This is a genomic window from Pseudomonas sp. HMSC057H01 (genome assembly GCF_001836405.1).
GTDB classification, from domain to species: domain Bacteria; phylum Pseudomonadota; class Gammaproteobacteria; order Pseudomonadales; family Pseudomonadaceae; genus Pseudomonas; species Pseudomonas aeruginosa.
In genome coordinates this window covers 25,744-80,733 of record NZ_KV828438.1, presented here as the reverse complement: position 1 = coordinate 80,733, position 54,990 = coordinate 25,744, and the positions used below count along the sequence as shown (strand labels likewise).

61 protein-coding genes and 1 pseudogene (1 of these 62 only partly in view) are annotated in these 54,990 nt (G+C 60.5%); 52 read left to right on the top strand and 10 right to left on the bottom strand.

All coding sequences use genetic code 11. From position 1 onward, the window contains the following. The 30 genes and pseudogenes from topA to HMPREF2581_RS11225 form a co-directional block, all read left to right on the top strand. Positions 1–1,309, top strand: partial view of a type I DNA topoisomerase gene (topA, locus tag HMPREF2581_RS11365; protein ID WP_004352838.1) — the 3' portion only. The gene continues 611 nt to the left of window position 1, outside the view; 1,309 of the gene's 1,920 nt are visible here — the last part of the coding sequence; its start codon lies off the left edge, out of view; its stop codon occupies positions 1,307–1,309. 307 nt (positions 1,310–1,616) lie between these two features. Then, complete coding sequence (locus HMPREF2581_RS11360; protein ID WP_003105733.1) at positions 1,617–1,826, top strand: cold-shock protein; 210 nt, start codon at positions 1,617–1,619, stop codon at positions 1,824–1,826. 220 nt (positions 1,827–2,046) lie between these two features. After that, positions 2,047–3,936 (top strand): hypothetical protein, encoded by a 1,890-nt coding sequence (locus HMPREF2581_RS11355; protein WP_003105732.1) that lies wholly within the window; start codon positions 2,047–2,049, stop codon positions 3,934–3,936. Then, positions 3,933–5,906 (top strand): DEAD/DEAH box helicase, encoded by a 1,974-nt coding sequence (locus tag HMPREF2581_RS11350; RefSeq protein WP_003105731.1) that lies wholly within the window; start codon positions 3,933–3,935, stop codon positions 5,904–5,906. The genes HMPREF2581_RS11355 and HMPREF2581_RS11350 overlap by 4 nt, the downstream gene beginning before the upstream one ends. A gap of 121 nt (positions 5,907–6,027) precedes the next feature. Continuing rightward, positions 6,028–6,810 carry a DUF5131 family protein gene (locus HMPREF2581_RS11345; protein WP_015060166.1) on the top strand — a complete coding sequence of 261 codons (783 nt, stop codon included), beginning with the start codon at positions 6,028–6,030 and terminating at the stop codon, positions 6,808–6,810. 32 nt (positions 6,811–6,842) lie between these two features. Beyond that, positions 6,843–8,096 carry a three-Cys-motif partner protein TcmP gene (locus HMPREF2581_RS31905; protein ID WP_004352835.1) on the top strand — a complete coding sequence of 418 codons (1,254 nt, stop codon included), beginning with the start codon at positions 6,843–6,845 and terminating at the stop codon, positions 8,094–8,096. Positions 8,097–8,269: 173 nt separating this feature from the next. Then, positions 8,270–9,394 carry a PFGI-1 class ICE element type IV pilus protein PilL2 gene (locus HMPREF2581_RS11340; protein ID WP_003099755.1) on the top strand — a complete coding sequence of 375 codons (1,125 nt, stop codon included), beginning with the start codon at positions 8,270–8,272 and terminating at the stop codon, positions 9,392–9,394. Beyond that, complete coding sequence (locus HMPREF2581_RS11335) at positions 9,394–11,103, top strand: PilN family type IVB pilus formation outer membrane protein (RefSeq protein WP_003099757.1); 1,710 nt, start codon at positions 9,394–9,396, stop codon at positions 11,101–11,103. Before HMPREF2581_RS11340 ends, HMPREF2581_RS11335 begins: the two co-directional genes overlap by 1 nt. A gap of 117 nt (positions 11,104–11,220) precedes the next feature. Beyond that, the gene (gene pilO2 / locus HMPREF2581_RS11330) at positions 11,221–12,432 is read left to right on the top strand and encodes a type 4b pilus protein PilO2 (protein WP_015060167.1); all 1,212 of its coding nucleotides are present in this window, start codon (positions 11,221–11,223) and stop codon (positions 12,430–12,432) included. Further along, a complete protein-coding gene (gene pilP / locus HMPREF2581_RS11325; protein WP_003099760.1) occupies positions 12,422–12,955 on the top strand; it encodes a type IV pilus biogenesis protein PilP in 534 nt (177 codons plus the stop codon). Before pilO2 ends, pilP begins: the two co-directional genes overlap by 11 nt. A gap of 8 nt (positions 12,956–12,963) precedes the next feature. Next, positions 12,964–14,544, top strand: coding sequence for a GspE/PulE family protein (locus tag HMPREF2581_RS11320; RefSeq protein ID WP_070867324.1), 1,581 nt, complete (start codon positions 12,964–12,966; stop codon positions 14,542–14,544). Beyond that, entirely contained in the window at positions 14,544–15,623 is a 1,080-nt protein-coding gene (locus HMPREF2581_RS11315; protein WP_003109360.1) for a type II secretion system F family protein, read from the top strand. Before HMPREF2581_RS11320 ends, HMPREF2581_RS11315 begins: the two co-directional genes overlap by 1 nt. A gap of 21 nt (positions 15,624–15,644) precedes the next feature. Further along, positions 15,645–16,175: a type 4 pilus major pilin gene (locus HMPREF2581_RS11310; RefSeq protein WP_003099765.1), complete on the top strand. Its 531-nt coding sequence runs from the start codon at positions 15,645–15,647 to the stop codon at positions 16,173–16,175. Beyond that, positions 16,172–17,113 carry an ATPase, T2SS/T4P/T4SS family gene (locus tag HMPREF2581_RS11305; RefSeq protein ID WP_003109361.1) on the top strand — a complete coding sequence of 314 codons (942 nt, stop codon included), beginning with the start codon at positions 16,172–16,174 and terminating at the stop codon, positions 17,111–17,113. The genes HMPREF2581_RS11310 and HMPREF2581_RS11305 overlap by 4 nt, the downstream gene beginning before the upstream one ends. Positions 17,114–17,117: 4 nt before the next feature. Next, on the top strand, positions 17,118–18,446 hold the full coding sequence (pilV, locus tag HMPREF2581_RS11300) for a shufflon system plasmid conjugative transfer pilus tip adhesin PilV (RefSeq protein ID WP_003109362.1): 1,329 nt from the start codon (positions 17,118–17,120) through the stop codon (positions 18,444–18,446). Positions 18,447–18,474: 28 nt separating this feature from the next. After that, the gene (gene pilM, locus HMPREF2581_RS11295) at positions 18,475–18,912 is read left to right on the top strand and encodes a type IV pilus biogenesis protein PilM (protein WP_003109363.1); all 438 of its coding nucleotides are present in this window, start codon (positions 18,475–18,477) and stop codon (positions 18,910–18,912) included. Between the two features lie 921 nt (positions 18,913–19,833). Continuing rightward, complete coding sequence (locus HMPREF2581_RS11285) at positions 19,834–20,223, top strand: hypothetical protein (RefSeq protein ID WP_003109365.1); 390 nt, start codon at positions 19,834–19,836, stop codon at positions 20,221–20,223. A gap of 72 nt (positions 20,224–20,295) precedes the next feature. Further along, positions 20,296–20,475 carry a hypothetical protein gene (locus HMPREF2581_RS11280; RefSeq protein WP_004347955.1) on the top strand — a complete coding sequence of 60 codons (180 nt, stop codon included), beginning with the start codon at positions 20,296–20,298 and terminating at the stop codon, positions 20,473–20,475. A gap of 1 nt (position 20,476) precedes the next feature. Beyond that, the gene (locus tag HMPREF2581_RS33525) at positions 20,477–20,611 is read left to right on the top strand and encodes a hypothetical protein (protein WP_003109366.1); all 135 of its coding nucleotides are present in this window, start codon (positions 20,477–20,479) and stop codon (positions 20,609–20,611) included. Between the two features lie 323 nt (positions 20,612–20,934). Then, positions 20,935–21,414 carry an STY4534 family ICE replication protein gene (locus HMPREF2581_RS11275; RefSeq protein ID WP_003109367.1) on the top strand — a complete coding sequence of 160 codons (480 nt, stop codon included), beginning with the start codon at positions 20,935–20,937 and terminating at the stop codon, positions 21,412–21,414. Positions 21,415–21,551: 137 nt separating this feature from the next. Next, a complete protein-coding gene (locus HMPREF2581_RS33170; protein WP_003109368.1) occupies positions 21,552–21,710 on the top strand; it encodes a hypothetical protein in 159 nt (52 codons plus the stop codon). A 73-nt stretch (positions 21,711–21,783) separates the two neighbouring features. Continuing rightward, positions 21,784–21,981, top strand: a complete 198-nt coding sequence (locus HMPREF2581_RS11270; protein ID WP_003109369.1) for a hypothetical protein — start codon at positions 21,784–21,786, stop codon at positions 21,979–21,981. A gap of 485 nt (positions 21,982–22,466) precedes the next feature. Then, positions 22,467–23,174: a DUF5983 family protein gene (locus tag HMPREF2581_RS11260; protein ID WP_003456317.1), complete on the top strand. Its 708-nt coding sequence runs from the start codon at positions 22,467–22,469 to the stop codon at positions 23,172–23,174. Between the two features lie 235 nt (positions 23,175–23,409). After that, positions 23,410–23,760, top strand: a complete 351-nt coding sequence (locus HMPREF2581_RS11255) for a hypothetical protein (RefSeq protein WP_003109371.1) — start codon at positions 23,410–23,412, stop codon at positions 23,758–23,760. A gap of 56 nt (positions 23,761–23,816) precedes the next feature. Next, positions 23,817–24,428 (top strand): annotated as a pseudogene (locus HMPREF2581_RS11250) (DUF3275 family protein); the annotation flags it as partial. Between the two features lie 282 nt (positions 24,429–24,710). Further along, complete coding sequence (locus tag HMPREF2581_RS11245; protein WP_003159706.1) at positions 24,711–25,073, top strand: hypothetical protein; 363 nt, start codon at positions 24,711–24,713, stop codon at positions 25,071–25,073. A 67-nt stretch (positions 25,074–25,140) separates the two neighbouring features. Continuing rightward, positions 25,141–25,395, top strand: coding sequence for a hypothetical protein (locus HMPREF2581_RS11240; RefSeq protein ID WP_003125295.1), 255 nt, complete (start codon positions 25,141–25,143; stop codon positions 25,393–25,395). Positions 25,396–25,486: 91 nt separating this feature from the next. Continuing rightward, a complete protein-coding gene (locus HMPREF2581_RS11235; RefSeq protein ID WP_003125296.1) occupies positions 25,487–26,092 on the top strand; it encodes a hypothetical protein in 606 nt (201 codons plus the stop codon). A 29-nt stretch (positions 26,093–26,121) separates the two neighbouring features. Next, complete coding sequence (locus HMPREF2581_RS11230) at positions 26,122–27,567, top strand: DUF6094 domain-containing protein (RefSeq protein WP_003125297.1); 1,446 nt, start codon at positions 26,122–26,124, stop codon at positions 27,565–27,567. A 104-nt stretch (positions 27,568–27,671) separates the two neighbouring features. Further along, a complete protein-coding gene (locus HMPREF2581_RS11225; protein WP_003159705.1) occupies positions 27,672–29,921 on the top strand; it encodes a DEAD/DEAH box helicase in 2,250 nt (749 codons plus the stop codon). 101 nt (positions 29,922–30,022) lie between these two features. Here HMPREF2581_RS11225 and HMPREF2581_RS11220 read toward each other — a convergent pair whose 3' ends face one another. The 8 genes from HMPREF2581_RS11220 to HMPREF2581_RS11185 all read right to left on the bottom strand — a co-directional run bounded on the left by HMPREF2581_RS11220 (position 30,023) and on the right by HMPREF2581_RS11185 (position 35,036). After that, positions 30,023–30,325, bottom strand: coding sequence for a hypothetical protein (locus HMPREF2581_RS11220; RefSeq protein WP_017002261.1), 303 nt, complete (start codon positions 30,323–30,325; stop codon positions 30,023–30,025). 176 nt (positions 30,326–30,501) lie between these two features. Continuing rightward, positions 30,502–31,173 carry a DsbA family oxidoreductase gene (locus HMPREF2581_RS11215; RefSeq protein WP_016561615.1) on the bottom strand — a complete coding sequence of 224 codons (672 nt, stop codon included), beginning with the start codon at positions 31,171–31,173 and terminating at the stop codon, positions 30,502–30,504. A gap of 52 nt (positions 31,174–31,225) precedes the next feature. Further along, positions 31,226–31,567 carry a carboxymuconolactone decarboxylase family protein gene (locus HMPREF2581_RS11210; protein WP_003125308.1) on the bottom strand — a complete coding sequence of 114 codons (342 nt, stop codon included), beginning with the start codon at positions 31,565–31,567 and terminating at the stop codon, positions 31,226–31,228. Between the two features lie 94 nt (positions 31,568–31,661). Continuing rightward, positions 31,662–32,222 carry a TetR/AcrR family transcriptional regulator gene (locus HMPREF2581_RS11205; protein WP_015060170.1) on the bottom strand — a complete coding sequence of 187 codons (561 nt, stop codon included), beginning with the start codon at positions 32,220–32,222 and terminating at the stop codon, positions 31,662–31,664. A gap of 62 nt (positions 32,223–32,284) precedes the next feature. After that, complete coding sequence (locus HMPREF2581_RS11200; RefSeq protein WP_003125309.1) at positions 32,285–33,070, bottom strand: SDR family NAD(P)-dependent oxidoreductase; 786 nt, start codon at positions 33,068–33,070, stop codon at positions 32,285–32,287. Positions 33,071–33,225: 155 nt separating this feature from the next. Beyond that, complete coding sequence (locus HMPREF2581_RS11195) at positions 33,226–33,639, bottom strand: hypothetical protein (RefSeq protein ID WP_015060171.1); 414 nt, start codon at positions 33,637–33,639, stop codon at positions 33,226–33,228. After that, on the bottom strand, positions 33,632–34,483 hold the full coding sequence (locus tag HMPREF2581_RS11190; RefSeq protein ID WP_015060173.1) for a site-specific integrase: 852 nt from the start codon (positions 34,481–34,483) through the stop codon (positions 33,632–33,634). Before HMPREF2581_RS11190 ends, HMPREF2581_RS11195 begins: the two co-directional genes overlap by 8 nt. A gap of 280 nt (positions 34,484–34,763) precedes the next feature. Then, positions 34,764–35,036, bottom strand: a complete 273-nt coding sequence (locus HMPREF2581_RS11185; RefSeq protein WP_003125312.1) for a hypothetical protein — start codon at positions 35,034–35,036, stop codon at positions 34,764–34,766. Between the two features lie 217 nt (positions 35,037–35,253). Here HMPREF2581_RS11185 and HMPREF2581_RS11180 point away from each other — a divergent pair, with 217 nt between their 5' ends. The 9 genes from HMPREF2581_RS11180 to HMPREF2581_RS33165 all read left to right on the top strand — a co-directional run bounded on the left by HMPREF2581_RS11180 (position 35,254) and on the right by HMPREF2581_RS33165 (position 43,767). After that, positions 35,254–35,946, top strand: coding sequence for a hypothetical protein (locus HMPREF2581_RS11180; RefSeq protein ID WP_003123350.1), 693 nt, complete (start codon positions 35,254–35,256; stop codon positions 35,944–35,946). 10 nt (positions 35,947–35,956) lie between these two features. After that, positions 35,957–36,712: a TIGR03759 family integrating conjugative element protein gene (locus tag HMPREF2581_RS11175; RefSeq protein WP_003125319.1), complete on the top strand. Its 756-nt coding sequence runs from the start codon at positions 35,957–35,959 to the stop codon at positions 36,710–36,712. Next, entirely contained in the window at positions 36,697–37,278 is a 582-nt protein-coding gene (locus HMPREF2581_RS11170; protein ID WP_003123352.1) for a hypothetical protein, read from the top strand. Before HMPREF2581_RS11175 ends, HMPREF2581_RS11170 begins: the two co-directional genes overlap by 16 nt. Then, positions 37,275–37,775: an integrating conjugative element protein gene (locus HMPREF2581_RS11165; protein WP_003099819.1), complete on the top strand. Its 501-nt coding sequence runs from the start codon at positions 37,275–37,277 to the stop codon at positions 37,773–37,775. The genes HMPREF2581_RS11170 and HMPREF2581_RS11165 overlap by 4 nt, the downstream gene beginning before the upstream one ends. Positions 37,776–37,783: 8 nt before the next feature. Continuing rightward, positions 37,784–38,053, top strand: a complete 270-nt coding sequence (locus tag HMPREF2581_RS11160) for a hypothetical protein (protein WP_003099820.1) — start codon at positions 37,784–37,786, stop codon at positions 38,051–38,053. Positions 38,054–38,056: 3 nt separating this feature from the next. Continuing rightward, positions 38,057–40,288, top strand: a complete 2,232-nt coding sequence (gene traD / locus HMPREF2581_RS11155) for a type IV conjugative transfer system coupling protein TraD (RefSeq protein WP_003159694.1) — start codon at positions 38,057–38,059, stop codon at positions 40,286–40,288. Then, entirely contained in the window at positions 40,288–41,034 is a 747-nt protein-coding gene (locus tag HMPREF2581_RS11150) for a TIGR03747 family integrating conjugative element membrane protein (protein WP_003159693.1), read from the top strand. Before traD ends, HMPREF2581_RS11150 begins: the two co-directional genes overlap by 1 nt. A 10-nt stretch (positions 41,035–41,044) precedes the next feature. Further along, the gene (locus HMPREF2581_RS11145) at positions 41,045–42,526 is read left to right on the top strand and encodes a UvrD-helicase domain-containing protein (protein WP_003109390.1); all 1,482 of its coding nucleotides are present in this window, start codon (positions 41,045–41,047) and stop codon (positions 42,524–42,526) included. 131 nt (positions 42,527–42,657) lie between these two features. After that, on the top strand, positions 42,658–43,767 hold the full coding sequence (locus tag HMPREF2581_RS33165) for a hypothetical protein (protein WP_003125327.1): 1,110 nt from the start codon (positions 42,658–42,660) through the stop codon (positions 43,765–43,767). A 44-nt stretch (positions 43,768–43,811) separates the two neighbouring features. On the opposite strand, the gene HMPREF2581_RS31900 is transcribed toward HMPREF2581_RS33165, so the two are convergent. Further along, positions 43,812–44,078, bottom strand: a complete 267-nt coding sequence (locus HMPREF2581_RS31900) for a DUF2845 domain-containing protein (RefSeq protein ID WP_223703940.1) — start codon at positions 44,076–44,078, stop codon at positions 43,812–43,814. Positions 44,079–44,295: 217 nt separating this feature from the next. On the opposite strand from HMPREF2581_RS31900, the gene HMPREF2581_RS11135 reads away from it, so the two are divergent. The 12 genes from HMPREF2581_RS11135 to HMPREF2581_RS11080 all read left to right on the top strand — a co-directional run bounded on the left by HMPREF2581_RS11135 (position 44,296) and on the right by HMPREF2581_RS11080 (position 53,357). Further along, the gene (locus HMPREF2581_RS11135) at positions 44,296–44,595 is read left to right on the top strand and encodes a DUF4177 domain-containing protein (protein ID WP_003125328.1); all 300 of its coding nucleotides are present in this window, start codon (positions 44,296–44,298) and stop codon (positions 44,593–44,595) included. A 93-nt stretch (positions 44,596–44,688) separates the two neighbouring features. Continuing rightward, entirely contained in the window at positions 44,689–45,027 is a 339-nt protein-coding gene (locus HMPREF2581_RS11130; RefSeq protein WP_016561610.1) for an integrative conjugative element protein, RAQPRD family, read from the top strand. Further along, positions 45,024–45,263, top strand: a complete 240-nt coding sequence (locus HMPREF2581_RS11125; protein ID WP_003125330.1) for a TIGR03758 family integrating conjugative element protein — start codon at positions 45,024–45,026, stop codon at positions 45,261–45,263. The genes HMPREF2581_RS11130 and HMPREF2581_RS11125 overlap by 4 nt, the downstream gene beginning before the upstream one ends. 17 nt (positions 45,264–45,280) lie before the next feature. After that, a complete protein-coding gene (locus tag HMPREF2581_RS11120) occupies positions 45,281–45,637 on the top strand; it encodes a TIGR03745 family integrating conjugative element membrane protein (RefSeq protein ID WP_003159691.1) in 357 nt (118 codons plus the stop codon). Positions 45,638–45,647: 10 nt separating this feature from the next. Further along, positions 45,648–46,034: a TIGR03750 family conjugal transfer protein gene (locus HMPREF2581_RS11115; RefSeq protein ID WP_003125333.1), complete on the top strand. Its 387-nt coding sequence runs from the start codon at positions 45,648–45,650 to the stop codon at positions 46,032–46,034. Next, a complete protein-coding gene (locus HMPREF2581_RS11110) occupies positions 46,031–46,690 on the top strand; it encodes a PFL_4703 family integrating conjugative element protein (protein ID WP_003158155.1) in 660 nt (219 codons plus the stop codon). Before HMPREF2581_RS11115 ends, HMPREF2581_RS11110 begins: the two co-directional genes overlap by 4 nt. After that, on the top strand, positions 46,687–47,571 hold the full coding sequence (locus HMPREF2581_RS11105) for a TIGR03749 family integrating conjugative element protein (protein ID WP_003125336.1): 885 nt from the start codon (positions 46,687–46,689) through the stop codon (positions 47,569–47,571). The genes HMPREF2581_RS11110 and HMPREF2581_RS11105 overlap by 4 nt, the downstream gene beginning before the upstream one ends. Further along, on the top strand, positions 47,555–49,060 hold the full coding sequence (locus HMPREF2581_RS11100) for a TIGR03752 family integrating conjugative element protein (protein WP_003158154.1): 1,506 nt from the start codon (positions 47,555–47,557) through the stop codon (positions 49,058–49,060). The genes HMPREF2581_RS11105 and HMPREF2581_RS11100 overlap by 17 nt, the downstream gene beginning before the upstream one ends. Beyond that, positions 49,038–49,481, top strand: a complete 444-nt coding sequence (locus HMPREF2581_RS11095) for a TIGR03751 family conjugal transfer lipoprotein (protein WP_003125338.1) — start codon at positions 49,038–49,040, stop codon at positions 49,479–49,481. Before HMPREF2581_RS11100 ends, HMPREF2581_RS11095 begins: the two co-directional genes overlap by 23 nt. Continuing rightward, positions 49,481–52,423 carry a conjugative transfer ATPase gene (locus HMPREF2581_RS11090; RefSeq protein WP_015060177.1) on the top strand — a complete coding sequence of 981 codons (2,943 nt, stop codon included), beginning with the start codon at positions 49,481–49,483 and terminating at the stop codon, positions 52,421–52,423. The genes HMPREF2581_RS11095 and HMPREF2581_RS11090 overlap by 1 nt, the downstream gene beginning before the upstream one ends. Beyond that, positions 52,420–52,704: a hypothetical protein gene (locus tag HMPREF2581_RS11085; RefSeq protein WP_003158152.1), complete on the top strand. Its 285-nt coding sequence runs from the start codon at positions 52,420–52,422 to the stop codon at positions 52,702–52,704. Before HMPREF2581_RS11090 ends, HMPREF2581_RS11085 begins: the two co-directional genes overlap by 4 nt. After that, positions 52,701–53,357, top strand: coding sequence for a DsbA family protein (locus HMPREF2581_RS11080; protein WP_003158151.1), 657 nt, complete (start codon positions 52,701–52,703; stop codon positions 53,355–53,357). The genes HMPREF2581_RS11085 and HMPREF2581_RS11080 overlap by 4 nt, the downstream gene beginning before the upstream one ends. Here the strand turns inward: HMPREF2581_RS11080 and HMPREF2581_RS11075 are convergent. Continuing rightward, positions 53,354–53,572, bottom strand: a complete 219-nt coding sequence (locus HMPREF2581_RS11075; protein WP_003158150.1) for a hypothetical protein — start codon at positions 53,570–53,572, stop codon at positions 53,354–53,356. The genes HMPREF2581_RS11080 and HMPREF2581_RS11075 overlap by 4 nt on opposite strands. A gap of 558 nt (positions 53,573–54,130) precedes the next feature. Here HMPREF2581_RS11075 and HMPREF2581_RS11070 point away from each other — a divergent pair. Further along, positions 54,131–54,990: NAD(P)/FAD-dependent oxidoreductase (locus HMPREF2581_RS11070; RefSeq protein WP_070867323.1), on the top strand; the 860-nt coding region annotated here is incomplete at its 3' end.

Sequence of the window (54,990 nt, the reverse complement as noted above, 5' to 3'; positions counted from 1 at the left end):
TTCGCCAAGCGACGGCCGTACCTGGACGGCGGAATGGGATCCAGTGCCCGTGTTTGCCAGCAAGGAGTTCCCGTATGTCCAGGATCGTCAACTCGCAGAACTGGTGGGGGCTATACGCAATGTCATCGTCGAGACCTGCATTGATGGCGAAGAAACCGTTACGCCTCCGGCACCGTTCATCTCCTCCTCGCTCCAGATGGCCGCCGGGAATGCGCTGAAGTGGTCACCCGACAAGACGATGAAGGTCGCCCAGCGGCTGTATGAGCAGGGGCTCATCACCTACCACCGGACGGACAACCCCAATATTTCGAAGGACTCGATGCCGGATATCCGTGCTGTCGCCAAGGCCTTGGGCCTGAAGAGCGTTGAGCAACAGCGGATGTTCAAGGCTGATCAGGACGCCCAAGAAGGCCACCCCGCCATCACCCCCACCGATTGGACGGCCGCTACCGCCGGTGAAACTGCTGATGAGCAGGCGCTGTACCAGCTCATTCGAGTCCGCGCGCTTGCCAGCCAGATCGAAGCTGCCGTGTACGCCGTGAGAACCATCACCCTCCTGGGCGTCGGCCCCGACAAGAAGCCACTGCGCTTCACTGCCAAAGGGAAGCTGTTGAGCGTGCCTGGCTGGCGAAAACTGCTGCAGGGGGATGACGCCGAGGAGCAGAAGAACGAAACGCCCTCAAACCCCACCCCGGCGCTGGAGCCAGGCCAGATCCTGCAGGTCTACAGCGGCGAGGTCCTGGAGAAGAAGACCACCCCTCCCAAGCGATTCACCGATGCCAGCCTGGTGGGCGAGATGAAGCGCCGCGGGATTGGTCGGCCATCCTCCTACGCCTCGATCGTGAAGAACATCATCGACAAAGGCCAGGTGCAGATAAAGGGGCGAAGCCTGATCCCCGGCGAGCTGGGCGAGGCCACCATCGCGCTCCTGGAGCACAACTTCAGCTTCCTCAGCCTCGACTTCACCCGCAACCTCGAGGTAGCCCTGGACCGGATTGCCAACAGCGAAGACACCTACATGAACGTGGTCCAGCAGTTCTACCAGCTCCTGCAGTCAGAGCTGCAGACGCTGCGCGCGCACCCCAGCGCACAGGGCGACCCGCGAGCAAGCTCTACCGCCAGCGCTCCCACGGCGCCGGCTAGTGACTTCCTCTGCGGCAAGTGCGGTCTGCCCCTGGTCCACCGCAAGAAAGCCGGCAAGGGCGGCTTCGACTTCTGGGGCTGCAGCGGCTACCGCACCACCGGCTGCAAGGTCAACTATCCCACCAAGAACGGCCGACCTGACTTCGACAACCCGCGTGGGCTATAGGTAGTACTCGAGGTGCCATGGATACTCCGCTAATTGAGCAGGCCACATGTGTCGCCTGTGCCGTCTTTCAGGCAATCACTCTAGCTTCCACCCGTGGCCGCCGCCCGTCAGGTTACTCACCTCGGCAAAATGAAAGCTATCTAATCTCACCGAAACCTGTATGGTGGTCTCTACTGCTTGCCCAGTTTAGCGTCCCGCCTTGATGTTCAGTCTGTTCGATCCTCATCTCCTCGGTTTGTCTTCTCTCTGCATTCAGCTCTAGCCAGGCTTTGTACCTGCGCATTCTCAAATTTTGGAGATATACATCATGGCAACTCGCCAAACTGGTACTGTTAAGTGGTTTAACGAAGTTAAAGGTTTCGGCTTCATCACCCCGGAAAGCGGCGCAGATGTTTTCGTTCACTTCCGACAGATCGAAGCTAGCGGTTACAAGTCCCTTGACGAAGGACAACGTGTAAGCTTCTTCGTTACTGCAGGCGCCAAAGGCCCGCAGGCCGAGCAAGTGCAAGCTCTGTAGGGCTGTTAGCGCGAAACAATAAGCCCCGCAATGCGGGGCTTATTGTTTCTACCTCAGAGCTATGCAGTTATCACTGCTAGTCCACTTACCCGTCACTATCTCCGTCAGCAACCCGGCCTCATAAGGCAGAGAAAAACATCCCATCGGGGCTGAGCATTTTCGGTCGATACACAAGACACCGACCGGCCACAGTGCTACTCGCTTACACAGGAGCAAGCGCGTGGCACCACTCGATAGCACTTCCCCCGCCGGGCCGCTACAGGATCAATCCCTGGCCCGCTACAGCGAGCGGCAGCTCGCCGTTGCCAACACCTGGGCAACGCATTTCTCCCTCGCAGGGACAGCTCGAACCAAGTTCATCCGTCACTACCTGCGCAGCACCTCTACGACCAGGTGCTGGTGCATCACCGTCGCTGCGGATAATGGTGTGCGTTACACCATCATGCGTGCAGGGCCACTGCTCCAGGTATTCGACGGTCAACTAATCGGTGCGTGGGAGTGCAGGCCTGCCCATCGTATCCCGGCAAGCACGCCGTCCCCAGCAGGGGCGTTGAAGCTGCTACAGCGCCTTCAAAAGTTCGACGACGCAGTTGCTGTACTCAGCTCATACACCAGACGAGCGCACGACCTAGCCACACAGATGGCCAGGGACGATCTCGGACTGCAACGTCGCCTCGTGTATCCGAGCCACAGCAACAAGCGCTACTACGCACCAAGGCGCCAGTTCTACTTGAAGCAGATCGGAGCGGTCTTGCGAACCTTCAGGCAGGTCCTGGACCAAGACCTGCTGTTCGCTATCCGCTCGGTTCGGTGCCTCTCGCCCCAGCTCTACAACTGGCTGGCTCAAGGCAACCAGGCGCGCCGGCTGCAGATGCTGAAGGCTCAGCCGGTCTTGACGCCGCTACTGGTGGATTGCGAGGAGGGAGTCTGGCCTCACACGACGACCAACGACAACGGCGAGAGCATCTGCCATTTCCTTCCTTGCCCTTTTTCCCTGCTTGTCAGTGAACGACCGCAGGCCGCCGCCGTGCCATGCGACTTGTACCTCGATATGGGCCGTATTCTTGGGCAGGTCGCGGACGAAGGGATTTCGGTCATCAACTTTTTCGCCTGGCTATTTCAGGCGCCACGGGCCTCGATTCGATTTCTTAGTCACGTCAGTCCCGGCCGTGCGGGAGGAGCTCTCTTCCATCGCAAACGGGAAGGCCGATATTCGGGATGGCATACTCTCCTTATGGCAGCATCGCTAGGTAACCGGCGGCCGATCACTCGCGCTCAATGGACAGCATTCTATGCCGCCTACAATGCGATCCCTTGGCAAGTTCACAACGCCAAGCCCGACTACAACCGTCTCTTCAACGGCTGCCCGTCTGATTGGCAGGATCCGGCATGGCTTGCAATCACTGCACGGCTGAGAGATATCAAGGAGTTCTATACCGCCCTCAACCAGGGGAACTCACAGGTTGTTCGGCAGGCGCGTAGCGTCCTGCAAGCGTATCTGGGTCATTGTACCTACCGACAGGCTGGCAACCTGGTGGACGACTACCACCAGGTCCAGAGGGAACTGCGCGCCACAGTACAGAGCAGCCTGCCCGATCTGGTCGACACCGACGAGTACACCACCTGGGAGGGAATGCTGCCTGTCAGCCTTATCGATTGCCCCAATGGCCTGGAGATCGTCGAGCTCCGCTGCCCTGCCGATCTCTATGCCGAACATATCGCGCTGGCCCATTGCATCGATAGCTACGACCAGGCCGCCTACCGAGGAGACTGCCGACTGCTCTCAGTACGTGAGGCTGGCCGTCCACTGGCCTCTGCCGAATTGGAGCTTAGGCGTGAACATGGCGAGCCTCTAGGTAGGCCCTGGAATCCCCAGCACCTTTCCACGGTGCAATTGCGCGAATTCGATAATGCCCCCGTGCCGGCCGACTCCCCTGCTGGCCAAGCATACCGCTGGTTCATGGAACGGATTCGCTCTGGAGCCATAGCGACGAACCTGAACTGGCCCGACATGACCGTCCACATGACGCGCTTCGCCGATGGTCGCTGGAAGGCGGGCCTCGCCGAAGCCACGGCGAAGTGGCTGCTCACTCGGTTGGAAAACCGATGAGCCGTCCACGCCTGGTCAACCGTACCTCCGCGACTCCTTCGACGCTTCTGCAGCGGGCTATCTTCGACGGCTACGACTTCGGCTTGAAGATCCCCTACATCGCAGGCAGCAACCGCGCGCTGCTGGAACTGTCCGGCTTCTTCATCAGCGCCCGGGAGCATCCGTTGCACCGCTACTGGCGGGTCCCCAAGGGCAAGTTGCTGCCCGAACTGGACTCGCTGTACAACCGACTCGCCGAGCTCGCTGGAGGCCTCCACTCACAGTCCTGGCGGGACTTCAGCGGCATGGTCGAATCTGCACAGGCCTCGCTTGACCGACAGGCCTTCACCTGTGGTTTGCTGCTGCGCATCGCGCCGCTGGCCGAGGGCGGCGTCTTGCTGTCAGGCGAGTTCCATCCCGGTGTGGTGGCGGTGGCTCGGCGGATGCGCGGGGTGTTCCTGCGCCCATCGAGCTCCTGGCGCATCGACGCCACACCTGAGCTGCTCCGCAGCAACCTGATCCTGGAGCTTGGCCTCGCCGAGGAACAATTCGAGATACTGGATACCGTCCAGGAGCTGCTCAGCGACGGTAGCTTCGCGCCGGCGACCGAGCTGCCCAGCATGAGCATCGGCGGTCCACAGCAGGAACCGGCAGCGCCATCCCTGGAGGACGAGTCAGCTTGTGACATCTACCTCGCCGCGGTGCCAGAGATCGAGCGCACCGAGTACAGCTCGGCTGATATCGAGGCGGCGCTTCAGGGCTACTCGCTACTGGCCCACCAGCCTGCCGGCATCGCTCACTTGCTGCAGAGAACCAGCGCCCTGTTGGCCGACGACATGGGATTGGGCAAGACCCGCCAGGCGGTCATCGCCGCTTCGATCCGAGCGGCGGGCAGGCCAATTCTGGTCATCACCCTGGCCACCCTGTTGATCAATTGGCAGCGCGAAATCCAGGAGGTCTATCCCTCGGCCACCGTGGCCATCCAGCAGGACAACCCAGAGGCGCAGTGGATCCTGGTCAACTACGAGCAGTTGAGCCCCTTCGTCGCCAACGCTTCGCGCTTCGCCGTGATGGTCATCGACGAGGCGCAGCGGATGAAGGAACCGACGGCGCAATGCACGCGGCACGGTTTCGACATTGCCGCCCAAGTGCCGAACCGCTACCTGCTTACCGGCACGCCGGTGCTCAACCGTGAAACCGAGCTGCACACCCTGCTTCGCCTCTCAGGCCACCCCATCGGACAACTGCCGCTGAAAGAGTTCTGCGACCGTTTCGCCGGCAACCCGGAGTTCCGCCAGAGTCTGCGGGCGGAGCTGGGTGACTGGATGCTGCGCAGGCGCAAAGATGTGCTGCCCAGCCTCAAGGGCAAGCAGCGGCAGTTGCTGAAGGTGGCCCTCTCCACCGAGGAACGCCAGCAATACGACGTGCTGCGTCTCGAGGACCGACCGGTCTTCGCGCGACTCGGCGCGCTGCGGCGTTACCTGGAAACGGTGAAGGTTCGCGTGGCGATGGACCTGTTGAGCGAGCTCGACGCCGAGGACAAGGTGATCCTGTTCTGCGAGTTCAAGCCGACCGTGGCTGCGCTGAAGGAACTCTGCGAGCAGGCCGGGCACGGCTGCGTCACGCTGGTGGGCAATGACTCGCTCACCAAGCGGCAGAAAGCGATCGATCGCTTCCAGCAGGATCCCGACTGCCGGGTGTTCATCTGCACCACGGCGGCCGCCGGGACGGGCAACAACCTCACTGCGGCGAACTACGTGTTTTTCCTCGGCCTGCCCTGGACTCCCGGTCAGCAGGAACAAGCCGAGGATCGCGCGTACCGCAACGGCCAGCTCCGCATGGTCGTGGTGAAGATCCCCTTAGTCGAGGCCACGATCGACGAGCAGCTGTGGCAACTGCTCAACGCGAAACGCCAGGTTGCCCAGGACCTCATCGAGCCCGAGCAGGTCGACGGAAACCGTGAACTCGTTGCTAAGACATTGATTTCATAGAAGGTTTCCCCACTGTCAGTCATAGCTAGGGCCCTGTATGCCACATGACTCCATAAGGTTATGATATCAAACCCATTGGTGGAGAAATTTCCTATATGTTGGGGGCGACAGGTAAGGAAAAATGGCAGAAACACAGATCGAATGGACCGACTCCACATGGAACCCTGTAGCAGGATGCTCCATAATCAGTTCGGGCTGCAAGAATTGCTATGCTATGGAAATGGCAAGAAGATTAGAGTCGATGGGGGTTGAGAAATACTCTGGCCTAACTCGACTCAAAGGTAAACGTACAGTTTGGAACGGTAAAATCACTGAAGACCATGATGCGCTCTCGATTCCTTATCGCTGGAGAAAACCCAGGAAGATATTTGTTAATTCAATGAGCGACCTCTTTCATGAGAAAGTTAGCGATGACTTTATTCTCAAGGTTTGGAATGTCATGAGAGAAACGCCGCATCATAACTACCAGATTCTGACCAAAAGACCAGAGCGAATGGCCGACATGCTCACCAAATACATTAGAGAGGTACTTCCTAATGTGTGGCTAGGCACCAGCATAGAGGAGCAAGAAACTGCCCAGAGGGTCTTTCACCTAAAGAAGACCCCAGCCCAAATAAGATTCATCTCTTTCGAGCCATTAATCGGAAGTGTTGGCGAGATTGACCTTTCAGGCATCGACTGGGCCATTGTTGGAGGAGAGAGCGGAAGCTTTGCCAGGCCAATAAAAGAAGAGTGGATCGATGAGATCCATGAACAATGCATAGAATATGGAACAGCTTTCTTCTTTAAGCAATGGGGCACTTGGGGGAAAGATAACATCCGACGTTCGAAGAAAGCTAACGGTCGAGAGTACCGAGGCAGGACCTGGGATGAGATGCCGGTAAAACTAGTCAGCATCGCTTAAAGAAAAGTTAGCCTGAGAGATAAGGAAGTTATATGGTAAGAAAAAAATTTGACTGGGAGAATGGCGCAAAGCTTGAAGACCACTCAAGAAGAAAGCATAAAATACTGCGAGAATACTTCTACCAATACATTATTACTCGCTGCCAACTTCCCAAGCAAGAACGTTTTAGGTTAGCCATAATTGATGGCTTCTCAGGCGCAGGTCGCTACATATGTGGGACGGCAGGCTCGCCTATTATTTTCATGGAGGAGCTCAATAAGGCCACGAAATATATCAATATTCAAAGAGCAGAGCAAGGCCTTCCTCTAATTGAAATAGAGTGCTTTCTAATCCTAAACGACTCTGAGCCAATTGCGGTAGAACTCCTAAAAGAAAACATCTACCCACTGCACGCAGAAATAAGAGACACTAACAGACAGCTACATATCAAGACTCATTATATGAGCAATTTTTTTGAGCAGGCATATTCTGAGATCAAAAGTCTTCTTCGTGCAGGCCGTTACAAAAGCACAATTTTCAACCTCGACCAGTGTGGGCACAGCCAGGTTCGGAACGAAACCCTGGCCGATATAATACGCTCAAACAACTCCGCCGAAATATTCTACACTTTTGCAATCGAGACACTTCTTGCCTTTCTTCAAAAAACAAATCCAAAACAACTTGCAACCCAGCTATCACATTTATCAATAAACGAATACGACATTGCTCAGCTTGACACCATCATGGATAAGAAAAGTTGGCTGGGAACTGCTGAGAGAATAGTTTACTCAACTTTTAAAAAATGCGCACAATTTGTAAGCCCCTTCTCCATCAACAACCCAAATGGTTGGAGGTATTGGCTCATCCACTTAGCCAGCTTTTATAGAGCCAGACAAGTCTACAACAACATTCTTCACATTAACAGTGGGTCTCAAGCTCATTACGGTAGGTCCGGACTGAATATGCTTGCGCACGACCCAAGCGAAGAAGGCAAATTATATCTGTTTGACTCATCTGCTAGAGATGATGCAAAAATCCAACTACTCGAAGACATTCCGAAACTTATTTCCTCGTCTGGTGATGCTGTTCGCATTGAGGACTTTTATAGTGGAATTTACAACTCCACCCCCGCCCACAGTGACGACATAAACATTGCTCTAATTGAAAACCCTGACATAGAGATAATAACTGAGAGCGGAGGAACTCGTCGCAAAGCCTCTCAAATAAAAATAGATGACACTGTTCGACTTAAAAACCAAAGAAGTTTCTTCCCAATCTTCTTGAACAATACGAATAAGAAAGACTAGGAGAACAGGCCCCTCCGGGGCCACTCCTCAAGTTCATGCCACTACGCTGCCACGTGGCAAAAACTGCTTTCACGTTGATAGGATAAAAATCCCCTAGCCCTCCGCCGAGTATTTCCTGCTGAGGCATAGCGATTGGCCTGCCATTGTGTGCCCCATCATCAAAGGGGGCCTCAATGACCAGGCAGTTGACCACTCTCACGCTGTGCCTGCTGCTCGTCAGCTGCACGACCCACAAGGCTGAGCCGGCCAGGCCCGCCTTCGACAGCAGCCGCAATCCAGACCTGCTCTCACCGGACCTGTACCCGAATGGCGTACAACCGGAGAAGGAGCCCGTCGTGCGCTACGGGCGCTACACCCTGGTCAGCACCCAGCCGGACGCTGGCCAGCGCGACCTGATGGCACAGATTATCGACGTGACCATCCCGTCGAGCATGAACCCGAGTGTCAAGGACGCCATGCAGTACGTGATGAGCCGCTCGGGTTACTCGCTGTGCCCGGCAGAGGCCGGTCATGTGAACATCCTCTACACCCGGCCGCTGCCGGCGGCTCAGTACAAGCTCGGCCCCATGACCCTGCGCAACACCCTCCAGGTCCTCTCCGGTCCAGCCTGGCAGGTTAAGGTCGACGAAGTGGCGCGGCAGGTCTGCTTCGTGCTTCGCCCGGGCTATCAACTTCCCCCGGCGCCGAGGCCGAAACCGGTCCAACAACTGTTTGCGAAGCCCGCTGCCCCAACTCCGGCGGCGGTAGCGCAATCCTCATCCACGGAAAAAGTCAGCACGCTGGAGTCGCCCGTCGTGGTCGCCTCGGTGCCGACACCGGCGCCGATCACAACCAGCCCCGCTCCGGCCAAGAAGCCTGAATCCACCACTGTGCTCCCCCCAGCAGCACCGGCCAAGGATGGCCACTCCTCTTCTCTTACCACGGCTTCGGCACCGATCAAGCCCTTGGCTTCCGCCGTGAAGTCCACGCCGCCCACTCCGGCCACCGTGGCTTCCGCCCCTCCGGTCAAGGTGCTCACGCCGGCGGAGCCGAGCCGACAGTTGGCACAGTCCTGGTCAGCCGAGACGGGATCAACCCTGCGCGACACCTTGGAAGCCTGGGCCAAGCACGCACGCTGGACCGTCCGCTGGGAGCCGCAGGATCTCAACTATCCGATCGAAGCTCCTCTGACCTTCCACGGCTCCTTCGAGGACGCGGTATCCGAACTGTTCCCGCTGTATGACGCTGCCGAACGGTCCTTCCTGGTGAACGCCAGCCGGCCGCAGTCCCTGATCATCATCAAGGAGCGCAAGAACTGATGCGTGCCCCCCTGAAGAACCTCTTGCCTTGCCTCCTGATCCCCGCGCTGGCCAGTTGCTCGGTCACGCGGGTGAACGAGTCGGCGGATCGTGTCGAAGCTACGGCAGATTCCGCGTCGACGATCGCAGCACAGATGCGCAACACCCGACCGGATCGCCGCGATACGGTGGTTTTCTCCGACAAACCCTGGGTCAGCACGAAGCCCCTGAGCGTTTCGCACACCTTGTCCAGTGACTGCATCGTGACGTGGCGCCCTGCAGATGCAGCGTCGCTGCAGGAGGCCGCCCAGGAAGTCATCAACCAATGCCACCTGGCGGTCAGTATCACGCCCGACGCGCTGAACCCGGCCGCTTTTGCCCTGCAACCTCAGCAGCGCGCGAGCAACGCCCCGCCACCCATCCAAGGCGGCCAGGACATGGCCACCATGCTGTTTCCTGCCTCCGTCGCCAACGGCATGTCCCTAGGTGCCGGCGGCAGCATGGGGTCGAGCTTCGGGTCCTACGGCCCGCGGTCGCTGTACAACATCAAATGGAACGGCAAGGTCAGCGGGTTCCTCGATCTCATCGCCGCCCGCGCCGGCGTGTCCTGGCGCTACAACCCAACCGAGAAGCGAGTCGAGTTCTACTACCTGGACACTCGGACCTTCCGCATCTACGCCTTCGACGACGTCAACACGGTGGACTCCACCGTGCGTTCCGGTATGACGACGGCCGCCGGCATCAGCGGGGATGGCTCCGGATCCACTGGACAGAATGGCAGCTCCGGCATCAGCGGCGACTCCGGCAGCAAGCAGACCACCAGCTCCGAGCTGAAGACCTCGATCCTCAGCGACATAGAGAACAGCATCAACTCGATGCTGACGCCGAGCATGGGACGCATGTCGCTGTCGCGTGCCACGGGCACCCTGACCGTCACCGACCGACCAGAGGTCCTCAACCGCGTCCAGCAGCTGGTCAACCGGGAGAACGAGAGCATCACCAAGCAGGTGCTGCTGAACGTCAACGTGCTCTCGGTCGCCCTGACCGACAAGGATCAACTGGGGATCGACTGGAACCTGGTCTACAAGTCGCTCAACAACAAGTGGGGCATCGGCCTGAAGAACACCATGCCGGGCATCGACCAAAGTGCGATCTCCGGCTCCGTGAGCATCCTGGATACCGCCAACAGCGCCTGGGCAGGATCCAAGGCCATGGTCCAGGCGCTGGCCCAGCAGGGCCGCGTCTCGACCGTCCGCTCCCCGTCCGTGACCACGCTCAACCTCCAGTCGGCGCCGATCCAGATCGGCCGCTACGACAGCTACCTGGCCTCCAGCCAGATCTCCAACGTCGCCCAGGTCGGCAGTACCACCTCGCTGATCCCGGGCGCCGTGACCAGCGGCTACAACATGAGCCTGCTGCCGTTCGTGATGGAAAGCGGCGAGATGCTGCTGAAGATCAACATCAACATGACCTCCCGGCCGACGTTCGAAATGCAGACCAGCGGAGACTCCAAAGCCCAGTTCCCGAGCTACGACATCCAGCTGTTCGACCAGAAGGTACGCCTGCGCAGCGGCGAGACCTTGGTGCTCTCCGGCTTCGACCAGACCACCGAGGATACCAACAAGGTCGGCACCGGCGACGCCGGATTCTTCGGCCTTGGCGGCGGGCTGACCCGCAATACCAAACGCGAGGTCATCGTGGTGCTGATCACCCCCGTCGTGCTGGGCTGAACCATGGAGAAGCCTGACATCGGTAGCCGTGGACCAGACGTCTCGATCCTGAGCTACCACGGCAACAAGTTCGTCAGCGGCCTGTTCTGGCGGCCGCTATCCAGCCAGCGGCAGTACATGAAGGAAGCGCGCAAGCTGGGCAAGGAAGAGCATCTGGACATCGTTGCCATCCGCCATTCGCCGACAGTGATCCAGGCCGGCTTCGTTTCGAAGTCGCAAGGCGCAGTCAAGGGCATGTACTCCCTGGCCTCGGCGCTTTCAGGCCAGTTCGAAGGCGACTTCCTGGCCTGCTGGAAGGTCGACGAGGACCGCTACGCACTGGTCGCCACGCTCGATGGCGCGATCGTCCCCGGCCAGGACCTGGTCACCACCTTCGACGAAGCCAGGGACCGGATCAGGAAGCTCTCTACGCGCGGCGTGCTTCGAAACGCACAGGTCTTCGTTCCCGAAGGGTTCGATTTCCCCGTCAAGGACTTCGACATCGAGGAACTGCTCGCGCCGAAGCGCCTGCGGCGCGACTACCGCCTCCGGCAACTCACCTTCGGCTTGTCCGCCAGGGAGTGGACGGCAGTGGCCCTGCTCGGTTGCTTGGTAGGCGGGTCGCTAACCGCCTACTACCTATGGAATGCCCACCAGCAAGAGCTCGCCAGACAAGCCGCGCTCCTCGAGGAGCAGAGGCGCCTCGCCGAGCTGGCCGAGAAGAACGCCCAGGCCAAGCAGCCGCTGGACCTGGCGTCATTGCAGAAGCCTTGGACGCTCATGCCTGACCTCGAGGACATGCTACGCGCCTGTAGCAAGGCAACGGGGGTACTGTCGCTGTCGATCCAGGGCTGGCTCTTCGAATCCAGCAAGTGCGACGGCAGGGTCCTGGTCGCCACCTACCACCGTACCGGCAACAGCACGGCAGCCGACCTGACAGCGGCCAGCCAGCACCTGTTCGCTGACCGCCCCGCCTTTGTCATCGACAACGGCAACACCGCGGCCCTGAAGGTTGACCTGAAAGTCGCCATCGGTAGCGATGAGCCGCTGCAGCCAGCCGACGACGCGCTGCAGGCGCTCACCAGCCATCTGTACCGTCAGGGTGTCGAGCCCAAGCTGTCGATCAGCCAGGAGACAACTCCGCCCCTTCCTGGCGCGGAAGCGGCGACGGAGCAGCAAGTGGTGTTGCCCTCCTGGAAGAAATTCACCTTCAGCGCCCAGACCAGGCTCCCGGCAGACCTGACCTTCCAGGGGCTGCCCGCCGCCGGGGTCCGCATCACCAACCTCGAAACCACGCTCAAGGACAGCCAGTTGGACTGGACTGTCACAGGAGAAATCTATGCGAACTGAGCCGATCGGCATGGCCGTGGCCGTGCTCTTCCTCCTCGCGTCCGGCCAGGCCTGCGCCGGCACCGTTGGCGAACTGGCGGAGATCCAGGCCCAGGCCATCCTCACCGAGGCCAAGGTGCGTCTGGCCACGGCGCAGCGGCAACTGGAGGGCAAAGGCGAAACCGGCCAGGTCGTCAGCGCCCAGGGGCAGACGTTCGCCATGCCGGTGCCGGCGGCGGCGCCGACGATCACGCAGCCGGTTCCGCCGGTGGTGCGGACCATCTACGGCGCCGGCGGCAAGATGACTGCCACATTCTTGTTCCCGGGCGGGTACGAGGTGGACGCCGCCAGCGGCGCGGAGCTGCCGGGCAACTACCGCGTCGAGTCGATCTCCCTGGACCAGGTCGTACTCACCGACAAGGACGGCAACCGCGTACCCGTGGGCTTCTCCAGCGTTGCCCCGACCCAAGCCGCCTCCTCGGCCCAAGGCGCCTCCGTTCCGCCGGCGCTGCCCGGGGCGGTACCGCAGCCGTTCATCCAGTAGGTACCGCCATGACGAACCTTCAAATTGCCGCGCTTGTACAGCCCTCCATGGTGACCCAACTGCTCACCGCCGACGGTGGCGAGTGGGAGGTCTCGAAGTACCTGCAGGAGATCATGGCCCTGGCCGCCGACGGCACGCTCTATCTATCGGAGAGCCACCAGAACGACATTCACGTTCTGTCGTTCATCGACCGTCTCGATCGCCGTGGCTTCCGATACCAGCTCAACCTCACCGACCTGCAGACCATTCACCAGCTCTACCGCGCCGTCGCCATGGACGGCCTGGTAGATAGCGATGGCCAGCGCGCCACCCAGATGCAGGAGCGCGTGGTCAAGATCATTCGTAAGGCCACTGAGCTGCGCGCCAGTGACGTGCATTTCGTCGTGAGTCCCGCCGGCACCGGCAGCAAGATCCGTTTCCGTGTCGACGGCCTGCTGAAGACCGTCGAGCAGTACCGCAGCCAGGAACTGCACGAACTTTGCGCAACCATCTACCAGTCCATGTGCGACGTGGCCGAGCCGCTTTTCAAGCCGCAACTGGACCAGGACGCGCGGATGAGCCAGGCCTTCGTCGAGAAGCTGAACCTGTTCGGCGCCCGGATCGCGACCCGCCCGCGCGCCGGTGGGTTCCTGATGATCCTGCGGCTGCTCTACGACGATACCGGCCTCGACAGCCTGGAGCAGCTCGGCTACCTGCCCGAGCAGAACGCGCTGTTCGATCGCATGATGCGCATGCCTTACGGCATCAACATCCTGTCCGGCCCCACCGGGTCAGGGAAGTCGATGACCTTGAAGGTCACCCTGGAAGGCCTCGACAAGCTCCATGGCGGATCCAAGCATATCCTGACCATCGAGGACCCACCGGAATACCACATTCGCGGCGAAGGCATCAACCAGACCCCACTGGTCTATGACGCCACTGACCCAGACGCAGAACGCCAGGCCTGGGCCGCAGGCATCGCCAACGGCATGCGCCTGGATCCGGACTACATGATGATCGGCGAAGTGCGCGACCTCTTCGCCGCTGTCGCCGCCTTCCGTGGCGCGATGACCGGGCACGGCCTGTGGTCGACCCTGCACACCAACAGCGCGATCGGCATTGTCCAGCGCCTCAAGGACCTGGGCGTCGACTCCGGCTTGCTGTTCGATCCGGCCCTGCTGACCGGCCTGATCAACCAGAGCCTGCTGCCCAAGCTCTGCCCCCACTGCAAAGTGCGCTTCCAAGACCACCAAGACCAGCTCGCGCCCGATCTGGTCGAACGGGTCCAGCGCTTGACCGATGTTTCCCAGGTGTACGTCAAGGGGCCTGGCTGCCAGGCCTGCCGTGGCTCCGGGGTCAACGGCCGCTCGATCGTCGCCGAGGTGGTGCTGCCCACCCTGGCCTTCATGCGTGTGTTCGCCAAAGGCGGCCCAGCCGAGGCACGCAACTACTGGGTCAAGACCATGCAGGGCATCACCAAGCACGCCCACGCCATCCGCCGCATCAACGAGGGCATGTTCGACCCGCAGATGGTCGAGGATTTCATTGGGCCACTCGACTTCGATGAGCATCTGCTCGACGACAGCTTCTACTCGCAGGAGGCGTGCTGATGGGGGGCTTCTGGGAGCAGTTGCAGTTCGCCTTCTACAGCAAGCAGTTCGGCCGCAAGGAACGCCTGCAGTTCTACGAAAGCATGTCCACCCTGCTCGAAAACGGGGTCCCGTTGAAGGACGCTGTGGCAGAGGTGCATAAGATCTTCGCTCATGAGGGACAGCATCCGTTTCATCCGGTGGCCATCGCCAGTCGCGAAGCGCTGATGGGGCTGTCCAACGGCAAGCGTCTGGCCACCGCCATGGCGCTCTACCTGCCCGCCCAGGAACGAGCGCTGATCGAAGCCGGCGAGATGAGCGGCAACCTGGTTCAGGCCATGGGCGATGCCGTCTCCCTGGTCGAGGCCCAGGCCAGGATCCGCGCCACCATCTGGCAGGCGCTGCTCTACCCCTCGGCGCTGTCCGCCATGATGGTGTTCCTGCTGTGCATCGTGGCCTATCGCATGGTCCCCAGCCTGGCCAGGCTTTCCGACCCAGTCACCTGGACCGGCCCACTCGCCACGCTCAACGCCATTGCCAGCTTCGTCACAGGACCTGGTATCTACGTTCTGGTCGCCGTCATCACCCTCACGGTGGTGGTCATCGTCACCTTGCCGACCTACCGCTGGAAAGGCCGGGTCTGGCTGGACCGGACGCTGCCGCCCTGGTCCATCTACCGCATGCTCCAGGGCACCACCTTCCTGCTGAACATGGCGGTCATGCTCAACGCCGGCATACGCCCTTACGACAGCCTGGCCAGCATGATCAAGATCTCCCCGCCCTGGCTGAAGCAGCGCTTGGAAGCTGCCCGCTACGGCGTGGGCCTGGGCCAGAATCTGGGAGTCGCCCTTCGCAGCGCCGGTCACGATTTCCCCGACCGACAGGCCATCCAATACCTGTGCATCCTCGCCAACCGGGGAGGCTTCTCCGAAGCGCTGGTCAAGTTCAGCCGCCGCTGGCAGGAGACCAGCCTCAAGCAGATCGAGCTGGCCGCCGGGCTGGTGAAGAACTTCGCCCTGATCTTCATCGGCGCGCTGATGATCCTGGTCCTGCTCGGCGCCTACCAGGCACAGCAGCTCATCCAATCCATGAACCACTGAAACCTCACCAAGGAGCGCTCCATGAGCACTACGCAACGCACTTCCCGTCCGACGCAGGGCGGTTTCGTTTCCATCGAGATGATCATCGTGCTGATCATCATCGCCATCGGGGTCGGCCTGGGCCTGGCCGCAGCGGCTGGAATGTTCAGTTCGTCCAACGCCAACGAGGAACAGCGCAACATCAGCGTCATTGCGGCCAACGCACGCGCCCTGAAGACCTCTTCGGGCTACGGCTCCAGCGGTACCAACCTGATCCCGAGCCTGATCGCAATCAACGGCGTGCCGAAGAACATGAGTGTCTCCTCCGGCGTCGTCTACAACGTCTACGGCGGATCGGTCACTGTCTCGTCCACCGGCATGGGCTTCTCGATCACCACCAGCAAGTTGCCCCAGGACGCCTGTATCACGCTGGCCACCAAGATCGCGAAGAACACATTCGAACAGACCAAGATCAACAGCGGATCCGCGATCACTGGTGAAGTGACCACCGCAGCGGCGACCCAGGCCTGCAGCAGCGACAGCAACAGCATTACCTGGACCTACAGTTCGTGAGTGTGAACCCGATCATCCAGGCTCAGTTCGTCGACCTTTACCTCGGTGAAGGCTTCGCCGACGTGAAGGGCCTGGCCGGCGCCGGCGCGCGCCGAGTCGAGGTGCCTCGCGAGTGGGAGTCGCACGCCCAGGAACTGCTCCAGCTCTGCAGGCAAACGCTGGAGGAGCTGCAGGATCCTGAGTTCGCCATCGTCGTCGACGGCGTTCTGCTTCGCGTCACCCTCCTCGAGGACGCGTTCAGTGGCAGCGTATTCGTGCTGCGCCGGTCGACCGCCCAATTGCGGGAGTTCCAAGAGATCGGCTATCCGAGCGAAGTGGTTTCCGCGCTGATGGATCCGCAGCTGCAGGGCCTGGTCCTGTTCTGCGGCGAGATGGCGACAGGCAAGACCAGCTCCGCCGCCTCTCTGCTCCTGGCCCGCCTGCAGGAGCTGGGCGGGGTGGGCTGCGCCGTCGAGGACCCGCAGGAAACCAACCTCAGCGGTCAACATGGGCTCGGCCGCTGCATCCAGGTCAGAACCTCACGGCGCTCAGGCGGATACAGCGAGGCTCTGCTGCGCACGCTGCGGGCCGGCGCCGACCTGGTGCTGATTGGCGAGATCCGCGACGAGGACACCGCCTACCAGGCCTGCAAGGCCTCTCTGACCGGCAGCCTGGTGATCGCCACCATTCACGCGAAAAGCTGTCATCAGGCGATCGAGCGCCTGGTGACGCTCGCCCAGCCACTGGCGAGAAACGCCTACGACGTGGTTGCCGAAGGCATCCAAGCGGTGATCTGCCAAGCGCTGGAGAGCGATGGTTCTTCGCGCCGCCTGACCGCCGAGCCACTGCTGTTCACCGGCGACGACGGCCCGTCCATGCGCGACAAGATCCGCCGAAAGGAGGCTCATCTCCTGCAGGACGACCAAGCTCGCCAGTCCCGGCAAAGCCTGTGGAGATAACACCATGAGGAATAAGCGCAGCAGTGGATTCATCTCGATCGAACTGATGATCGCCCTGGTCGTGATCGCCATCGCGACCGCCGGCGGCATATCGGTCCTGATGAGCTACCTGGACGGCCTGGACGAGCAGCACGCGGCCCAGCAGCAACAGCAGGTGGCCAAGGCAGCGGAGAAGTACCTGAAGGACAACTTCAGCACGGTTCTGGCCAGCGCCGGCGCCACGGCCCCGGCGGTGATCACCGTCCCGATGTTGCGCAACACCCGTTACCTGCCCGCAGGCTTCCGCGACACCAACATCTACGGCCAGCAATACCAGGTACTGGCCCGCAAGCCGGCGGCCAACCAGCTCGAAACGCTGATCGTGACCACGGGTGGACAGGTAGCTTCCGAACTCTCGATCCGCCGGATCGCGCAGCTCATGGGAGCCACCGGGGGCTACATCTCGAAAACCAACACCAGTATCGCCCAGGGCGCCGCCTGGCAGGTGGCCTTGAGCAATTTCGGTAGCGCTCCCGGCGCTGGACACCTGGCGACGGCGCTGTTCTTCCAGGACGGCGCCATTGCCAACGAGTACCTCTACCGCAATGCCGTCCCGGGTCATCCCGAACTCAACCGGATGAATACCACGCTGGACATGGGAGGCAACAATATCGCCGCGGCCGGGGCGATCACGGCCAGCGGCAACATCACCACCAGCGCGGACATCAGCGCGCGCAACGTGACAGCCACTGGCACGGTGAAAGCCGGCACTGCTGACGTCGCCGGCGAGACGTACACCGGAGGCTGGTTCAGGACCCGTGGTGACACGGGCTGGTACAACGAGAAGTGGGGCGGCGGCTGGTACATGAGCGACAGCACCTGGGTGCGCTCCTGGATGAACAAGAACGTCTACACCGGCGGCGAGATGAAGGCGGGCAAACTCACCGCCGAGGGCCGGACGGAAGTCGGCGAATACCTGCAGCTCAAAGGCGTGGCCACCGAAGGGGCCGACTGCTCGCCGAACGGGCTCGCCGGCATTACCAGCACCGGACTCTGGTTGTCCTGCCAGAACGGAAAGTGGGGGCGAACCGCCGCCTCCATGCGCATGAATACCACTGCGGGCGTGATCAAGGACTGGTGTACGTTGCACGGCCAGGACAGCGGCATGATGTACTACGACTATGTCCGCTACGCGATCACCTGCGGCGGCCGATTCTGCGCGGTGGGCTTCAACCAGACCTTTGGCACCAACTACTCGTTCGGCCTGATCACCGAGATCGGCCCGGGCTTCAACTATCCGGAGCCCTACAAGACCCCCGACTCGACCAACGTCACCGTTACCTGCGTGAACTAGCAGGTCGCCACGACTCAAGGACTGCCGTATGCCGCTGATGTGGATCGTCCTGGTGCTCGCGCTGATCACCGGGACCTGGCTGAGTGTACAAAGCAACCACGCGACCTCGAGCGCCGAGCTGGCCGAGGTCGACACCCTGGCCAGGAGCTTGCTGCTCTACCGCTCCAGGCTGGCGGAGTACGCACACGCCAACCCCGGTTTCAGCGGTTCGCCGGCGGACTCCGCTCTTGGTCTACCGGCCTGGTTCCGCAAGCCAGTGCGGCTTCAGGGCTACATCGCCGCCGGCACCAGCTACGCCTTCATCGCCTCGCCGCCGGCAGGGCTGGCGGCGGCCGTGGATACCGGTACGGAATCCGACCTGGTTGGCGTCAGGCGCAACGGCCAGTTAGTCACGCGCCGCCTCGGAGCCACTGCCATTGCGCTCCCTGCGCCCATCCCCGAGGGCGCGGTGGTCGCGGTCAAATGACCTCCACAGGCCAGTAGACCCCGGCGCAGCTTGATAAACCGGCCTTCTGAACACATAATGCCATCAACTTTGATTTCACCCCGCTGGCTACTGACGGTCATCAGTAGCGCCCTGGTGATGCAGGTTCGCCTCATTACCAAACCGTAAGCACGCTACAACACCGGGTGGGGCGTGCGGATCTGGTTGAGGATTCTCCCTGTGTCTCCCTGTTCTTTTGCTTGCCATGCAGCCGTCAACTCGTGTCGAGCGAGTTTAAAGGCACATAGGGTTCTCAAGAGGTTCGGTGTTTCCTCGATTTAAGGGTCGTACTGGTGTTACGGCCCCTCCTTTTCCCCTCTCCATGGGTAGCCTGATGCTCCTGCTCCAGGACCATCAGGCTACCCATCGGGATCCTTCTCCCTGCCGGTGGCCCGCCGGTGATACGCAGGGCTCCCTTTGTACGCGGATGCGTGCCTACTGTTTGCTGGCCAAGCCACGATAATGGCCGGGTGATGGGATCGAGACGATCAATGCCCAGGGATCGACGATTCAACCACAGGTGGCTCACTTGACTCCCCTTCCAGACACGGCTGGGGAAACCTTTGACAGGGTTTCTACCAGCCGCGCTCTTCCGCCCTCGCTCTCCGCCCGCTGCATCCTGCATCCGCTCCCCCCTCCTGCTTGACCTTGACACTTTCGCCCCCCGCTTCGATGATGAGCGCGTGATCTGCTGACGTTGTCAGCGACATGCCCCATGCAGCTCGGATCCGAAGTGCTGCAGCACAGCCCACCGTGTTGATCCAACCCAAGACCGTATAGCTTCTGGTAGCACGGTCGGTCGGCCTCGGTCGATAGAAGCTCCCTTCCGCAACCCAGCGGGGAATCCACTTCCCCGCCAGGGCCAGTGTTTTCTCCGCACCCTCAACCTGCAGGAGAAACACCATGTCCAAGCAATCCACCAGCTTCGAAATCGGCTTTGCCCTCGGCAGTGTTGTGCGTGAGTTCCGCAGAGCGCTCAGTCGCCCTCCGGTCGTAGTGCAAGCACAAGCACCGGTTGCGTCGAGCGTCCAGCGTATCGAGCCCGCCATGCTTGCTGGCCCGACCGCCAAAGAGCTGGAACACATCAGCGACGTCCCGGCGATCGTCCGGTTGAAGAAAGTCAACCTCAATGACTGGTATCTGGCCAACACGCGCGAAGTGCAAAAGCCCAAGCGCGCGCGCAAATCCAAACCGGCCAAGGCGACACCCAAGGCCAAAACACCGGTCAGGAAGGAGCTCAAGCTGAGCTCCCTCGATCAACTGATCGCACCGGTTGATCCGCTGACCTGCTGATCCACACCTCCCACCAACCCTGCCGGGAAACCATCCCGCAGGGTGGTTTTCCGGTATTCATCGAGGAAAACCATGGGGTCCGCAAAACTTTCCGCAATCGCAGAAGATCTACGCAAGATTGGAACCACGGCGGTAGCCGCTGGTTTGATCGGCATTTTTCTCGGCGAGCATCGCATCCTGACTGCCCTTGCGCTGTCGGTAGGTGTGGTAATCTGGTCTACAGGTATCTACCTGACTCAGGAGGAATCTTGAGATGAGCCAAACGACTTTCGGCGTGATCATGCTGACCGCCTTGCTTGTAGTGTGCTTGTCGATGGCGGCCTGGGCCGATTGGCCCAACCTCAAGCGCAAGCTTACGAAGTTGAACCATCGGCACCGCCCGCACTGACCTCAAGCCCCTCCGTGTGAGGGGCTTTTTCATTCGCGGGGGCTTGACAACTGCAACAGGCCTTTTCATTCTTTGCACCGTGAGCTGCTGACGTTGTCGGCAACCCTCCCCCAGTAGTCATGATCTGAAAGACTACGACACGGATTTCCGTGTAGATCGAACCCAAGATCGCACCAGCTTCCGGTAGCGCGATCAATCAGCCCACAGGTTGATGGAAGCCCTCTCCCTCTGCTTTACCTCCCAATACCGACCCATGCGGGGAATACTTTTCCCTGACGGGCAAGGTGTTTCTCCGCTTTCGCTTACGAAACTGGAGAACCATCATGAGCAACAACACCCAAGCCCAAGAAGCCAAATATTTCGACCTGCACACCACCGGTATCGGCTACCTCAATCGCATCCGCGAGGTACCGATCCGCCGAGGTGAACCGTTCCTCGCCGTAACCGTCGCAGCCCTCCATGGCGCGGCAGACAGCGTGGAATACACCTACATCGACTGCAAAGTGGTCGGCGCCCAGGCTGAAAAGCTTGTCCGCCGTTGCAAGGAAGCAGTCGAGGCCAAGAAGAAGGTTCTGATTTCCTTCCGTATCGGCGATATCTGGGCGGATCCCTTCATCCACCAGAAAGGCGAGAAACAAGGCAAGCCCGACGCAAGTCTCAAAGGCCGGCTGCTCTTCATCTCCTGGATCAAAGTAGATGGCACCACCGTCTACGATGCGAAGGAAGAAGCTGAAAAAGCCCAGCAAGGCCAAGGCGAACCGCAAGGTGAACCCGCAGCCCCTGCTGAACAAGCCGCTGCTTGAGCACGGCTTGATTGAATACCGGCCCTCATCCCGAGGGCCTTTCACTACCTACGCTATGCGCCACTCTTCATCGCATACCCATCCGGGGGGCACCATCTCCCCCAGGGCGTGGTGTTCTCCATTATCTGGAGATCATCTTGAGCAATATCCAAATCGTAGATCTGCCCGCCCTGCCGGAAGTAGAGGAAGTTTGCCTCTCTGACATCGAGGACGAGTTGCTGCTCAGCAGGCATTTCTGCAACTTCGCCTGGCTGTTCCTAGCCAGCAACAATGCCCAGGTATCTGCCCTGGCCTAACCGCCAAACATTTCCCATTTAGGGGACCTCAGTCCCCTTGGGACTGGTGTTTCCTACCGAAAGGAGAATCACCATGCAATACGGAAAGCGGGCACTCGCCCATCTTCATCTCGAACTGCCGCTGCAGGTTCTTATGTCCAACGCCGGCTTCTATATCGGCACCCTTGATGAAGAAGGACCAGCCTCGCGCGAGTCGGTTGAATATTACCCCTCACGCGAACTTGCCCAACAGGCATTAGACAACGGCACTTGGACGCAACGGGAATATTAAGCTTTACCCTTTTGCCCATGTGCATCTTCTAATTCAACCCAGACGGGGTCATCACCCCTGTTGGGTGGTGACCTCTCCGACTTGATTAAGAATTGGAAATCACCATGGACACATATCCAGAAAGGCTCCCAGCTCTACTCAACATCGGAGTGCATGCTGCACAAAGCAGGTTCGAGTACATCCTGTGCAAAGGCTTGGTTGATGAGTTTGGCGATGCAGGACTCAGTATCGAGCTCTATGTAATTCAAGATGCAATCGAAGCCTTGGCGCAGGCCGACTGCGAGCACGGTTGCGACTCGAGCACCTCATTGATACTTCAATACTATGGCTTGGTAGAGCGATACCAGAAGGCTCGGCGTAAAGAAGAACACCTATCGCGTTAACTGCAACAACTCGACATCACCAGGGCGCTTCGGCGCCCCTTACTTCCTCTGGAGGTCCATAGCCTCCAAGGGCATGGGCTTCCCGGCAACCGGAGATATCCCATGACTCAACTCAATCCGTTTATTCCCGGCTATGAGAGTTTCCGCATAGAGCGAAACTTGCAGATTACGGATGAAGGCGACAATCTGCCGTGCTACCGTACCCTGCATGAAACTCAGCGACACCTCCCAGACGAATACTTTAAGTGCGAGCCGTGCTACTTCAATGACGATTTCGCCGTGGTAGCGCAAGAACTAGACAATGAAATAGTCGAAAAGTGCCCTCACCAAGGAATAGTGAGAAACGTACTTTACAGCATCTACGGTGAGCAGGACGGCAGAAAAAAGCTTATCGGAGATCAATATTCACTGACCCAAGCCGAGAGTGTCGTTCGATACCTTTCGTTCGGCGGCGGTTACAACCGCTGCTGGGAGATCAGAAAAACACATCTGCCCATCACTACATGGAATAGCCTCTACGAAAAGTTCTCGACCAAGATGCCAGTCCGCTTGCCGTCGGTGTTGGTCTCGCTCTTCTGGTGTAACGAGCACGGCGCCGTGGGCTTTCGCTTGCACAACACCCCTTGGACGGATGAGTGCCTGGAGATCCTGGAGATGACCTCAGCAACTCTTCGAGAGCAGCAGCTTGCCTTCGGCCTCGACGAACACCTGGTCGATCTGCTTCACCTCGCGGGACAAGCAGACATTCGGTTCCTGGTACTCGATCCATTCGCGCCCACGCTCAAGGGCCTGCCGCTTTATGACGATTGAGCAATCCGGCCGGCGGGACATCCCGCCAGCCCCCGAATTCGAATTGGCTCGCTGTCGTTGACAGCGCCTCCCAAGGAGCCAGGGTTTAAGGCTCCGGCGCGCAAGCGCTAACCCACCCAAGACCGCCACAGCACTCGGCAGCGCGGTCGCATCACGCAAGTGATGGAGTGCATCCTACCCACCCACGCGGGGACCTCATCCCCGCGGGAGAGGCCTGCGTATTCGGAGACCTCTCATGACCTCTCTCAACAACCACTCCAGCGCAGGCCACACTGCTGCGTACCTCAAACTCCCGATCGTTCTCACCAACGCGGCCTGGCTGCGCCTGGTCTATCTCGCCAACCCTGCCAGGGTCGACGAGATGGGCACCCGGCTGGCCAGTGTCGTTCAAACCGCCTGGCAGGAGCTTTCGCTCCAGCCGACCGCGAAGCACATCCGATTCCACCTGTACCACAAGGAGGAAGAGGGGCAGGACCGCGCACTCGCGCTGCTGGCCCTCTCGATAGTCGAGCCGTCCGATGAGCCTTCCTACCTGCGCATCGAGCTGCAGGAAGAAAGCCTCCCGGGCAACCCGGATACCGAGTAGTTCTCCCCTCACCACGATCCCGCTTCGGCGGGATCATCCTTTTCGCAGGTCACGCCATGATCAACATACCCGGCCAGTTGGCCATTCGAACCATCAACGGTCGCAATGGCGAGTTCAACGTGGGAAAGCTCTCGACCTCGATCGGGGAGTTCGTCATCAAGGACGCTCTCCTGGACCAGCACATCGAAGGCAAGTACCGCGGTGATTTCGCCATCACCGAGATCCGTCCCTCCTACTACACCACCGGCGGCCGGCTGGTCGTCGAGATCCGCGCGAAGCTCGACAGCATGACGCTGGACGACGTGGACAACCTCAGCGACGAGGAGGCAGAGCGTCTCTCTGGCAATGAGGTGGATCCGCTCGACGAAGTGCCCGCGATCCAGCAACCCACTGCCGCACCGGCGGCACCGCCGAAGTCGCCCCAGAAACCGAAGCCTCTGCGCCCCGCTGCAACCGGGGACGACACGCCTTTCGGTATGGACCCTCCGGCTCCTGCAAACCAGGCCGCCACTCTGGACACAGACGCAGATGCAGAACTGTTCGGGACGGTCTGGCCGCTAGGCGAAATCGTCAAGCTGGACACCACGGTCGACCGCAAGCGACTACGCCAACAGTGTGTGCGACTCGGCGAGCTGGGCTATGAGCTCGACTTCAAACAACAAGTGTGGACCCGCAAAGCGTGCCCTCTCCATGTTGGAGCCAACGCCGGGGTCAATCAGTCGCTAGACGATGACTACGAGCGCCGCACGGCAGCCCGGAGTGCTACTACAACCTGTTCCACCCACCAGGCTATCAGCGCAATGGCTGTAAGCGCTGCTGCTATTGGCGTTGCTCTGTCAACCAGCTGACTCCTCCAGCGCCTTGAGCGCGCAACACGCTAAAGCAACACCCTACCCACCCCTGCCGGGTTCTCCCGTCAGGGAGACCTGGCCAACCACAGGAGCACACCTATGGGATGGCTTTTCTCACATCAGACGAAGGAAGACCTGCTGCGTAAGCTGCTGGCCCCAACCAGTACCTTCGCAGGCAGCACCGAGGTGCTGGCACACGCAGTCTCCGGCAATGAACTTTGGACTGTCGTAAAACGAACCTTCCACCTTGCCGGATTCTATTTCGGCAAGCCGGCCGGTCACTCGATCACCATGATCGAGCTGCACTTGCTGGACTGCTCGGCCGGGCAATGGGGCTACAAGACCATTCCGGAGAAAGCAGGCCCGTTCTACTACGGCTGTCCGCTGGAGTTCCTGGACCTGGCTCACGATGAGACCAACCAGGAGTGGCGAGACCGTCTGACGCAAGAACACCAAGCCTGACCGCACCAACCACTTCCCTTGAGGGGCTCCCTCAAGGGCGCTCCTCGTCTACCACCAGGAACACACCATGAACCCACTGTTCACCAACCTCACCCAGGAAACCCTCGCCTACCTCGAGGACCAACTGTCCAACAACGACGTCGCCGGCGACGACGAGCTCATCGACCTGTTCATCGAGGAGCTGTCGCTGACCTTGGAGCAGGCGGAAGCGGCTGTCGCGCTACGCGATCAGTACCTCTGCCAGGTCTTCCTGATCGGCCAAGGGCCGCTGCACCAAGCCGATGGGCTCTGCTTCGACCCTCACACCAAGAGCGTTCGGTAACCACCACGCTCCCCTGCACCAGTTGGACTACACCCCGAGGGGCTTCACCGCCCCTCGAGGGCGGTGTGGCTCCTCCTTCCAGGAGGTTCCTATGCCCAGTCCCACCCCGCTCTACCAGATCGAAGAGTGCCCAGACCTGTACGTCGACGCCTGCGTGTGCGACGAGCAGCGCAACCTGGTCTTTCTTTCGGCCTGGGGCCGCGACACCGTGACACAAGAGTTCCTGGCCAGGCTGACGCTGGGCCGGGAAGAAAATGGCATCGACCATTTCCACATCATCGTGGACGGCCGCCGCTTACCTGTCTTCCCAAACCAGGATCTCCTGGAGAAACGCACCACCCGCCAGTTCCGCGGCACGTTGTTCGGCAGCCTGCTCAATCTTTGGCTGTTCGATCGGCGCGCCTCGGCGCCCGACCGAGGCAATCACCTCGCCTTCGCACTCCTGCAGCGCGATGAGGATCCACACCAGAGGCTCTGGCCGCTGGTGATGGAAACCTGTCCGCTCCCCCTCCTGCAGCACTGGCGCGAGCCGGTGATGGAGGTCCTCACCCAGCACCAGATGTTGACGGCCCTACCCGGGACGATCGGCAACGTCTGCGCCTGGCGACTCGCCCTGCGGGTCGACGTGCTCGAGCCCACTCTCGGTGAGCTGATCCGCGAAAGCATTCTTACCACCGATGCTCAGGCGCAAGCCTGAGCCATCCCTCTCAGACTCAAGGAGGCCCCATGGCCCTCATGTTCCCGCGCTTGGCGCGCAACTTTGCACGCAACGGCTACTTCCCTACCGATGAGGTCACCCTCGAACGCGCTCTGCAGGCCCTCGCTCCCGCCCCGTCGGGCAGGATGAGGATCTGTGATCCCTGCGCCGGTGAGGGGGTTGCCCTGGCTGAGGCAGCACACATCCTCGGCCGCGACAAGGTCCAAGCCCTCGCTGTCGAGTACGACCGCGAGCGCGCCGACCATGCTCGAGGCTTGCTTGACCGAGTGCTGCACAGTGACCTTTTCGACACCATGATCAGCAGGCAGTCGTTCGGACTGCTCTGGCTCAACCCGCCTTATGGCGACCTGGTGGCGGACCACTCCGGTGCGTCGCAGTACCAGGGCAGCGGCCGCAGGCGTCTGGAGAAAGCGTTCTACCAGCGCTGCCTGCCGTTGCTGCAGTACGGCGGCGTCATGGTCCTGATTGTTCCTCACTACGTCTTGGACGATGAGCTGACCGGCTGGTTGAGCAACCACTTCACCGGCCTGCGCATATACGCAGCCGCGGATCCTACCTTCAAACAGGTGGTGATCTTCGGCATCCGGGTCCGTCGACAGGACCTGGCCCGGGCGGACGCCAATCAGGTGAGGTCTCGCCTGCAGGCGATCGGCGCGGGCCAGGAAAAGGCCGAGGAAATTCCAGCGGCTTGGCCGTGGGAACCCTATGTGGTTCTGCCGGCCACCAGCGAGCTGGAGCACTTCTATCGAGTAACCCTGGAGCCGGAGCAGTTCGCCGGCGAGATCCAGCGGCTGCGAGGTCTCTGGCCTGACTTCAACCTGCACTTCGCGCAAGCGGGGCTGCAGCCCCGCCCTCCAGTCCGCGAGCTGTCTCGCTGGCACCTGGCTCTGGCCTTGGCCGCCGGCGCGATTTCCGGCGTCGTGCGCTCGAAGTCGGGCCGCATCCTGGTCGTGAAGGGTGACACCTACAAGGACAAGGTCCGCAAGACCGAATTCACCGAAGACGAAGACGGCAACATCACCGAGGTGAGGATACTCACAGACCGTTTCATCCCGATCATCCGGGCATGGGAAATGACACCCTCCTCGGTCAATCAGGGCCGCGTGCTGACCATCAGCTCGTCGGCTGCGACCACGGAAGAGGCTGAAGAGCCCCAACCTGAGCCGGCCCCCGAACCGCTGCTGTTCAGCCCTGGCCAAGTCGTAATGACCGCTGCCGTGAGCCACCTGGTGGAAACCGGTCAACTCAACCCAGCGCCTTTGCTGAACCGCCATCTGGCGGGAGATTGGGGGACGCTGGACCAGGAAGACTGGAACACCAACCAGAGAGCCCTGAAGTTCGGCGATAGGCTGCTGTCGTCCTACGACATCGACGCCGGCGGCGAATCCAGGCTCTGGATCATCACTGAGGCCAATCGCAGTTCGACCACCCTGTTGCTCCCTAGCGACTACTGACCTCGCCCCCACGGCGATTCCTTCCACTCCCCCCTGCAGGGTATGCCGATACCCGAAAGGGACGTGCATGCCCTGCTTTCTTCCTTCATCCGCAGGAGATGCACATGAACGCTCAGACCCAACCGGCCGCCCTGGCCGCCTTCCCCCTGAACATCAACCTGACCGACTTCATCGACGAGTTCGGCGACGAGCTCCTGGAGTCGCTCAATCGCTCCAACCCCCCGGTCTATACCGGCTCCGACAACATTCACCGCCAGTTGGTGATGGACCGACTCAAGCGCAAGCCCTTCGCGGCCCAGGCCGAGGTCGTCCAGGCCATCACCGCCCTGCTGCTGGACCGTCACGAGCAGGCCGGGATCATCAACGCCGAGATGGGCACCGGGAAAACCATGATGGCCATCGCTGTCGCAGCGGTCATGCACGCGGCCGGCTATCGCCGGACCCTGGTTGTCTCTCCGCCGCACCTGGTCTACAAGTGGCGCCGCGAGATTCTGGAGACCATCCCAGCCGCCCGCGTCTGGGTACTCAATGGCCCAGATACTCTGCTCAAGCTGCTCAAGCTACGAGATCAGATGGGCGACGCCTACGACGGACGCCAGGAGTTCTTCATCCTCGGCCGCGTGCGGATGCGGATGGGTTTCCATTGGCGGCTCGCCTGCTGGAAGAAGCGCGCCGCCGGCGGCCAACTGCTCGCTGCGTGCCCGGATTGCGGCCAGGTCCTCGAGGACCTGGAAGGCAACCTGGTCACGGTGGAGGAGTTCGAGCGTGGTGACCGTCGACGTACCTGTTCCTCCTGTCGTGGGGCGCTCTGGACGCTGATCCGGCCAGGCAAGCCTGACGGCGGCAACCGGCGCGCAACGATCCTCAAGTCGATGTGTCGGATTCCAACCATCGGCCCGGTCAGGGCGGAGCGCCTGCTGAACGACTTCGGCGAGGACTTCCTGGCCACGATGTTGGTGGACAACGTCTCGGAGTTCATCAACCTGATGGACGCCAAGGGCAACTTCGTCTTCAGCGATCGGCAGGCCAAACGCATGGAGCGATCGATGGCGAACATCGAGTTCGGCTTCGGCGAGGGCGGCTACCAACCGACCGAGTTCATCAAGCGCTACCTACCTGATGGCTACTTCGACCTGCTGGTGGTGGATGAGGGGCATGAGTACAAGAACAGCGGTTCGGCCCAGGGCCAGGCCATGGGCGTTCTCGCAGCCAAGGCACGGAAAACGGTGCTGCTGACCGGAACGCTCATGGGCGGCTACGCCGACGACCTGTTCTACCTCCTGTTCCGCATCCTCACCCAGCGCATGATCGAGGACGGCTATCGGCCCAACGCGCGCGGCAGCATGGCTCCCGCAGCCATGTCGTTCATGCGCGACCACGGTGTGCTCAAGGATATCTACACCGAACGCGATGGTGACTCGCACAAGACCGCGCGGGGCAAGAAGCTCTCAGTACGCACGGTGAAGGCTCCCGGCTTCGGCCCGAAGGGCATCCACCGCTTCGTATTGCCGTTCACCGTGTTCCTGAAGCTCAAGGATATCGGTGGCAACGTACTGCCCGACTACCAAGAGGAGTTCGTCGACGTGCCCATGGCGCCTGAGCAGGCCTCGGCCTATCAGCGCCTGGCTGCCACGCTGACAGCGGAGCTCCGCCAGGCTCTGGCGCGACGAGATACCACGCTCCTAGGCGTGGTCCTCAACGTGCTTCTGGCTTGGCCGGACTGCTGTTTCCGACCGGAGATCGTCAAGCATCCGCGAACCCGGGACACCCTGGCCTTCGTGCCAGCGATCTTCGGCGACGAGCAGCTGATGCCCAAGGAGCAGGCGCTGGTGGATCTCTGCCTCGAGGAAAAAGCGAAGGGCCGCAAGGTCCTGGCCTACACGGTCTATAGCGGGACGCGCGACACTACGTCCCGGCTGAAGAAAGTGCTCGAGCAATCCGGGCTGAAGGTGGCAGTGCTACGTGCCTCGGTCGATACCTCTCGGCGCGAGGACTGGATCCTCGACCAGGTCGACCGTGGCATCGATGTGCTGATCACCAACCCGGAGCTGGTGAAGACCGGGTTGGACCTGCTCGACTTCCCGACCATCGCGTTTCTGCAGACGGGGTACAACGTGTATACCTTGCAGCAGGCCGCGCGGCGGTCATGGAGGATCGGGCAGAAGCACCCGGTGCGGGTGGTGTTCTTCGGCTACGCCGGCAGCTCGCAGATCACCTGCTTGCAGTTGATGGCGAAGAAGATCGCTGTGGCTCAAAGCACGTCGGGAGACGTTCCCGAGTCAGGTCTCGACTCGTTGAACCAGGATGGGGATTCGGTGGAGATGGCGTTGGCACGACAACTTATTGCAGCATGAACTCACAGGCCACCTTCGGGTGGCCTTTGTTTTATTTTTTGCTGTAAGTTCTGAAGTCAGCTAGTGGTGATTAGCGCCGATCAAGCCAGGTATCTTCGTCATCAGTGGCCACGAGTATCTCTAACAACTCTATTAATCTCGTCTGTAAAACCTGGGACTAGCTGATCAAGCATGTAGCCCGGCATGAGAGCTAAAGTCTCTCCCACATGCTTCCCATTCGGACCATAATCAATATAGATGCCGGTGAGAATTACTATTACTGTGATCACCGACAACCACAAATTGTCGGCCGGCCTTGCATAAAGCTCTTTAACCTTTAGCCACCACGTTGACAACAAGCTTATGGCAAAACAGAAGGCCAGGAAACTTAACGCCACAGACAGCAGACTTCCTTCCATAAACATCGTTGCTCCTTTTGTAAACAGGAGCGTTACAACCAAACCGACGACTGCTGTAGTCAGGAGAATGGGGACAACTCGTGAGTACCGATAGTTATTCCATGCTACAGAAAATAACCGCCACCTCTTAAAGTCGTGGATAAAAAATCAAAAAAACGAAACACCCGAAGGCGATAACCCTGTCAGTGCGAACAGCCAGAAATCGAACAGCTGGTTGCACTGATTGCCTCTTCATCACTCGAAAGCTCTTCAATCGCGGCGCGGAGCACTTTGGTAAACACTGCGGGTTCCTGAGCGCCGGAGATGTAGCGATTACCATTGATCACGAACAACGGAATGCCGGTACCGAGGCTGCTTACTGCTGTTTCATCGCTCAGGATTGCGGCCTCCGCCGAATCAAAGCCGATGAGGTCGGTGGCACCTATTTCAATCGCCAGATCTCGCAGAACTCGTGCGTTGAAGATGTCCTTGCCCTCAGTAGTTCCCGCCAAATAGAGCCGCTCTACATAGCGGACCTGCAACGCCGGATCGGCGATGGCCTTGACGTACTGATGAGCCGCGGACGTGTCCCCGAAGCGCATGACGTCAAATCGATAGTCCAAACCCTCACGTGAAGCAGCTCCGCGAATGGCCCTCATGAACACATCCGCTCGGCCCTGGCTGCCTGTTTTTTGTACGAGCGCCTCTTTAAAAGGGATCGGGCTCATGCCTTTGGCCAAGCGGTATGCGCGTGGCACGATTTCAACTTCGACCTGGTCCCCGAGAGCATCAATTGCCTGCTCCAGGCGCTTCTTTGCTATCCAGCACCAGGGACAGACAAAGTCGGACCAGACCTCGACCGTAATTTTCTTCATGGAACTTCCTCTCATCTGTCTCCGATGCTTATGGATCAGCCGCGGAGGGACCTCAGCTTTGAGGTTTGCTATCCATCGCATCCAAGACGTGAGTGCTGTAAACCACTGCCGCACCGGCGTTCAGGTTCACGGCCACGCCGAGAGCTTCCGCCACTTCCTCGGTGGTAATGCCGAGCTTCCTGGCTTCTGCCGCATGGAACGCAATGCAGCCATCGCAGCGCGTGGTAACGGCAACTGCCAGTGCGATCAGCTCACGGGTCTTCGCATCAAGGCGATTGGTTTTGTTACCTGCATTACCGAGCATTGCCACGCCACGCAGGGTGTCGGGGGAATGTGCGCCGAACTCTTTCAGGCGGGCACTGACGTCGGTGATGGTTTGTTCCCAGTTAGGCATACTAGACATGATTACCACCCTACTAGTTGATAGGTAAGATCGGCCAAAAATAGGGCCGACGCGGGTCGCGTATCGGCCCTGTTGTAGGCAGAGATCAGTACTCTGCGATCATCCGAATGACAGCAATATTCACAGTCTCACCTTCCCTGGTGGCCCAGTTGATGAAGCTCGATCCCTCAAGGATACTGAGCAGCAAGTAAGACTTTTCTCTGGCCCCTCGCCCCCGGGCTAACTCACCAGCGGCAATGCCTTCGTCCATCACTCTGGTCAACCAAGACAACTGCACATCAAAGAACCGTCGTGTCAGGCGTTGAAGCCCGTCGGGCAATGCAGCCATTTCAGCTGCTAGCGCACCACACAATGGCAACAGACCACCCTCGGTGCTGGAGTAGAAGAGCACAAAGAAAGCCTTGAGCCTCTCAACTGCACCTGCCTGATTGATCTCGATTCGCTCGAACTCGGCTTGCACCCGCGAGACGTACTCTTCGACGATCGCGATCCCCAAGTCTTCCTTTGTAGGGAAGTGGTAGTGAATGCTCGCCTTGCGAATACCTACCGCGTCTGCAAGATCTGCATAGCTGAACGCTGCATACCCTTTAGTGCGCATCAGCCCTTCAGCGGCTTGAATTAACGCGTCCCGTGTTGCCAGTGCCATAACTTCTCCTGCCGTAATCGCCCCGACCAGAAAAGAGCGATTCCGGCCACTACGCAGTTATCTTACTTACCTTGCTTACGGCCAGCCATGACCCCACCGTCCACGTCCCAAACAGCACCGGTCACCCAGGACGTCTTGTCGGAGAGCAGGAACACGATGGACTCAGCAACGTCACGCGGAGTGCCGTTACGGCCCAGCGGGTGGAAATTGTTGAAGTCATTCAGCGCACCAGCCAACTGATCGCCGGGGATGAAGCGCTCGAAGATCTTCGTTTCCACAATACCCGGGCTGACCGAGTTGACGCGAATACCGTGCTGGGCCAGCTCTGCTGCCGCGTGTGTGGTCAAGGTGTCCAGGCCAATTTTGGCCATCGAGTAGGCCGAGGCCGGAACACCCTCGACCGCCTGCCTGGCTGCTACCGCGGTGACGTTCACGATCGAACCGGGTTTGCCCTGAGCTACCAGCTCCGCCGCTACTTGACGGGTTAGGAAGAAGATGGCGCGGTTCAGATTCAGGAAGTTGTCGTAATCCTCAAGCGAGTGCTCGATGAATGCTTTCGGGTAGTAGATACCCGCGGAATTGACCATCAGATCAATGTCCTTGTGGCTTGCGGCCAGTTTCTCGATCAGCGCTTGGACGCTGGCGAAATCGGTCAGATCTACAGCATAGGCCACGACCTTGTCTTCGCCGGCAACGGCGGCCAGTTGTTGGCGTGCAGCTTCGGCTTTCTCAGGGCGGTTGCCCACGATCACAACCGAACCGCCTTGCTCGGCGACCATCTGCGCGGTTTCGAGACCAATGCCACTCGTGCCACCCACTACCAGAAGCTTGCGACCTTTGAACTGCATGGTGATGCCCTCTGTTTGTCTACCTACTAGTTGGTAGACTAGATTTCGAACGGAGAGATGTCAAGCTACCGCTGATCGAGTAGTCAGAGAATGTCCGGTACACCCTTGCACGACCAGGCTAAATCAACTCTGGACTGCAGAGTGATGCCCAGGAGCTACTTTGCCCCTGGTTTTGGCGCAAGCTCGATGACCTTGCCTTGAGCAACACCTTTCAGCTGTGCTAGCTCAAGCATGAGGCGTTGATTCACGGAGGCAAGGCGAGCGATCTCCTCCAGAAGTAGGCTGTTCTCTGCGCGGAGGGCTTTGTTGAGATCCTTCTCCTTCATGAGCGCCTGGTGCTTCGAATCACGCTGAGCGCGCGTCGATTTCCCTATGAGGCTGCGGATACGCTCCGCCACGGCCGGGTAGGTGTTATGGATCAGCCCGGGGGTGACGCCTGCCGCTCTGGCGACCGAGGAGATGGAGAGCTTCTCATTGCCGGCGAGCATCCTATCGATGACCTTGTTGAGCGCATCGGCAGTCTTTGGGCGAGAGCGGCCCTTGGACGGCTCGGTCGACTTGCTAGCCATTCACAGCCTCCTCAAGCTCCTGGTCATCCGGCGACAACCCAAGACTATTGATCACGTCGAGGGCGACCTGCAGGTCGCGCTCTGCACGCTGTTTCACTGCCGGCCCTGCGTCCTCAATTTTCATTAGCTCCCGTTGCTGGGAGTAGATGCCTTGCCAAGTGCCTGCAAACGTCTCATCGATCACCGAGTGTTTGCACCCAGGGCACCTGGTGGCCTCGTACAACCCAGCGCCTCCGCAACCACGCTCAGTGGCAATGCACCATCCGTGACCGGTTGCGCGAATGTTCGCATGAGGTGCCGTTTGGGCCAGCAAGGCGGCCCTGTCCTTGACCGGAATCGCACGCAACTCAACGATTTTGCTCCCGGCACCACCTGCCAAAGGCTGGTCATCAAGCCAGGACTCAATGAGGTCGATCTTGAACTCCGTCATCTGCTGCAGGATCTCATCGAACAGCGTCAGATCCTGGAGCGGATTGGAGGCGTAGAGCTGGGTCATGCTCATACTGCTGTGCTTGAGCTGCCACTTGAGGAAGACGAGCGAGGTGCGCCCCATCCGCGACTCAACGAAGCAACGGGCATAGGTTCGCCGGCACTGGTGAGTGCGCAGCGGCCAGTCACTTCCAGCGGCTTTTGCGATGCGCTTGAAGGACTCATTCGAGCCAGCCTGTCCAAGCACTTCAATGTGCGCTAACCTTTCAGATTTGTTGCCTGATCCGTTCAAACAGAGAAACAACCTCTTCGAATCCTTTCGGGCCTTCTCTAACCGGAGCAAATGCTCAGCGGATCTGGACGAGGGTGCCATCTGCTCTAGCTCATAGACCTCAGCCTCAAGCTCTTGCCTCATTGGAGTCGTGCACCAGGCATTACCAGGCACTGCGCTATGCGATGAACCGAGCAGAAATTCTAGCGCGGAGGCGCGCCCGCCTCGACCTGATGACACCGGAACAGATGGAGCATTGGCGAGAGCGTATCCGGGCGTATGATCGAGCCTACCGCGCCCGATGGCGCGACCACCTTCGCTCTGACCCTGAACGACACAGGGCGTATCTCGACACGATGAGGGAGTACAGACGCCTGGCTAGCAAGAACTCAACCGAATAGCTGGTAGCTGCGAACGCATAGGCTCAATTGGCCGAGACTCGAAGCGCAACGTACTCAGCTTCGATCTCCCGTAGAGTTCGGGCACCCTCCTCGCTCATTCCGCTATTAGGCAACTGGCCGAGCACCAAAAGCGTACTCAGTGCATGGTAGCGAGCCAGGTATTCGCTCCATGCCTCATCGAAGTGCGCGCTCTCAATCCCTGCCTCCCTCTTGCGATAAAAAGCAGCCACGGCGGCCAGTTCCTGGCGCGCTATATCGATGATGGTTTGTTCGAGCTGGGGAAGGTCTGTATTCATGGCCTAGGGCTTCCTCGAAGCAGTGTTAACCAGAAATGACGCAGCCTAGATGCGTGTGAAGGGCACCCAGAGTCGACTGATCTTCGCATAGCGAATCAGGCCCGGCGATTCGCCAGAATCCTATCCAAAAAAATCCCACCCCCACTCACCGAGTATTTCCTACTGCCTCAATGGGGGCAGTCTGAGAGGGTGTCTCTGGCTTCGCGCGAGGACACTCATGAAACGCCCATCCCCTGCATCAATGATTCTTGGCCTCTGCTTGACGGCAATGGCCGGCCTGCTGGGCTACCAGCAATACCAACTCATTCAGCTCCGATCAGGCGTGGACAGTGCCGCGGAAAAGACCTCGCTAGAGGCGATCCTGGCTCGCTTGAATCGAGTCGACGAGCGCCTCGACGCCGTGGATGGGCAGCACCTGGTCAGCAACGAGGACTTCCGCTCAGGCCAGCAGGCACTGTCCAACCGCATTGACGCCGCGCAGGCCTTCGCCAAGCAGGCCTCCGACGCCGTCGAGAACCTGGCTCAAACCACCGCCTCGGCCGGCGATCTCCTGGTGCTCAAGGCTACAGTGGAGACGCTGGACGGTTCTGTCCGCACGCTGCAAGAGAAGCAAGCCAAGGCTCCGCCGCTGATCGTGCCTCCACCGAAGCGCGGTGCCTTCCCTGTCAAGCCCAAGCCGAAACCCAAGCCAATCGAGCCTCCGCCCTTCTCAATCCTCGGCGTGGAGTATCGCGGGGGCGAACGGTTTCTGTCGGTTGCACCTCCGGGATCCACCCAGCTCAGCCAGATCTACCTCATTCGCCAGGGCGATGCCGTCGCCGGCACGACCTGGCGACTGACCGACCTTGACGATCGTACCGCGCACTTCGACGTCGCCGGCGCCTCGCGCAGCGTTCGCATCCAACCATAGGACCCCGCACATGAACAGAACCGTATCGCTCCTGTCCGGCCTGGTGCTGCTGCTGAGCTATCCCGCAGTCGCCCAGGAGGCTGCGGCAAGCCGAGAGGCCAGCAGCCAGCTGTCCGGTAGCCAACTCGACACGCTGAAACAGCAGACATCTCAGAGCGACCTGGCCCAGGAGTGGGGACTGAATCAACAGGAATGGACCCGCTACCAGACGCTCATGCAAGGCCCCCGGGGCGTGTACTCACCTGGCATTGACCCGCTGACCGCGCTGGGCATCGAGGCGCGATCGGCAGAGGAACGGCGGCGGTATGCCGATCTACAGGTCCAGGCCGAACGGCGCCGGGTCGAGAAGGAACTCGCCTACCAGCGCGCATACGACGAAGCCTTCGCCCGCGCCTATCCAGGCGAGGGGGTCATCCGCCTCACCGAAAGCAGCACGGCCAACCCGTCGGGCGCGCCGAACATGAGCCCAGCGTTGCAGAGCAGCGGGCGCCTGGCCCTGTTCGTCCAGGACAACTGCACCGCCTGCATCCAGCGGGTCCGCGACCTGCAACAGCAGAACAAGGAGTTCGATCTCTACTTCGTCGGTAGCCAGAACGACGCAGAGCGTGTGCGGCACTGGGCAATCCTCGCCGGCGTCGACCCGAAGAAGGTTCGCAGCAAGCAGATCACGCTCAATCATGACGAGGGCCGCTGGATGGCCCTGGGATTGGGCGGGGCCCTTCCCGCCCTGGTCCAGGAGGTGAACGGCCGATGGCAACGTCTGTAATCCGCGCCCTCCAACTGGCCGCCCTGCTGGTCCTGGCCAACATCGCTCAGGCCGCCGTGGATCCACCGCCGGCGTACAAGCAGATCGCCCTGCCCAAAGGGGTTCCGGCCGAGGTGCTCTACTCGGTCGCGCTGACCGAGAGCAAGGTCCTGCTGCGCGGCGAATACGTTCCCTGGCCCTGGACATTGAACGTCGCCGGGAAATCCTACTACTACGCGACCCGCACCGCCGCCTGCACAGCGCTACTCGCGGCAATCAACCTCTACGGGGCCAAGAGCGTCGATTCCGGCCTCGGCCAGGTCAATATCGGCTGGAACGGACATCGTTTCTCCAGCCCCTGCGACTCCCTGGATCCGTACAAGAACCTGGACGCCACCTCCGACATCCTGGTCGAGCAGCGGGACGCCTTGTACGCATCCGCCCCTGGTAGGCCGGTGGACTGGATCCAGGTTGCCGGCCGCTACCACCGCCCCGCCGGCGGCGAGCCTGCCGCCAAGTACCGCAGGACGGTATCCCGCCACCTTAGCCAAGTCCTCGGCGTCAACCTGCTGGTGACCAATCCATGAAGAAGATCCTAGCCACGCTGGCATTCTGCACGGCGTTCGCGACTCAAGCCTGGGCCGCCGGGCTGATCGTTGTCGAAGACCTCGGCGGAGCCTCAGCGCTCCCCTACTACCAGGGCCTGGATCCGCAGCCATCCGCTGCCACACCAGGACCTGGCGACCTGGGTGTCCGTGGCTCAGGTGCGTTTCCAGTTCGCTCGGCACGCCTTTCGCCAGGCCAGGTTCAGGGGCGCGCCATCAACGCCCCAGGCCTGCAACCTCTGTTCCTCGTCGGCGACGACACGCTGTCTCGAACCTGGCTGAAAGAGCGAGGCGACGAGCTCCGAGGCCTCCACGCTGTGGGCCTGGCAGTGAACGTGGCCAGCGAAGCGCGCCTGACGGAAATCCGTGCCTGGGGGAAAGGACTTCAGATATTGCCGGCGCCGGCGGACGACCTGGTCGACCGGCTCGGACTGCGGCACTACCCCGCCCTCATCACATCCACCGCCATCCAGCAGTAGGAGTCCTCATGACTACTCACCTGATCACCCTGGTCATCAAGCAGCCGAGCGACGCTCAGGCACGCCAACTCATGTACCAGGAGTTGCTCGGCCTGATCTCACGCTACGGCGGTGAGGTGACGTCCACGGCCCTCGAGGACGAATCGACCCTCTGTGAGCTGCTGGAGCAGATGCTGCCCGATCATGAGGTAGAGCAAGCCAGGAAACAGGTGCTCGAACTTCATGCCAAGCGCCGCCGACCGGGCCGCCTGCACTCGCCGGCAAGCCTGAAGGTGTAACCCATGGCTGGCCAGTACCCGCTGGAAGCGCTCTTGCGGCCTGCCGTGGAGCTCTACACCACCACCGTGTGCTTCACCGCGGCCGCGCTCTGCATCGTCGCGCCGTGGACGTTCGCCCTCACTCCGCTGTTCGGCATCGTGGCCGCGCTGGGCTTCGTCTGGCTGGGCGTCGTGCGGCTGAAGCAGGCCGGCGTGGTGCTCCGCTACCGGCGGAACATTCGCCGACTGCCGAAGTACACGATGACCAGCGCCGAAATGCCGGTGAGCAACGAACACCTGTTCATCGGTAGAGGCTTTCCGTGGACGCAGAAGCATACGCAGCGCCTGGCAGATACCTACCTGCCCCAGTTCGCCTCCTACGTCGAGCCCTCGCCGCTCTACGAGCGCGCGCGCCGGTTGGAGAAGCAGCTTGAGTTCGCCCCCTTCCCTCTGAAGCTGGTCGCCAAAGCCACCGCCTGGGACGTGGCCTGGAACCCCGCACGGCCGCTGCCGCCCGTGGGCGGTTTGCCTCGGCTCCATGGCATCGAGCCGCGCGAACAGGATGTAGGCCTGCAACTGGGCGAGCGCGTCGGCCACACACTGGTACTCGGCACTACGAGGGTGGGTAAGACGCGACTCGCGGAGCTGTTCATCACCCAGGATATTCGCCGCACCCACTGCCGGGGCCGACGCCGGCGGGCGAAGATGGGCCGGCGAACCCAGACGGTTCACCACGGCCACCGGCGCCGGCGCGCAGAGGAGCAGCCGGACTACGAAGTAGTGATCGTCTTCGACCCGAAAGGCGATGCAGACCTGCTCAAGCGTATGTACGTGGAGTGCGAGCGTGCCGGCCGCCTGGATGAGTTCTACGTGTTCCACCTCGGCCACCCTGACCTATCGGCACGCTACAACGCCGTCGGCCGGTTCGGCCGGATCTCCGAGGTCGCCACCCGCGTCGCCGGCCAGCTCTCCGGCGAAGGCAACAGCGCGGCGTTCCGCGAGTTTGCCTGGCGGTTCGTCAACATCATCGCCCGCGCACTGCACGCGCTGGGTATCCGCCCGGACTACCAGCAGATCCTACGGCACGTCGTGAACATCGATGCGTTGTTCGTCGAGTACGCCCAGAAGTACATCAGCGAGCACGACCCGAGGGCCTGGGACACGATCATCCATATCGAGGGCAAGCTCAACGACAAGAACGTGCCATTCAACATGAAAGGGCGGCCCTTCCGTGTCGTGGCCATCGACCAGTACCTGACACAGAAACGCATCGCCGACCCGGTCATGGAAGGCCTGAAGAGCGCCGTGCGCTACGACAAGACCTACTTCGACAAGATCGTGGCCTCGCTGCTGCCGCTGCTGGAGAAACTCACCACCGGGCGGATCTCGGAGCTGCTTTCGCCCAACTACGCGGACCTCAACGATCCGCGGCCGATCTTCGACTGGATGCAGGTCATCCGCAAACGCGCCGTGGTCTACGTCGGCCTCGACGCACTATCGGATACCGAGGTCGCCGCCGCGGTGGGCAACTCCATGTTCAGCGACCTGGTCTCGGTCGCGGGTCACATCTACAAGCATGGAGTCGATGACGGCCTGCCCGGCTCACTCGCCGGCGGCAAGGTCCGCATCAACCTGCATGCCGACGAGTTCAACGAGCTGATTGGCGACGAGTTCATCCCCATGGTCAACAAAGCGGGCGGCGCCGGTGTGCAGGTGACGGCCTACACCCAGACCATGAGCGACATCGAGGCCAAGATCGGCTCCCGTGCGAAGGCCGGTCAGATCATCGGCAACTTCAACAACCTGTTCATGCTGCGGGTGCGCGAGACCGCCACGGCCGAACTCTTGACCAACCAGCTCCCCAAGGTCCAGATCTACACCAGCACGCCGGCGAGCGGCGCCAACGACGCAATCAACAACAAGAAGGCAGCCTTCACCTCCAGCTCGCACGACCAGGTGCAGATGACCAGCGTGCCGATGCTCGAGCCGGCCCACATCGTTGGTCTGCCCAAAGGACAGGCGTTCGCGCTCCTCGAGGGCGGCAATCTTTGGAAGATCCGAATGCCGCTGCCGGCGGTCGATCCCGACGAGGTGATGCCGAAAAGCCTGCAGGAGCTGGCTGCCGGTATGCGCAAGGGCCAGGCCGCTAACAGCGAGTGGTGGGAGGCGCCGGGATACTCCGCCCTGCAGGATGGTCTGCCCCAGGACCTGGTCGACGATTTCCGTCACCTCGGCGCCGGTGAGGATGCCGCCTGATGGCTGAAGTCACTCAACGTGCAGAGCAGCAACAAGAGAGCCAGAAGACCCTTCTCGGCACCATCATCAGTACGCCCTTCCAATTTCTCGGCGTGATGTTCGGTTCGCTGGTCGGCGCAATCATCGTGGAGTGGGTTTGCCTGTATTTCTTCTGGCCTGACGCGGGCTGGAAGCATGCCCAGGCCATGTTCGAGTACGAACTCAGTTGGCTGTCGCAAGGGCTGCTACACAGCGTCGTCGTGCAGGAGCCAGGTCGAACCGCCACCTGGCTGGCCCAGTTGGCCTATGACTGGTTGTTCGTGAAGACCGGGATAGTCGACTGGATGACCAACATGACCACCATCGCGCAGGCAGGGCCACGGAGCCCTCTGGACGTTCGCTATCTCACCGCCCAGGGTGTCTCCACGCTGCAGAACTACGGCCTGGCCGCGCTGTACACGGTGCTGACATTCGTCGTGCGCCTGGTGATTCTGGTCATGACGATCCCGTTGTTCCTGATGGCCGCGTTCACCGGCCTGGTGGACGGCCTGGTGCGCCGGGACCTGCGCAAGTTCGGCGCCGGCCGGGAGTCCAGCTACCTCTACCACAAGGCGCGCGGCAGCATCATTCCGCTAGCGGTCGTCCCTTGGACGCTCTACCTGGCAATCCCCATCAGCATCAACCCCTTGCTCATCCTGCTGCCCTGCGCCGCGCTGCTCGGCGTAGCGGTATGCATCACAGCATCCACCTTCAAAAAGTACCTGTAGGAGACCCGCCGTGCAGTGGACTCACGAACAGTCACCGATCATCCAGTCGAAGGCATCGAAGATCCTGGTGCGAGCCTTCGCCGGCACTGGCAAGACCACCACCCTGGTGGGCTTTGCCAAGGCGAACCCTACCCTGAGAATCCTCTATCTCTGCTACAACAGCTCGGTGGAGAAAGCCGCGAAGGGCAAGTTTCCCCGCAACGTAGTGTGCAAGACCGCCCACAGCCTGGCTCATGCGGTGTACGGCATCCAGTACGCCCACAAGAAGACGAAGAACCTGCGTCTGACCGATATCGCCCGCGGACTCGATACCCAAGACTGGGAGTTGGTACGTGACGTGCTGGCCACGCTGAACAACTACATGGCCAGCGCCGACGCGGAACTCGGCCGACCGCACTTCCCGCGCTTCCGCGACAAGGCGTTCCTCACCAGTGCCCAGGAACGCTTCCTCAAGCAGGGCCTGGACATGGCGCGAGTAGTCTGGAGGCGCATGGTCGACCTCCAGGACACCGGCATGCTGATGCCCCATGACGGCTACCTGAAGCTGTATCAACTGAGCAAGCCCGATTTGAGCCAGCGCTTCGACTGCATGCTCCTGGACGAGGGACAGGACATCAACCCAGTGATCGCGGACATTGCCCATTGGCAGCGCATCAGAATGGCTATCGTCGGCGATCCCCATCAGCAGCTCTACCGGTTCAGGGGCGCGGAAGATGCCCTGAACAGCGACTGGATGGTCGGCGCCGAGGAGCACTACCTGACCCAGAGCTGGCGGTTCGGCCCCGCGATTGCGCACGTGGCCAACATCATCCTCTCCTACAAGGGCGAGACACGGAAACTTCAAGGACTGGGCCCGCAGACGCTGGTGAAAAAGTCCCTCCCGGCGGACCTTCCTCACCGCACTTTCATTCACCGCACCGTTATCGGCGTCATCGAAAATGCCCTGCAGCGTGTGCGCAATAATCCGGCGCCCAAGTTCTACTGGGTCGGCGGTATCGACAGTTACTCGCTGCGCGACCTGGAGGATCTGTACGCATTCAGCCGAGGCCTGCGCCAAAACGTCCAGAACAAAAAGCTGCTCCGGGACTACCGCGACTACACCCAGTACGTGGAGATCGCCGAGATCAGCCAAGACAGTGAAATGCTGCGCTCTATCAAGATCATCTCGACCTACCCTGATCTACCGGCGCGGATCCTCGAGCTTCGCTCACTGACCCTTGACGATGAGCTGGACGCAACAATCACCTTGACCACCGCACACAAGGCCAAGGGGCTGGAATGGGATTTCGTCTGCCTGTACGACGACTTCAACGCGGACCCGCTGGCCCCCGACACCGACCCAGGCAAGCGCGACGATGAGTTGAACCTGATCTACGTCGCAGTGACCCGCGCGATGAAGATCCTCGCCATCAACAGCCTGGTGCTGTCGATCATGCAGCGGTACGTGGACGACAGAAAGCTGAAGGAGCAGATAGCTAGCTGTGAAAAATGACTCAAAAAAATGATATTGGTCACAGCGAATGCCTGACATTGACATAAGGCAAAGAGTTTTGTAGCCAACTCATTCAGCCTAGGAAGTACTCACACCAAGACTTTAACGTTAGGTCACAGCGGAGCATTGAGATGAAGCTTATCCTTGATTTCGACGGACGCCTTCTAAATCCAAGCAACATGCTAGAGGCCCTATCAAAAGCAGGAAAGAATACAACCATCAGCATAAGCAACGCGCAAGCATTAAATATAGACACTCTTCTCAAGGCAACAACCACTGCAGAAAACACAAAAAATCTCTCAACAACTTTCAACGGCGCAGAGCTGACTGCTAACAACCTTCAGGAAGTCATAAATTCAGCAGGATCATTAACCAGAGTATCCGCAATAGCCGCACAAGCCATTAATATAAACATACTTCTTTCCGCAATATCTACAGCAGGCAACTCAAAGAGTTTTAGCGCAGAATTCAATGGAGCCCAACTCAGCAGCGACAATCTACTTAGAGCAGTAAATGCGGCAGGAACAAACACTAGCATAAGCGTCAACACCGCACAAGCGGCAAATATAACCGCCCTTCTTCAGACTATTCATGCAGCAGGTAACACAAAAACATTCAGCGCAGAGTTCAATGGCGCTCAACTTACTTCAAACAACATTCAACAAGCTTTAGACGCCGCAGGAACCCGAACATCCATTAGCGTCAACACCGCTCAGGCGGTTAATATAAGCACCCTGCTAGCCCTCATCAATTCTGCCAAAGACACGAAAAAGTTTAGCGCCGACTTCAATGGTGCACAACTAACAGCAGACAACCTTCAGCAAGCGATCAGCGCTGCGGCCTCGGGTACCAGTATCAGCGTCAACACCGCTCAGGCGGCGAATATATCCACCCTTTTACAGGCCATCAACATCGCGGGCAACACTAAAAAATTCAGCGCCAACTTTAATGGTGCCCAACTCACTTCAAACAACATCCAGCAGGCGCTGCGAGCGGCAGGATCAAACACATCAATCAGTATGAACTCCGCACAATCCGCCAACCAAAGCACTCTACTTGAACTTCTAGACATAGCAAGTTCCAGCAAGCAATTCCAAGCCAATTACAACGGCGGCATGTCTAATCCTAGCAACCTACAACAGATAGTTTCTCGTGCAGGCGCTAGTGCAACCGTGTTTATTTCCGACGCACAAGGCCTACCAATCGCAAATATCCTTACCCTTATATCATCTGCCGGATGAGACTTATAGCCGTGGATGAAAAACACACCATCCACGGCTATACCCTAGTCCATACTGCCTTTTATCTGAACTAGCCTTCCATCGACAAACCTAAGCTTCTGGTACCAACCATTCCTTGGTCCGTATACCCAGTTTTCGACAGTAGCAGCCCCCCGCACCATATAGCCACTACCATCCACTGCGGGCCCTTCAACTTTACGGCTATCAGGGTTGCCGCACTTCCTAAGCACATCATCAATCAAGTCACCCTCACTAACAATTGCCGACCCGCATCGTAATGTAGCGGCAGCCACCCCATAACTGTCCAACATAGCAGCCATGGCTAGCAAAACTCCAATAGAGATGTTTCTAAGCATCAGCCGTCTCCCTTAGAAATATATATGAAATATACACCCAGACGTCCATACGTGTCTCTAAACCCGCCAACCACCAGAAATTCACTGGTGCTAGGCCTAGTATTTTCGGTTGAGGCCCTCCTCCTGCTCTTGAAACCGTGCGGTTCTACTCGAACCACTCCAGGAGCACGTCATGAAGCAGACCTTCGAATACCATGTCGATAACATCGTCATTCCCTACAAAACCCTCACCAAGGGCGTCGCGATGTTCAAACACAAAGAAGACACCTTGGAACCCGACGACCACGCCTTGCTCAACCCTCTGCGCTGGGCCGAGGTCGTGCGTCTGGGCCAGGAAGGCTGGGAGCTGGTGAGCGTTCAGCCACTCATGCGGGGCGTAACCGAGATCGGTAATCAAAACGCCCAAGGCTGGGCTTGGGGCGTCGCTCTGCCCGTCAGCTACCTGCTGTTTTTCAAACGCGCAACCTCATAAAAAAATACCCCGGACCCGCGCCGAGTATTTCTTGCGGAATGGAATCAGGGCGATCGGCAAGCTGATCGCACCCTGATCTGCAAGAGATTCGCCGTGAACACTCCACATCCATCCCTTCGCCGAAGCTGCCTGGCCGTCTTGGCCTGCAGTGCGCTGGTCGCACAGGGAGCTTTCGCAGCGAGCGCCTCCGAGCAGGCGAACCTGGAGGTGATGATCCGGCAGCTCAACGCCCTCGAGGACACCGCCCGCCGCAGTGCCCAGGGCGCCGATGAGCCCGGACAGCGCTTCTACTTCGACTACTCACGCCTGGCCGCTGACCTGCAGCGCATCCGCCAAGGCCTGCAGGACTACATGACGCCCAGCCGCGCCCAACCGCGTGACCCTTCCGACCTATCTGGGAATTACACCCTGCGCGGAGGGCCGATGCCGTGAGCATGAGCGGAGCCCAGACATCAGCGTTCCAGGCCGCCGCTGGCTTTCCCCCATCGGCCGGCGAGGGGCTGTTCATTGGAGCAGCGATGACCTTCCTTCTGCTGTGGTCCGCCTGGGCGATGTACAGCACCTGGCGCGGCTGGGCCACCAACAACCTCGACAGCGCCACTGCCGGCGCTTCCGCGATACGGATCTTGGTCCTCCTCGGCATCACCTCTTTCTTCCTCCTCAGCTGACCCATACGGAGACACTCATGCTGAAATTCACCCTCCAGAAACTGTCCACCCTCTGCCTGCGCCTGGCTGCCATCTCTTTGGTACTCCCAGGCGTCGCCTTGGCTGCACTCCCCAAGCCCGAGGCGCCTAGCCGCGGGGAAGGGTCGGGAATCATGCAAACCATCCAGAACTTCGGCTATGACGGAGCAATGCTCCTCGCGCTACTCATCTGCGTGGCTGTCTTTCTGGGGGTCGCTTGGCATACCTACGGCACCTATCACGCCATCCATGATGGGAAAAAGAAGTGGTCGGATCTCGGAGCGGGCGTGGCCGTAGGCATCGGCCTGCTGATCTTGATCATTTATCTCGTCACCAAAGCCACCACCATCATGTAAGGGCCTTCCCATGCCCGAAGAGCATCTGTTTCAGGATGGGACCCTCAGCTTCCTGCCGACCCGTTTGAACCGGCAACCGGTGGTCATCGGCGGCCTGACTGCGGACGAAATGTGGATCACGGTCTTCACCAGCGGAGCAGCCGGGTTCGTACTTGGCATCCCGGCTGCCTTGGTCGCAGGTAACGCTGCCTGCATTCCACTGGGCGCGCTGCTGGTCGGCGCCCTCGGCCTGGGTATCGGCAGCCGCGTCCTGCGGCGGATGAAGCGGGGGCGGCCCGATACCTGGTTCTACCGCCAGGTGGAGTTGGCCCTCTCGCTGCGCGTTCCCGTCTTCGGCAACCGTCGCCTGGTGACGCGCTCCGGCGCCTGGACCAGTCGACGCACGGAGTCCCCATGAGTTTCAGAAAACACACCGCGCAACAGCAGGCACACATCAACACGTTCCGGTTCATCACCGGCTTCTTGTGCATGGTCATCGTGGTGCTGGCCTACTGCGTCTGGGAAGCCCGCAAGGACCTCTGGATCCACATTCCGCCCGACCTGCGCTCAGGGAGCACCCGGTTGTGGTGGGACATTCCGCCGGAGAGTGTCTATGCGTTCGGCCTCTACATCTTCCAGCAGGTACAGCGTTGGCCCAAGGACGGCGAGGCGGACTACAAGAGCAACCTGTTCCGCTACGCCGCCTACTTGACGCCTGCCTGCAAAGTCTTCCTGGAGAAGGACTTCGAGTTTCGTCGTAACGCCGGTGAGCTCAGGGGGCGCGAGCGCACCACCTCGGAAATCCCCGGTCGAGGCATTGGCGAGAGCAATGGCCGCGTGATCCAGCACTCGATCAATGACTGGACCGTCAACCTGGACATGGACAGCACGGAGTATTACGCCGGCGAAAAGATCAAGCGCGCGCTGGCCCGCTACCCGTTGCACGTCATCCGCGCCGACGTCGACCCGGAGACCAATCCCTTCGGCCTGCAGTGGGACTGCTACTCCGATACGCCTCAACGTATCGAACTCGAGGAGCCGGTCGCCCCCATCAAGCGGGAGGGAGGTCTATGATCCGGAAGTCGACAGCCACGCTCTTGCTGATGCTTGCCCTTCCCGCACTGGCCCAAGCGGTGGAGATTCTGCGCTGGGAGCGCATTCCGCTGGCCATTCCGTTGACGGTCGGCCAGGAACGCATTGTATTCGTCGACAGGAACGTGCGAGTTGGCGTTCCTCGGGACCTACAGGGCAAGTTGCGCGTCCAGAGTACCGGCGGTGCACTCTACCTGCTCGCCAACGAGCCGATTCCTCCGGCGCGCCTGCGCCTGCAGGACGCGACCAATGGCGAGCAGATGCTCATCGATATCGCCGCCACCGAAGCCGCAGCCGATCAACAACCGCGCGAGCCGGTCAGGATCGTCGCCGGCGAGCCCGTGGCTCCGCACTATGGCCAGCCCCGGGAAGCCCAGCCATCGGCAGCAGCGAAACAGACCGAGCAGGCAGAAGCACCGAAGGCCGTGCCGCGCGAAACGCCCGTCCCCGTGGTTCTGACGCGCTATGCGGCGCAGATGCTCTATGCCCCGCTTCGCACGGTGGAACCGGTAGATGGCGTCGGTCAGGTGCGCGTCAAGCGACAGCTCGACCTGACCACCCTGCTCCCCAGCCTACCCATCACGGCTACCGCCATGGGCGCCTGGCGGCTGGACGACTACTACGTCACGGCGGTGAAGCTGCAGAATGCCAGCGCCCAGCACCTGGCCCTGGATCCCAGGGACCTGATGGGCAATTTCGTCGCCGCAACCTTCCAGCACCCGTACTTGGGACCCCGGGGCGACGCTTCCGACACCACCACCGTGTATCTGGTGACGCGCGGCCGCGGCCTTGCCGACGCGCTCCTGCCCTCCTCCATCAGCCAGATCGATCCCAAAGGAGGCCGTCGTGGCGCTGACCGGTAATCCCCTCCTGAAATTGCTGGTCATCCCCGTCGTGATCGGCGCCATCCTGATCGGCGTGAGCATGATGGGCAAGAAGGAAAGCGCGCAGTCACAAGGCGCCGCAACCCCGACGGTAACGTCGGAAGAAGCGGCAACCCTGGGCATCGACGGCGACACGCCCGCCGACACACTGCGCACCATCGTGGCGGAAAGCCGGCAGCTCAAGGACCAGATCAGCAAGGTCATCCAGGAGAATGACTCGCTCAAAGCCGCCAATGAGAACCTGCAGGGCCGCCTGCGCAACATCGATCAGAACATCGAGCAGAAGCTCAACAACACCGCCCAGGAGCTGCAGCAACAGCAGGAGAACCGTAGCCAGACGATCCTGGACCAAGTACAGAAACGGCTCGAGAACCTAACCCACGTTCCCGAGGCCGGCGACACCGACCTGCCCGTAGGATTCGGCGTGCGACCAGAGGATGGCCAGCACTTTCAGGGAGCGGGCTCGTCTTCATCGGACATCGTCTGGATCGAGCCCCAGGACGCCCGCGCAGTCGATGCCAATGGCCAGCCGCTGGCCGCCGGCTCCACCACCCAACCGAGCGGATTCAGCTTCCCGACCTCCTTCGGCAATGCGGTCGATCGCGGCCAGAACGCGCTGGAGCGGATCGATGACGGGCTGCACCCCGTCGGCCAACAGCGATCCGACCTCGAGAACCGCAAGCTCGTCCGCAAGACCTACACGCTGCCGCAGAACTCGACGCTCATGGGCTCGGTGGCCATGTCTGCGCTGATCGGTCGTGTGCCGGTCGACGGGACGGTCAATGATCCTTACCCGTTCAAAATCCTCATCGGCCCGGACAACCTCACCGCCAACGGCATCGAGCTGCCGGACGTCGCCGGCGCGGTAGCCAGCGGGACCGCCTCGGGCGACTGGACACTCTCCTGCGTGCGTGGGCAGATCCGCAGCCTCACGTTCGTGTTCAACGACGGGACCGTGCGCACCTTCCCGGCGCCGGCCGAAGAGGTGAATGACAACCAGAGCAACAACAACCAGACCGCCAGCGCCGACCAGAAAACCATCCAGGGCGGCCTCGGCTGGATCAGCGACCCCTACGGCATCCCCTGCATCGCCGGTGATCGCCGATCCAATGCCAAGGAGTACCTGGGCAATCAGAGCCTACTCACGGCTGCCGGGGCCGGCATCGCCAAACTCCTGGACGCCGACGAGAACAACACCAGTACCGTCTTCAGCGGCAACGGCACCAGCTTCGGGACGACCGGAACCAACAGCAACTCGGCCCTCAACAGCATCCTCTCCGGCGGCGTCGGCGACATCCGGCAGTGGATGAACAAGTTGTACGGGGAGGCCTTCGCCGCCGTCTACGTGCAACCGGGCGCGCGGGTCGCCGTGCATCTCGATCAGCAACTGGCGATCGACTACGAACTCAAGGGCCGCAAGGTCGACTACAGCTCTGGAGCCGCTCATGCAACAGCAGACCTGGACTAACCCCCTTCTTCGTCTCTGCGCCGGCCTGGCCTGCGCGCTGACCCTGGCAGCGTGCTCCACCAGCAAGGAGGAGATGCTGCCCCACGGCGAGGCCAACATGCTCGACGTCTGGGAACAAGGTGCAACCAGCTCGATAGGCAACAGCCGTGGCCGGCTGCTCCTCGATGCCAGGCAAACGCTGCGGCGCCCGATCGATCCGCAGCAGGCTGCCTCCGCGAACGACCAGGCCGACTACACCCGCACGGCCAGCAACGAGATCCACAGCCAGTTCAAACGACTGCCCAATCCCGACCTGGTCATGTATGTGTTCCCGCACCTGGCCGGCAGCGATCCCGCCCCGGTACCGGGCTACACCACCGTGTTCCCCTTCTACCAGCGAGTCCAGTACGCCATGCCGGGCGAGCGTACGGAGGACTACTAATGAGCCTCTTTCAAAATCTTCTGCGCGGTCGCACACAGCCTCAGTCGGTACCGGCAGAGGCTCCCGAAGATTCAGGAGCGCTGGACGTAGCGGCCGCGGAAGAAGCGACTGAGCGCTATCTGGCGCGACTGGCCGCCATGGGTATTCCTCTGCCCAACACCGGGAGCAAGAATGGCGCCACGCAGGCTGAAGCGTCACGCCTCTACGATCACGACCCATCGTTCGTAGACCTGCTGCCCTGGGCTGAGTACCTGCCCGACGAGCAAGTGATGCTCCTGGAGGATGGGCGTTCGCGCGCCGCGTTCTTCGAGCTGGTGCCCTTGGGCACCGAGGGCCGCGATCCCAATTGGATGCAGAACGCCCGGGACGCATTGAAAGAAGCCCTGCAGAACTCCTTCGACGAGCACGAAACCTCGCCCTGGATCGTCCAGTTCTACGCCCAGGACGAGATCAGCTGGGACAATTTCCAGGAGCAGTTGAGGCAGTACGTCCATCCTCGAGCGCGAGGATCGGCCTTCAGCGAGATGTACCTGGCGCTCATGAAGCATCACCTGGAGGGCATTTCGAAGCCGGGCGGACTGTTCGTCGACACCGCCGTCAGCAAGCTGCCCTGGCGAGGACAACAGCGGCGCGTGCGGATGGTGGTCTACCGCCGGATCCGCAACGCGGATGCGCAGATTCGCGGACAGGACCCGGCGGCGTATCTGAAATCCATCTGCGAGCGTATCCAAGGCGGCCTGGCGAACGCCGGTATCGTCGCTTCGCGCATGAGCGGCCAGGAGATCAGGAACTGGTTGATCCGCTGGTTCAACCCGCACCCGGATCACCTCGGCAAGACCGATGCGGATCTACGTCGTTTCTACGAACTGGTCTGCCGGCCGGACGAACCGATCCTGCAGGATGAATTACCACTGGCCGACGGCACCGACTTCTCCCAAAACCTGTTCTATCGGCAGCCTGTTTCCGATGCCACCCAGGGCGTATGGCTCTTCGATGCCATGCCGCACCGAGTGATCGTGGTCGACCAGTTGAACAAGGCGCCGCTGACAGGGCATTTCACCGGTGAGACGCTCAAGGGCGATGGCCTCAACGCCCTGTTCGATCGCATGCCCGAGGACACGCTGCTGTGCATCACCATGGTCGTGACGCCGCAGGATATGCTGGAAGGGCACCTGCAGCAGCTCTCGAAAAAGGCCGTTGGTGACACCCAGGCATCGATCCACACCCGAGAGGACGTGGCCACCGTAAGACGCCTGATCGGCCGAGAGCACAAGCTCTATCGCGGAGCGATCGCTCTGTTCGTGCGTGGCCGCGACCATACCCAGTTGGAGGAACGCTGCATCACCCTGAGCAACGTGCTGCTCGGCGCCGGCCTGGTGCCGGTCGAACCGCAGAACGAAGTCGCACCGTTGAACAGCTACCTGCGCTGGCTGCCCTGCAATTTCGATCCGAACGAGAAGCGAGCCCTGGAGTGGTACACCCAGATGATGTTCGCGCAGCACATCGCCAACCTGTCGCCCATCTGGGGGCGCACCACCGGTACCGGGCACCCTGGCTTCACGCTGTTCAACCGTGGCGGTGCACCGTTGACCTTCGACCCGTTCAACAAGCTGGACCGGCAGATGAATGCCCACGGCTTCATCTTCGGGCCAACCGGGTCCGGCAAGTCAGCGTCCCTGACCAACCTCATCAGCCAGATGCTCGCCATGTACCTGCCACGGATGTTCGTCGCGGAAGCGGGCAACAGTTTCGGCCTGCTGGCCGACTTCGCCAAGCGGTTTGGCCTCTCGGTCCACCGGATCCGCCTCGCCCCGGGCTCCGGGGTCAGCCTGGCGCCGTTCGCGGACGCCATCAAGCTGGTCGAGAGCCCCGACCTGATGAAGATCTTGGATGCCGAAGACATCGAGGACTCGGTTACCGTCCAGGGCAACAAGACCGACCTCGAGGACGACCAGCGAGACATCCTGGGCGAGATGGAGATCGTCGCGCGCCTGATGATCACCGGCGGCGAAGAGAAGGAGGACGCGCGCCTGACCCGTGCCGATCGCAGCGCCATCTGCCAGGCAATCCTGGCGGCGGCCAGGACCTGCGCCGCCGCGAACCGCACGGTACTGACCCAGGACGTGCGCGATGCACTCTACCAGGCCTCCAGGAGCGATGGCACCGCGCCAGAACGACGCGCGCGGCTGGCCGAAATGGCGGAAGCCATGCAGATGTTCTGCATGGGCGCCGACGGCGAGATGTTCAATCGCGAAGGCACGCCCTGGCCTGAAGCCGATCTCACCGTGGTGGATTTCGCGACCTACGCGCGCGAAGGCTACGCCGCCCAGCTCGGAATCGCCTACATCTCGTTGCTGAACACCGTAAACAACATCGCCGAACGCGACCAGTTCAAGGGCCGGCCCATCGTCAAGATCACCGATGAAGGGCACATCATCACCAAGCACCCGCTGCTGCTGCCCTACGCCATGAAGATCACCAAGATGTGGCGGAAACTGGGTGCCTGGTTCTGGCTCGCCACCCAGAACATCGATGACATCCCAGCCTCCGGGGCGCCGATGCTGAACATGATCGAGTGGTGGTTGTGCCTGAACATGCCCCCCGACGAGGTAGAGAAGATCTCCAGGTTCCGCGAGCTGTCGCCGGCGCAGAAGTCGATGATGCTCTCGGCCCGCAAGGAAAGCGGCAAGTTCACCGAGGGCGTGCTCCTGGCCAAGGGCAAGGAGTACCTCTTCCGTGTGGTTCCCCCGAGCCTCTACCTGGCCCTGGCAATGACCGAGAACGAAGAAAAGAACCAGCGCTACAACATCATGCAAGCCACCGGCTGCGACGAGCTCGAGGCGGCCTTGCAGGTCGCAGCGGATCTCGACAAGGCGCGAGGCCTGCCGCCCTTCCCCATTATTTTCCCAGACCAACCGGCAGTGGAGTGCCAGGACGAATGAGAGCTCTGAATTCGCTGACCCAGAACCTGATCGACAACCTGACCCAGATCCTGCAGAACCCCGAGGAAGATGCCCTGCAGACGCTCAGGATATGCGCTCCTGTACTGATCGAAGAGTTGCAGCAGATTCAACTGAGGGCGGTCGATCGCCGGGATATCGTCCCGCAGATAAAGCAGCTCCTGGATGAATGGCTGCAACAACATCCACAGCCTGATACGGCCCAACAGGCGCTCATCGAGGCCGTGGACCGCGCGGAAACCCCACAGCGGAGGCAAGCGTGAGACTGTTGAAGGGCGGCTGGGCAGCGAAACGATTTCAAGGTCCCGCCCTGCCCTGGGCGGGGCTGCTGGTCTTGCTGGCTGCATCCGCCGTTGGGGTAGAGCTTCTGGTGAAGGGGCTGCCAGCCAACCACAGCCTCTACGGCGATGCGAAAGCGCGCTGGACGATCAATGAATACGCCGACCTGGAGTGCCCCTTCTGCAAGGTCTACACCCCGCGGCTTAAGCGCTGGGTAGACAGCCATCCGGACGTGAACCTGGTTTGGCGGCATCTTCCCCTGCAGATGCATGGCGAGGCGGCCCGCCACCAGGCTCGCCTGGTGGAGTGCGCGGGGATCCAAGGCGGCGCCAAAGCCTTCTGGAGCGCTATCGATGCGATCTTCGCTCAGTCGGCCGGCAACGGGGGCGGGCTGGCTGGCGGCACATTGGACTTTCCTGAACTGGACCAGTCTCGACTGGAGAAATGTGCGAAAGACATGGACCTGGTGGACCAGTTGATTAAGACGGACATCGACACTGCACGGTCGAACGGCATTACAGCGACCCCGACCCTGGTCATACGGGACAACCAGACGGGACGAAGCGTGAAGCTGGAGGGAATGGCCGACGAAACCACGTTGCTGTCGGCGATAGACTGGCTAGCCAAGGATCTCTAGCGTCGCGCCAAGAGACTCTTGGCTAAGAAATCGGCGAGGATCCCAACATCCCTCTTTTGGGCCTCCAAGATGCCCTGCACTTCACCTGGCAGAACCTCGACCTCCTCCCCATCCACCATCTTCACAATTCTCTTGCGGCCGGAGCTGGTGAGGCTAAGCCTCAACTCCATCGCCGGCCGGGCATTGATGTAAATGCTCTCGAGCAAGCGCTCCATGACTTCGACCACTCCTTAACATCAATTAGCCAGCTACATACAGGAATTATGCTACCCAGGACATGAAGGCGTCACCCCTACTTATGTACGCAGCAGCGCTCGATCACGGCTCGAAAAAATACACCACCTACGAGTTGATGATTTCCTGCAGCTCCATCGGAAGCGATCCTGTCTCCTGTCTGTACCTTCCTCGAATCGGTACAGACCCATGCTTCTCCATCACTCTCCCCCTGGCTGGCGGCCACAAATGCTGGTCGTTGGCTTACTACTGATACTGCTGAGCGGCGCGAGTCAGGCCGAAACCTGGATCATCACCGACAAGACTCATCCGGTCACTGCTACCGGATCTTCGCGCGTTCCGCTTCGGGACGCCCCTGGAACACCTCGAGAAACAACTGACTGCGGCCTTGTCCCAGGATCCCCGGCATTTCAGCGGTAACCTTCCAACACAGCGCAGATTTTTCCGCCATACCTACTAAGTTTCACAGTAAATCCTCCTCATCAACTCCTGGCTCTGGGCTATAGGTATTTGCAGTAATCACACAAGAGCAGGGGATCATGGACCGAGTTATCATCGTCGGCGGCGGAGTAGGTGGCACCATGCTCGCCAACCTTCTCGTGGCCAGGCTCTACGCTGAGGTCCTCAGCGGCAGAGTGCAGGTGATGCTGCTATCGGATTCGCCCGATCACTACTACAAGCCGGCGTTCATGTACGTCGCCTTTCAGCAGTTCTTCCTGGAAGATCTGAAGCGACCGGAACGTTCGCTGTTGCGCCCAGAAGTGGAGTTCCGAGTCGACCAGGTGGTCCGCTTCGATTTCGCTCGCCAAGAACTGCATACCCGCAGTGGCAAGCGGCACGGCTACGACTATCTGGTCATTGCCACTGGCTGCGTGCCGGCTCCCGAGCGGATTGAAGGCCTGAAGGAAGCCGGCGAGCACTTCTACCAGTACCAGCCGGCGCGCCGGCTGGCGGAGCGCCTTGCCAACCTGGAGTCGGGCCGGATTTTCATCACGGTGAGTTTCCCGAAAACACCGAACGTGCCCCACCAGTGCGGGATCGCGCCTGTGGAGACCACCCTGATGCTCGATGACTATCTGCGCCGTCGGGGCGTCCGCGAACGTGTGGAGATCGTCTACACCTATCCCACCACTGCCCAGCTGCTACGCAACTGCCTGTTCCTGCAACGGCCAACCTGCGAGATCCTGCCGAGTCTATTCGAGCAGCGTGGCATTCGTTTCCAGCGTGGTTTCACCTTGGCCAGGGTCGACCCCGAGCGGCGCATCGCCTATTCCGAAGAGGGCGATGAGCAGCCCTTCGACCTGCTCATGGCGACGCCGCCGATTCGCGCAGTGGATGTCGTCAGGGAGTGTGGCCTGTCGCAATCCGCCGCCGACGAAGGCTGGTTGCCGACGAACCA

Bases quoted from the DNA above. Each gene is read 5' to 3' on its own strand.
- HMPREF2581_RS11345 (WP_015060166.1), top strand. From the start codon at position 6,028: ATGGCAGAAACACAGATCGAATGGACCGACTCCACATGGAACCCTGTA.
- HMPREF2581_RS11215 (WP_016561615.1), bottom strand. From the start codon at position 31,173: ATGAAGAAAATTACGGTCGAGGTCTGGTCCGACTTTGTCTGTCCCTGG.
- HMPREF2581_RS11210 (WP_003125308.1), bottom strand. From the start codon at position 31,567: ATGCCTAACTGGGAACAAACCATCACCGACGTCAGTGCCCGCCTGAAA.
- HMPREF2581_RS11315 (WP_003109360.1), top strand. From the start codon at position 14,544: ATGGGGGGCTTCTGGGAGCAGTTGCAGTTCGCCTTCTACAGCAAGCAG.
- HMPREF2581_RS11310 (WP_003099765.1), top strand. From the start codon at position 15,645: ATGAGCACTACGCAACGCACTTCCCGTCCGACGCAGGGCGGTTTCGTT.
- HMPREF2581_RS11360 (WP_003105733.1), top strand. From the start codon at position 1,617: ATGGCAACTCGCCAAACTGGTACTGTTAAGTGGTTTAACGAAGTTAAA.
- pilV (WP_003109362.1), top strand. From the start codon at position 17,118: ATGAGGAATAAGCGCAGCAGTGGATTCATCTCGATCGAACTGATGATC.
- HMPREF2581_RS11165 (WP_003099819.1), top strand. From the start codon at position 37,275: ATGAAGAAGATCCTAGCCACGCTGGCATTCTGCACGGCGTTCGCGACT.
- HMPREF2581_RS11260 (WP_003456317.1), top strand. From the start codon at position 22,467: ATGACTCAACTCAATCCGTTTATTCCCGGCTATGAGAGTTTCCGCATA.
- HMPREF2581_RS11120 (WP_003159691.1), top strand. From the start codon at position 45,281: ATGCTGAAATTCACCCTCCAGAAACTGTCCACCCTCTGCCTGCGCCTG.
- HMPREF2581_RS11285 (WP_003109365.1), top strand. From the start codon at position 19,834: ATGTCCAAGCAATCCACCAGCTTCGAAATCGGCTTTGCCCTCGGCAGT.
- HMPREF2581_RS11195 (WP_015060171.1), bottom strand. From the start codon at position 33,639: ATGGCTAGCAAGTCGACCGAGCCGTCCAAGGGCCGCTCTCGCCCAAAG.
- HMPREF2581_RS11185 (WP_003125312.1), bottom strand. From the start codon at position 35,036: ATGAATACAGACCTTCCCCAGCTCGAACAAACCATCATCGATATAGCG.
- HMPREF2581_RS11335 (WP_003099757.1), top strand. From the start codon at position 9,394: ATGCGTGCCCCCCTGAAGAACCTCTTGCCTTGCCTCCTGATCCCCGCG.
- HMPREF2581_RS11115 (WP_003125333.1), top strand. From the start codon at position 45,648: ATGCCCGAAGAGCATCTGTTTCAGGATGGGACCCTCAGCTTCCTGCCG.
- HMPREF2581_RS11275 (WP_003109367.1), top strand. From the start codon at position 20,935: ATGAGCAACAACACCCAAGCCCAAGAAGCCAAATATTTCGACCTGCAC.
- HMPREF2581_RS11135 (WP_003125328.1), top strand. From the start codon at position 44,296: ATGAAGCAGACCTTCGAATACCATGTCGATAACATCGTCATTCCCTAC.
- HMPREF2581_RS11255 (WP_003109371.1), top strand. From the start codon at position 23,410: ATGACCTCTCTCAACAACCACTCCAGCGCAGGCCACACTGCTGCGTAC.
- HMPREF2581_RS11225 (WP_003159705.1), top strand. From the start codon at position 27,672: ATGAACGCTCAGACCCAACCGGCCGCCCTGGCCGCCTTCCCCCTGAAC.
- HMPREF2581_RS11090 (WP_015060177.1), top strand. From the start codon at position 49,481: ATGAGCCTCTTTCAAAATCTTCTGCGCGGTCGCACACAGCCTCAGTCG.
- HMPREF2581_RS11170 (WP_003123352.1), top strand. From the start codon at position 36,697: ATGGCAACGTCTGTAATCCGCGCCCTCCAACTGGCCGCCCTGCTGGTC.
- HMPREF2581_RS11085 (WP_003158152.1), top strand. From the start codon at position 52,420: ATGAGAGCTCTGAATTCGCTGACCCAGAACCTGATCGACAACCTGACC.
- HMPREF2581_RS33165 (WP_003125327.1), top strand. From the start codon at position 42,658: ATGAAGCTTATCCTTGATTTCGACGGACGCCTTCTAAATCCAAGCAAC.
- HMPREF2581_RS11180 (WP_003123350.1), top strand. From the start codon at position 35,254: ATGAAACGCCCATCCCCTGCATCAATGATTCTTGGCCTCTGCTTGACG.
- HMPREF2581_RS11270 (WP_003109369.1), top strand. From the start codon at position 21,784: ATGCAATACGGAAAGCGGGCACTCGCCCATCTTCATCTCGAACTGCCG.
- HMPREF2581_RS11220 (WP_017002261.1), bottom strand. From the start codon at position 30,325: ATGTTTATGGAAGGAAGTCTGCTGTCTGTGGCGTTAAGTTTCCTGGCC.
- HMPREF2581_RS11205 (WP_015060170.1), bottom strand. From the start codon at position 32,222: ATGGCACTGGCAACACGGGACGCGTTAATTCAAGCCGCTGAAGGGCTG.
- traD (WP_003159694.1), top strand. From the start codon at position 38,057: ATGGCTGGCCAGTACCCGCTGGAAGCGCTCTTGCGGCCTGCCGTGGAG.
- HMPREF2581_RS11190 (WP_015060173.1), bottom strand. From the start codon at position 34,483: ATGAGGCAAGAGCTTGAGGCTGAGGTCTATGAGCTAGAGCAGATGGCA.
- HMPREF2581_RS11350 (WP_003105731.1), top strand. From the start codon at position 3,933: ATGAGCCGTCCACGCCTGGTCAACCGTACCTCCGCGACTCCTTCGACG.
- HMPREF2581_RS11160 (WP_003099820.1), top strand. From the start codon at position 37,784: ATGACTACTCACCTGATCACCCTGGTCATCAAGCAGCCGAGCGACGCT.
- pilP (WP_003099760.1), top strand. From the start codon at position 12,422: ATGCGAACTGAGCCGATCGGCATGGCCGTGGCCGTGCTCTTCCTCCTC.
- HMPREF2581_RS11200 (WP_003125309.1), bottom strand. From the start codon at position 33,070: ATGCAGTTCAAAGGTCGCAAGCTTCTGGTAGTGGGTGGCACGAGTGGC.
- HMPREF2581_RS11245 (WP_003159706.1), top strand. From the start codon at position 24,711: ATGGGATGGCTTTTCTCACATCAGACGAAGGAAGACCTGCTGCGTAAG.
- pilO2 (WP_015060167.1), top strand. From the start codon at position 11,221: ATGAAGGAAGCGCGCAAGCTGGGCAAGGAAGAGCATCTGGACATCGTT.
- HMPREF2581_RS11235 (WP_003125296.1), top strand. From the start codon at position 25,487: ATGCCCAGTCCCACCCCGCTCTACCAGATCGAAGAGTGCCCAGACCTG.
- HMPREF2581_RS11110 (WP_003158155.1), top strand. From the start codon at position 46,031: ATGAGTTTCAGAAAACACACCGCGCAACAGCAGGCACACATCAACACG.
- HMPREF2581_RS11150 (WP_003159693.1), top strand. From the start codon at position 40,288: ATGGCTGAAGTCACTCAACGTGCAGAGCAGCAACAAGAGAGCCAGAAG.
- HMPREF2581_RS33525 (WP_003109366.1), top strand. From the start codon at position 20,477: ATGAGCCAAACGACTTTCGGCGTGATCATGCTGACCGCCTTGCTTGTA.
- HMPREF2581_RS11175 (WP_003125319.1), top strand. From the start codon at position 35,957: ATGAACAGAACCGTATCGCTCCTGTCCGGCCTGGTGCTGCTGCTGAGC.
- HMPREF2581_RS11075 (WP_003158150.1), bottom strand. From the start codon at position 53,572: ATGGAGCGCTTGCTCGAGAGCATTTACATCAATGCCCGGCCGGCGATG.
- HMPREF2581_RS31900 (WP_223703940.1), bottom strand. From the start codon at position 44,078: ATGTTGGACAGTTATGGGGTGGCTGCCGCTACATTACGATGCGGGTCG.
- HMPREF2581_RS11095 (WP_003125338.1), top strand. From the start codon at position 49,038: ATGCAACAGCAGACCTGGACTAACCCCCTTCTTCGTCTCTGCGCCGGC.
- HMPREF2581_RS11320 (WP_070867324.1), top strand. From the start codon at position 12,964: ATGACGAACCTTCAAATTGCCGCGCTTGTACAGCCCTCCATGGTGACC.
- HMPREF2581_RS11105 (WP_003125336.1), top strand. From the start codon at position 46,687: ATGATCCGGAAGTCGACAGCCACGCTCTTGCTGATGCTTGCCCTTCCC.
- HMPREF2581_RS11280 (WP_004347955.1), top strand. From the start codon at position 20,296: ATGGGGTCCGCAAAACTTTCCGCAATCGCAGAAGATCTACGCAAGATT.
- HMPREF2581_RS11230 (WP_003125297.1), top strand. From the start codon at position 26,122: ATGGCCCTCATGTTCCCGCGCTTGGCGCGCAACTTTGCACGCAACGGC.
- HMPREF2581_RS11340 (WP_003099755.1), top strand. From the start codon at position 8,270: ATGACCAGGCAGTTGACCACTCTCACGCTGTGCCTGCTGCTCGTCAGC.
- HMPREF2581_RS31905 (WP_004352835.1), top strand. From the start codon at position 6,843: ATGGTAAGAAAAAAATTTGACTGGGAGAATGGCGCAAAGCTTGAAGAC.
- HMPREF2581_RS11240 (WP_003125295.1), top strand. From the start codon at position 25,141: ATGAACCCACTGTTCACCAACCTCACCCAGGAAACCCTCGCCTACCTC.
- pilM (WP_003109363.1), top strand. From the start codon at position 18,475: ATGCCGCTGATGTGGATCGTCCTGGTGCTCGCGCTGATCACCGGGACC.